The following is a 57,671-nucleotide window of genomic DNA, read 5'->3' on the forward strand; positions in this document are numbered from 1 at the left end:
ATGAACCCCGGACTCGTTCCGACGAGCTTATGCTTCCCGGGTTCGCCGCCGGAGAGCACCGGTGAACCTTTCGGCTCAACAACCGAAATATGGAGTCCAGGCAGATGCTCTTTCAACGTCTCACCCGTCCCAGTGATCGTACCGCCTGTCCCTGCCGTGGCGACGAAAGCATCAAGATTGCCGCCCATCTGATCCAGTATCTCAACCGCAGTGGTTGTCCGGTGTACATCGGGGTTCGCAAAGTTCTCGAACTGCTGTGGGATGAAACTGTTGGGGATACCTTCCTGCAGTTCTTTCGCCTTTTGGATGCAGCCGGGCATCTTCTCTTCGCTCGGCGTGAGCACCACTTCAGCTCCATAGGCTTTGAGAAGGTTTATCCTCTCGTTTGTCGAGCTGTCCGGCAGCACAAAAATCGCACGGTATCCTTTTGCTGCGGCATTCATCGCAAGACCGATGCCGGTGTTGCCGCTGGTCGGCTCGATGATGGTGCCGCCCGGTTCCACCAGGCCGTCCTCCTCCGCTTTTTTGAGCATGGCGAACGCCGCACGGTCCTTGACACTCTTGCTTGGATTGAACATCTCCAGCTTGACGAAAACGTCAGCCGCGCCCTCCGGCACCACTTTGTTAAGTTTGACAACCGGAGTATCTCCGATCAGATCCACTATGCTATCTACTCTGTTCATGAATTGAACCCTCTTTCACGTTTAATTCCTATTCCCCTAGTATATTATAAAAATGCAAAAGGTCCAAGCAACATCATTTATCTGACTGCATAAACAGGCTGACTGCCCCGTACAGGGCGGCATCATTGAACAGTTCTGCTATTTTAAATTCCGTTTTCAAAAAATCCGGGGGCAGGAATGACTCTATGTGCCTTTTTATGATATCGAGCAGAAAATCCCCCTGCTGTGATATACCGCCGCCAATGATCACATGGCCGGGATCGAACATGATAATAATCTGCGCCAGGCCTTCTGCCACATCATGGGCCCAGTCATTGATGACCTTTTTGCTTTGTTCATCTCCGGCCCTGGCACGATCAAACAATTCTTCCGTCTCCATTCCAGACCCCAGACTCTCCTGCAGTCTCAGTTTGAGTGCAGATGTGGCGGCGCGCTGTTCATAATTCAAACCGGACGTATCTTTGAGCAGATACCCCACCGCATTTGCCTGGTTGTGCGCGCCTCCGGTCACTCCTCCGCTGTAGAAGGCACCGCCAATCCCTGTCCCAAGGGTGACGCAGAAGACGTTATCCTTCCCTCTCCCCGCTCCTTTCCACATCTCGCCAAGGAGCGCTGCATTCACGTCATTTTCAACATGGACAGGCACGCCGAACCGTTTGCTCAGATATGCTTTGAACGGTGTCCCTTTATAACCCGGAATTGTAGGTCCTGCATAGACGATTTCGCCCTTTTCCCTGTCGACGATCCCTGCCGTACTGATGCCTATGCCCCTGATATCTTCACCCCGGTCCAGTTCCTCCCTGACGATGGATTCAACTTTACCGAGTATGCCGTTGTCTTTATTGCCGCCCGTTTCTATCTTGTCCCGTACCGAGAGTCTTTGATCCCCATTCACCACTGCACTCTTGATGAATGTTCCCCCGATATCCACTGCCAGATAGCTCATCGTTTTCACCTAGTCTTTCCTGACGTTGCCGAGGTGCCCCGACAATATCTTTTTGGCACCGTCCGCATCCTTATCAATGATTTTTTCTATGATTTCCCTATGCTCTTTGAGCATCTCCTCTATCTCTTCAGTGCTCAGATCGATGGATGGTGCAACCTCGAAGAAATAGTTCGTAATGATACTGGTCATCTGTATGAACAGATCATTGCCGGTCGACCGCAGGAGCTGCTCATGGAATTCCCTGTCGATTTCCCGGAACCGGGCTGCTGAATCCACTGCTTCATACCGTTTCAGAACTGCCTCCAGTGCAGCGAACTGTTCTCCTTCATCATTCCTGATGATTTCATCAATGGCACTCGATTCAAAAATCATCCGGAGGCTGAGAACTTCTTCGAAGTCACCGCCGTTGATCCTCCACAGAAAGAAGAAATTGCTTAGGAGCTTGTCTATATTCGAACGGCTCAGCGTCGCTCCCTGGCCCTGCCTGATGCTGATCACACCGGTGTTCTCAAGATAGCTGAGCGCTTCACGGACGACCGAACGGCTGACACCATACATTTCTGTAAATTTACGCTCGGTGGGCAATTTATCACCCTCCGAGAGGCCGTGCTCTATGATATAGCTTTTTATCTCCTGAATGACAGTCTGTTTCAGTGACTTCCTTTCCGTATTACTGATCGGTTCCATCACCGCGGGCCTCCTCCACTTGCCGGATAAATGTGAACACCGGTTCGAGATGTTCTGCGATCAGGCGGTGCCCGCGCACAAGATCCTTTTGTACCAGTGCTGCTATGATATCCTCATGTTCCTCATATGATTTTATGAGAGAATCCCTGGACTGTACCAGGTCGATTTTGACCAGCGAGAAATACTCCTGGATCACTTCGGCGAACTTATAGAAGGTATCATTCCCCGTCTCTTTCATCAGCTGCTGATGAAACTGCTGATCATACTTCTTGGTATCTTTGCCGGCCAGAATCGCCTCATGGTAGCTGCGGTTGATCTCTTCAAAACAGGACCTGTCGATCTGCAGATCATTTTCTATGATGAGACGGACAGCTCCAAGTTCAATGACCTTCCTGATGTCCGCAAGCTCCCTGAGCTTCACCCCGTGTACCGCATGGTGATGTTCCAGTATATTCCTTATCGAGTCGAAACTCGAGTGGCCGACATATACTCCGCCCCCTTTGCGCACTTCTACGATACCGATTGAAGAGAGTGACCTCAGCGCTTCCCGGACGACCGTCCTGCTCACCTCAAGCTGCTGAATCAGTTCTTTCTCCGACAGGAATTTATCTCCCGGCCGAAGGTTGTTCTCTATTATATTCTGCTTCATCCTCTCCGCTGCTATTTCTACCAGAGAAGTCTTTTTAATGGCCATATGTCCTCACTCCTGTAATACCCCCATCATACCACACGTTTTTTTGTATGATGCGATTTGAAAACGGTCCCTCATTTTCCCTTGACAATATACCAGAGTCGCTCTAATATGAGAATTATAAATTGGTCTGACAATATTATATCTTTTAGCGGTTAATTTTATCAACTCATAGGAGGAACCAGTGATGAAAGGTTTATTTACAGCATTGCTCATCCCGTTTGATGAAAACGGACAGATTAAAGAAAAAGGTCTGAGACAGGTCGTCAGGCATAACATAGATGTTCAGAAAGTCGATGGCCTTTATGTCAACGGAAGTACTGGTGAAAACTTCCTGCTGACTACAGATCAGAAGAAATTCATCTTTGAAACAGTCAAGGATGAAGCGAAGGATTCAGTGAAGCTGATTGCACAGGTCGGGTCCCTGAACCTCGAGGAGGCGGTTGAACTCGGCAGGTTCGCGACAGAACTCGGATATGACAGCCTGTCCGCTGTCACACCATTCTACTATCCGTTTACATTCGAGGAGATCAAATCCTATTACAACACAATCATTGAAGAGACAGGCAATGACATGATCATCTATGCCATACCTGCCCTTACTGGTGTGGCAATATCCATGGAACAGTTCGATGAACTGTTTGCCAATGAAAAAGTGATCGGTGTGAAATATACCGACAGCAACTTCTTTGCACTCGAAAGACTCCGCAACCGCTATCCTGACAAACTGATCTACTCAGGTTTTGACGAAATGCTCGTATACGGACTGCTGTCCGGAGTAGACGGCGCAATCGGCAGCACCTACAACGTAAACGGCCTGAAATCACGCAGGATCATGGAGCTTTGCGAACAGAATAAATTCAAAGAAGCATATGAAGTGCAGCATGAAGCAAACGATATCATAGAAAAAGTACTTGAACTCGGCATTTACCAGACACTGAAGGAAATTCTTAACGTCAAAGGCATCGATGCAGGAACGACAAAGAATCCTTTAAGCTCATTCGACCCTTCAAAACGTGCGGAAGTTGAAAAGCTGGTTGCAGATTTCAATCTCTAGATTCTTTAGTAAGCCCTGTACTCACAGAGTCGGGCTTTCATAAAAAGCCATATGTAAGCGGTTTATAAAGCTGTTAATGACAGGGGGAACTTAACATGGAAGCAACAGGCCTCGGCGCAATAAACTGGATTGTCATCATTGTTTATCTTACCGGCATGCTCGGTGTCGGTCTTTATTTTACGAAGCGTGCAGGCAAAAGTACTGATTCATTCTTCACTGCGGGCGGAAGGATCCCGGCATGGGCTGCAGGCTTCAGTATCTACGCAACAACATTGAGTGCCATCACATATATGTCCACACCGGAGCAGGCGTTCCTCTCCGACTGGTCATATTCGGCAGGCAACATTGCAATCTTTGCAATCATCCCGATACTGATCTACTTCTATATCCCGTTTTTCAGGAAATTGAATGTGACAAGCGCGTATGAATATCTGGAAGCACGTTTTGGGGTATCACTCAGAGCTGTCGGAAGCATCCTGTTCATACTCTTCCACATCGGCCGTATAGCGATCGTCGTCTATCTCCCGACACTCGCAATCACGTCCGTTTCCAATATCAACCCTATGCTCGTCGCATCCGTTGTTGGACTGCTCTGCATCATCTACACATTCCTCGGCGGAATCGAAGGGGTCATCTGGAGTGATGTCATACAGGGCATCATCCTGCTCGGCGGCGCAGTACTGATACTGATCCTCGGAGTCACATACATCGACGGCGGATTTGGCACGCTCATCGAGGATGCGACGCGGGAAGACAAACTGATTACAGCGCAGAATTTCCAATTCGGGACAGCGGCAGCAGCGATTCCGATAATATTCATCGGATCGATCTTCAACAACCTGCATCAGTACACGGCAAGTCAGGATGTTGTACAGAGATACCAGACAACAAGCTCAATGAAAGAGACAAGCAAGTCACTATGGACAAACGGATTTTTGGCATTGCTGACAATACCACTTTTCTATGGCATGGGAACAGTCCTCTACAGCTACTTCAATGACATGGGCGGCCTTCCGGAATCCGTAAACACATCAGCAATCGTGCCATACTTCATCGTGACCACACTGCCTGCAGGCGTGGCAGGACTTCTGATCGCCGCCATATTCGCTGCGGCACAATCAACGATTTCATCCAGTCTCAACAGTATTTCAGCTTGTGTCATCACTGACTTCAAAGGACGCTTTGTCGGTAAGAATCAGGCACAGGACGTAAAACTTGCAAGATGGGCAATCATCCTATCAGGGGTGATCGGCATGTCCGCAGCCCTCTTCCTCGTATCCACCAACAGGGAGGAGACATGGAATCTGTTCCTCAGCATCACAGGCCTGTTCGGAGTACCTATTGCCGCAGTGTTCGCCCTCGGCATATTCACAAAACGCGCCAATACAAAAGGTGTCTGGGTCGGACTCATCGGAGCCGCTGTCGCTTCATACTTCATCGGACAGACAAACATGACTCCATTTGCCGTAAGTACGTTTGCATTCCTCATCTCATTCGCACTCGGATACGTTGCGAGCCTGCTTTTTGCGGCATCACCGAAAAATATCAAAGGCCTCACGATCTATACCAGGAACGAGGCTTATGTAAAAGAGGATGAAGAAGTCAAAGGGAATATGACAGTCAACGTGGAAAATTCATGATCAAGAGCAGAAAGCCGCCTACCGGTCACAACGGTAAGCGGCTTCTTTTTCTCAAAAATGGCAAACAACCTGCGAATCTGTTTCCTTTATCCAATCAGATGTATATTGTTAAAATGGAACCGATAAGATATGAAAGGGATGATTCCATGGCTTCAGACCGCAAAGTGGTCCTGTTCATTGCAGCAACGCTCGATGGCTATATCGCAACGACTGATGATTCATTGGAATGGCTGTTCAAAGTGGAAGGTGAAGGGGATAACGGCATTTCTGAATTCTATGATACGGTCGATACTGTCATCATGGGCAGGCGTACCTATGACTGGCTGCTCGATCAGAAGATAGAGGAATTCCCATACAAAGACTGCGACTGTTATGTCTATACAAGATCCGACATGCCGGACAATGAAGATGTGAAATTCATAAATGGGCAGACAAGCGAACTGATTCATTCACTGAGGGAAAAAGAAGGCAGGAACATATGGATCATGGGCGGCGGCGAACTGATCCATGAATATCTGCAGCAGGGGCTGGTTGATGAAATCACGGTCACAGTGGCGCCGGTCATTCTTGGTGACGGCATCCCCCTGTTCAGAAACGGTGACTATCATCATGAACTTGAATTCAAAGGCGCCAGGGAATTCAATCAGTTTGTAGAACTGAACTACACAGTCAAAAAGTAGCGGAATAAAAAAATCCAAGGGGAATCCTTGGATTTTTACTGTACAATCATATTCTCTGAAAAGCTTTTGAGCAGTCCGCGCGCTTCATCTGTCGATTTCGTGTTCATGAGCGCATTCCTCAGCCGCCCCGCCCCACGGAAGCCTTTGACATATATTTTAAAGAACCGGTGGAGCTGGGTGTAGTTCCGGAGTCCGAGTTCCGAATACTTGTCGTGGAGATCGAGATGCAGCCTCAGAAGATCGAGCAGCTCCTCACTCGTGTGCTCTTTTTGTCCATGTTCGAAAGCGAATGGATTTTTAAATATCCCGCGTCCGATCATCACACCATCGACACCGTATTTTTCAACAAGTTCCATGCCTGTCTGACGGTCCGGGATATCCCCGTTGATGGTGAGCAGCGTATCCGGCGCCACCTCGTCACGCAGTTCCTTTATCGCGGCGATCAGCTCCCAGTGTGCATCAACCTTGCTCATTTCGCTGCGTGTACGCAGGTGTATCGAAAGGTTCGCTATATCCTGCTCCAGCACATGCCTCAGCCACCCGTGCCATTCTTCGATTTCAGCATAGCCGAGACGCGTCTTCACACTGACAGGCAGACCGCCCGCCTTCGCCGCCTGGATCAGTTCAGCTGCGACTTCAGGCCTCAGGATCAGCCCGCTGCCCTTGCCGTCCCCGGCAACGTTCGGCACCGGACAGCCCATATTGAGATCGATGCCTTTGAACCCCCGTTCCGCCATGCCGATGCTCATCTCGCGGAAATGTTCAGGTCTGTCCCCCCAAATATGTGCAACGATCGGCTGTTCATCCTCTGTGAAAGTCAGCCGGCCGCGCAGACTGTGTATGCCCTCAGGATGGCAATAGCTGTCCGAGTTCGTAAATTCTGTGAAAAACACATCCGGTCCCGCCGCTTCCGCCACCACATGACGGAACACGACATCCGTCACATCCTCCATCGGTGCAAGCACAAAAAAGGGCCGTGGCAGGTCCTGCCAAAAATTCTCCTTCATAACCAAATTCCTCTCCCTGTCATATCCATCCGGTGATTTCAATCATTATATTTTACCTCAGATGCAAATAAAAATCCAGATTCTGAAATCCGGATTTCATCATTCCATATACAAGGTTTCTTTATATCTGTATTAGCTCATATATTCTACATACCGTATTCACATTAATTCCAGCGCGACAACACCCTCCACATGGTTCGTCTGTGGGAACATGTCGACCGGCGTGACCGGGCTGATGTCATACCCCTGCTCTCCCATGTATTTCAAATCACGCTGCAGTGTACTCGGATTGCAGGATACATAGATGATCTTCTCCGGCCTGACTTCGGCAAGTGCTTCAAGAAATTCGGGATGGCATCCTTTCCTCGGTGGATCGACGAAGACGACATCGGGTTTCACTCCCTCTTTGACGAGTTTCTTCATCACTTCCTCCGACTTGCCCAGATGGAACTCGGCATTCTCGGCGCCGTTCAACCTTGCGTTCTCCCGCGCATCCTCCACTGCGGAATCAACGACTTCTATACCGATGATCTTCCCTGCACGGTCTGTTGCCGACAGCCCGATCGTTCCGATGCCGCAATACGTATCGATGATGGTCTCATCACCTTTCAGGTCGGCTGCTTCCAGTGCTTCCCGATAGAGTTTCTCTGTCTGTTCATGATTCACCTGATAGAAGGATCTTGCCCTGATCCGGAACTTTTTCCCGAGCAGTGTATCTGTGATGTAGTCCTTTCCATAGAGGACGTTCGTCCTGTCACCGAATATCACATTCGTCTTGTCCGGGTTGATGTTCTGGACGATGCTCGTGACCATCGGGAACGACTCGATGATGGCATTGATGATGCCAGTGAATACATTTTTCTTGCCGTTGGTGACGAATGCGACCTGGACTTCCGAGTCATCATGGTTCGAACGGATGATGACATGGCGCAGCAATCCCTGATGCATGGCCTCATCATATATGGACACTTTCTCTTTGTTGAGCAGTTCTTTTATGAACACCATCAGATCGTTGTGGATCTCCTTTTGGATCAGGCAGTGTTCAATGTCGACGATATCGTGGCTCCTCGGCTTATAGAATCCCATCTCCACTCTGCCGTTGTTGAATTTCACAGGAATCTGGGATTTGTTGCGGTAGTGCATCGCTTCATCCATGCCGACAGCGGGGTTGATTTCCTTATCCAGCCTTGCCATACGGTTGATGCTCTTGTCCATCGTTCCTTTCTTGAATGCAAGCTGCTCCGCATAGTCCAGCGTCTGTATCTGGCACCCGCCGCATTGATAGTAGTACGGGCATGGGGGATCTATGCGGTTTGCAGAAGGCCTGATGGTTCTCTCGACTCTGCCGAAACCGAATTTCTTATTGGCTTTTATGACTTTAACTTCAATTTCCTCCCCGACAAGTACGTCGGGTATGAAGATCGGATAGTGGTCCACTTTGACGACTCCCATGCCTTCATGCGTATAGTCCGTCACAGTTCTTGTATAATATTCATTCTTGGTTACTGCGGTCATATTCATCCCTCTTACTCCAGATTAATTTCATAGCGGCTGAAGCCGTGTTCCGTTTCCTTCATGTGCCTGATCGGCTGATTTGTCATTATATAATCCTTTGCCTTTGTCGCTGTTTCCATCCTGTATGTGCCGCGCGGCAGAATTGTCATGGGGTCACGGAGCTCAAACTGCGGGTTGCCCCTCATATAATCGATAATTATGTCCCGTACACTCAGCCTTGATTCATGCAGTATTTCAGCATTCCGCAAAAAAGGTGTATAGGATACCCGGTAATTGTTCGCAGGGATGATGAATTCATCATCATCTTTGACTTCCCTGCCCATATACTTCACTTCAGCCACCCGCCGGGAGTCATGGATCTGTTTGGCTGTACTGTCATATCTGGGCGGACGGGTAATGTCAAAGACGTAATCAAGGTCAAAAAATGTATCATAGTTATAACTGGGGAAGCCGTCCCTGGAACGGTTCGGCCTCAATAAAAATCCGTCCTCGTCAGGAATGATGAACTGCGATGCACTCCACTCCAGCCATTCCCTGAGTGTGGCTCCGTCAATTTTAATGACGAGCAGGGTATTCGCATGTTTGTACAGATCGATCGCTTCCGCAAGTGTCACCGCCCCTGCTTCAAGCACTGTAAAGTCGTGAGGCCCGTCCCTGCCTGCTTTGACCGCAGCATTGAAACCGAGTACCGGCAGGCTTTCAAGCTCACCGGCTGCAATCAATCTTTTGGCATAAGCTTTCCCCGCTTCCGCCACCACCTGGACTGCTTTTGAAGGGAACAGTCTCGAGAAATAAGTATGCCAGGGGCTGTCAATCTCTCCTATGGGAGTGGACAGATACTCCAGGACCTTTTTGTGAAAAGGTTCGTATTTAGCTAATAGGCGTGAATCCAATCGTGTTTCCCCGGTGTCAATCAGACAGGCCGACTGGTGCCGGGTCTGCCAGCCGTCCTGACTCCTTTCGACCTCAAAGCTGAGCTTTCCGGCATGACTTCCGTACACGCCGGGCTGTACCATAGGTTTATTGTTGATTGTCCCTCTTTTGAAATCGATGGTGCCGATCGATACGTCAAAGTCTCTGTCCGGAAAGAATTCATGCGTGTGACCAAACACGATACCGTCCACATCCTGGATCATGGTCATCAGAAGCGTCTGGTTCTCACCGGATGTTTTCAAATGATCCGGATTTTTGCTCAGACCGGAATGTGAGAGGAGTATTGTCAGATCGGCGCCGGCCGCTTTCATCTCGGCAGCTGTCTTTTCCACCGTCGTCCGCATGTCGGCAACATTGAGCCGGCCTTCCAGATGGAATGCATCCCACTTCAGGATCTGTGTCGGCACTACGCTCAGAAAGCCGATCTTTATCGTCCCGCCGGGCGTCTCCTTCTCCAGGATTGTATAAGGCAGTACACGTTTACTTAAGGGATGATCCATGAAATCCACATTGGAGTTTATGATTGCAGGCCTGAGGCTTGTGTATACAGAATGAAGGTAATCCAATCCGAAATTGAATTCATGGTTGCCGATGCCGATTACGTCGTAAGTATCATTTATAATCCGGGGCAGGAGCCGGTGGCCGGGGCCTGCCTCAAAGTCATAATCGTTCCATACGTCCCCTTGCAGAATATCACCGTTATCAACAGTCAGGACCATCTCATCAGGATGGGACTCCTTGTAGCGGTCGATATAGGACTTAATATGGAGAAGGCTTGTGCTTTTCTCTTTGCCGCTGAAATAGTCATATGGATAAACGGCACCATGGACATCCGTCGTAGCAAATACTGTCAGCTTCATAATACACCTCGAAAATATAGTAGTTCCCATTATATCAGAAAGGGATGTATATAGGCATATCTGACCTGAGACTCCAGAGGCATCGGAAGCATCGGTCTATATCACCGGCCAGTCCATTGCCACTGACGGCAGACTGGGCCTGTATCCATCCCGCTGCAACCGGGAGAATGATGGATGGAGGGTATCCGGCCTGCTCCAGTAAGTCCTCCCTGAAACAAAAAGGAGGCTGGGACAAAACTATTCCCGTCATAAATAGGACGGACGTTAGCTTTTCCGGGGCATCGCGTGAGCCTGTAGTCTCACGCAGATGCTATTCCCCCAGAAGTCCAACGTCCGTCTTTTGAAGTATAATCGACTATTTATATATATCTTCAGGACTTATATCCCAGTCTCATTGAAAATCAATAGCTGTATTTATCGTTCAGTATATGTACTTTATAGAATGATTCCGGCACCCTGACTTCCAGGTGCTCTTTCATATTTTCGAAATGCGCCGGCAGAACACCGCCGAATTCGCCATCCAGATTGAGTTGCACTTCCTCGTAAGAGGATATATGGACATCCTGGGCTTTGTACACATGGACTTTGGGATGCTTCAGATGTTCGCCCCGTGTTGCAAGGGTCAGTATGTGACCGAGTTCCGCAAGGCTTGCCTCCTCTACGATAATCAGTGAAAAGTATCCGTCATTGAATGCCGCATCCGGCACCAGTTTGTCAAAACCGCCGATCGAATTGGTGAGCCCGAGCAGGAACAGCATGACTTTGCCTTCGAAAATGTTTCCATCATAATCAATCCTCACGTTCGAGCTTCTGATCTGGGGCAGCATTTCGATCCCCTTGACATAATAGGCAAGCGGTCCAATGATGGCTTTCAGTCTGCTTGGCGCCTCGTAGGACACTGCGGTAATCTTGCCGCCTCCGCCGATATTCATAAAATATTTGCTGTTCATCCGTCCCAGGTCGATTCGGGCGGTCCTGCCGTCCACAATCATATCAACCGCATCCAGTATCCCGGGTGGAATGTGCAGCGCTTTTGCAAAATCGTTCACAGTTCCCATCGGCACGATGCCGAGTTCCGGCCGATCCTCAAAATCAGCCATGCCGTTGATCACTTCATTGACCGTACCGTCCCCGCCCGCGGCAACGATCAGGTCAAAGTCCATCTCACATGCGTTTGCGGCAGCAGAAATCGCATCTCCCTCACCGGTGGTCGCGTGTGCACTCGTGATATAGCCATTTATCTCCAGACGTTCGAGCACAGCTGCCAGTGATTCTTTGAATATCTCTCTGCCGGAGGTCGGGTTGTATATGATTCTCGCAGTTTTCATTTCCTTCTCCTAATTTCATGTTTTGAATATGAGTAAAACAAATAGACACTGAGTAAAAACACAACAATCTGCAGTATGCGGGTCAGGGCAGGCATATCGAGTGCTGACATGAAAATCATGAATCCGATCAGGACCAAGTTCAGTATGAACAAAAACCTATACAAATTCAGCATCCCCGGGCTGGCCGGTAATCGCGAGGAACAACCTTGACTTTTCCGCCTGATACTCCGCCCTGCTGATCCTGGATTCCAGGTAATCATCTTTGATCTCTTTCAACCGGCATGCATATGATGGATTTTCATTGATGCAGTCCCTGCAGTAAAGGATGTCATCCTTCCGCTTTGATCCGTACTCCATCAGTATGAAGTTCACCGCAAATTCTTCATAGGGACAGCGGAGAATCGTCTCCCCCTTATAATAAGGACTGACTTCTTCGACGACTTCGTACCCTTCCTCAATCATATGCCCCGGGAGTTCTTCCAGCGACCGGCTGTTTTTGACAAGCATCAGTATATCTATATCCCCGGGAAGTGCAGCCGGACCGAGACTTGTCGATCCGACATGGTGAACTTCCATCGCCACTGATTTGTAATGATTGAGTATATCGAGTGTCGCCTTAATATAACACTCTGATGCTTTTTCATATAATAAGCTGTCATTCATTGTTTATCATTCCTATATATCATTCACAAACAGATTTGTGTATAATTAATTTGACAATTTTTTTATTTTTCATATTATACCATATACCAGTGAAAGTATGAACATCCCATACCAAGGAGGGCACCATGAAAAATGTATTAATCGTCATACTGCTCATCGTATTTGGCGCCGGGCTGTATGTAAACTTTGGCATGAGCCAGAATATTGATCAATCAGATATCATCTCCGGGACATCGCAGGAGGAAACAGAGGAAGGCAGTGAAAACAGCGGCTCCGAAACATCCGGTGAAACTGGAGACTCCGGTGATGAGGCAGGCGGGCAGGACCTCGCTTTCAGCCAGGAACCACTGCAGGAGCGCTACACCCAGGCCGTGGAAAATAATGAAGCACTCATCATCGATGTCCTCCTCCCCTCGTATTATACAGATGGTTTCATCGAAACGCTTGCGGGGCAGTTCGGAAGTGACAATATCGAGTTCAACCGCATCGACATAAATACCAACACCGTCGATCTGACGGAACTCACAGTGAGCGAAAACAGCGATGCCGTCATCATGGATGCGCTGCAGATCAGGGACTACAACGACGAAGTCCTGCCTGAGCGTGATACAGATAACCTCACCAGCGCCTATATGAATATCTACAATAGCGGCAAGGTCGTATACATCCTCGGCAATCCGAACGCACACGAGCATGAAAATCTCGCCAATTCCCTTGCAGAAGACCAGACATATCTTACTGAGAACGACTACTTCTACATCGACAACCAGGACACTGCACCGGCCGGCGAATTCTACGATTACGATGCCGGCACCCTAACAGAAGAAACAGAAGGCATCATTGCAGAAAACATTTATGGATATATGACCGAATAAAAATTGAAGATACGACGATGAGGCACCGGAACCGATTGGTTCCGGTGCTTTTATGGTTGATGGGAGACTGGAATTCTTGTTCTCTTATTGACGTTTTTGATTCGATGACAAGAGACAGTCTTCTCTTATTAACGATCGAATTTCGATGATAAGAGACGCCCTCTCTTATTACCGTTTTTGATTCGATGAAAAGAGACAGTCTTCTCTTATTACCGATCGAATTTCGATGATAAGAGGCACCCCTGGTCTTATTGTCGTTTCCATTTCGATGAAAAGAGGCACCCCTGGTCTTATTGTCGTTTCCATTTCGATGACAAGAGACAGTCTTCTCTTATTACCGATCGGTGAGCTATGATAAGAGCTTCTGCCTCTCTTGTTTTCGATCCCTAATCGATAAACCCCCGTCTCTCACTTCAACGAAAATCGGACGATGAGACGAGCCGCCGCCAATATAAAAACGCACACCTTTTCGGTGTGCGTTTCTGTGGTAAATCTATCTTTTGTTGATCTCTTCGAGCAGAATCTGATTGACCATCTTCGGGTTGGCCTGTCCTTTGGATTTCTTCATGATCTGTCCGACGAGGAAGCCGATTGCACGGTCTTTCCCGTTCTTGAAGTCTTCGATGGACTGTTCGTTGGCATCGAGTACTTCTGTGACCATTTCACCGAGGACCTCAGGGTCTGAAATCTGCTCCATGCCCAGGTCCTTGACGGTCTTCTTGGCATCTCCGCCTTTTTCTACCAGTACAGCAAATACCTTTTTGGCCTGTTTGCTGGAAATTGTGCCGTCTTCGATGAGTTTGATCATGTCTGAAAGATTTTCCGGTGTGAGCGCAGTGTCGCCCAGTTCCACCTGGTTTTTATTCAGGTATTCACTGACGCCGCCCATCAGCCAGTTGGATGCAAGTTTCGCATCTGCCTGATTGGATTCGACCATCGCATTGAAGAAGTCGGATGTCTCTTTCCTGAGTGTCAGAACATGTGCATCATAAGCCGGCAGTTCGTATTCACTGACGTACTTTTCCTTGAGCGCATCCGGAAGCAGCGGGATGCTTTCACGGACCCTGTCTTTCCAGTCCTGGTCGATGTGAATCTCCACAAGATCGGGTTCGGGGAAGTACCTGTAGTCATCTGAGCCTTCCTTGACGCGCATGAGGATCGTTTCGCCTGTCTTCTCGTCGAAACGGCGGGTTTCCTGCTCGATGGTGCCGCCCTTCATGAGGACTTTCTCCTGGCGTTTTTCCTCATGCTCGAGACCTTTCCTTACAAAGCTGAAGGAGTTCAGGTTCTTGAGTTCAGCTTTAGTACCGAATTCCTGCTGGCCATACGGGCGCAGTGAGATGTTGGCATCACATCTGAGTGAACCTTCTTCCATCTTCACATCGGATACGCCTGTGTACTGGATGATGGCCTTGAGCTTTTCAAGATATGCATAAGCCTCTTCCGGTGTACGGATATCAGGCTCTGAAACGATCTCCACAAGTGGTGTACCCTGACGGTTCAGGTCGACAAGTGAATGATCATCCTTGTGCGTGGATTTCCCTGCATCCTCCTCCAAATGGAGGCGCGTGATCCCTATACGCTTCGTCTCACCGTTCACTTCGATGTCGATCCATCCGTTCTCGCCGATCGGCTTGTCGAATTGGGATATCTGATATGCTTTCGGATTGTCCGGATAGAAGTAGTTCTTACGGTCGAATTTTGTAATATCTGCGATATCCATGTTGAGTGCCATGGCCGCTTTCATACCGAAGTTGACCGCCTCCCTGTTCGGAACCGGAAGCGTGCCTGGATATGCCAGGTCCACGACACTCAGATTGGAGTTTGGACCGGCACCGAAATGTGCAGGCGCATCAGAGAACATCTTCGTGTTCGTTTTCAGTTCAACGTGGACTTCAAGTCCGATTACTGTTTCGAAATGCATCATCGCACCTCCAGCTGCAGCTTTTTCAATTCTTCATGAAGATTGAACTTCTCTTCGAATTTGAACGCCGCATTGTATATTTTCTTCTCATCAAAATGATTGGCGATGAGCTGCAGTCCGATCGGACGTCCGTCTCTTGAAAGGCCGCTTGGAATGGAGAGTGCAGGCATGCCTGTCAGGTTCGCCGGCACTGTCAGGATATCGTCCTTGTACATCTGCAGGCTGTCTTCGCTTTTCTCACCGATATCATACGCCGCCGTCGGTGTCGTCGGCCCGATGATAAGATCGTATTCAGAGAATAACTCTTTCATTTCGCCCTCAAGCAGGCTGCGCAGTTTCTGCGCCCTGATGTAGTGCTGATCGTAATGGCCGGCACTGAGTACGAAAGTACCAAGGAGAATCCTGCGTTTGACCTCGGAACCGAACCCTTCGGAACGTGTTTTCTTATAATGCTCTTCAAGGGTCTGTGCGCCTTCAGCCTTATAGCCGTAACGGATACCGTCAAATCGTGCAAGGTTCGCACTCGCCTCACTGGAGGCGATCAGATAATATGCGCTGACACCGTATTTGGTATGCGGGATGGAGACTTCGTCCACTGTGGCACCGAGTGACTCGAATATTTCGGCCGATCTTCTGACCGATGCACTCACTTCGTCATCGATACCTTCACCGATAAATTCCTTCGGCAGCGCAATCTTCATACCGGACAGGTCGCGGTCGATGCCTTCAAGGAATTCAGCTTCGACACCGGGCATGCTCGTTGAGTCTTTGCCGTGGCTGCCCGAAATGATTTCAAGAATTTTTGCATTATCCCTGACATTGCGCGTAATCGGGCCAATCTGATCCAAGGAAGATGCGAATGCCACAAGGCCGTATCTTGAAACGCGCCCATATGTCGGCTTCATGCCCACAACACCGCAGAATGCAGACGGCTGGCGTACGGATCCGCCGGTATCAGAGCCGAGTGAGAACGGCACATATCCGGCTGCAACTGCTGCTGCAGACCCGCCTGATGAGCCTCCCGGCACTGCTTTTGTATCCCACGGGTTGCGTGCAGGCTTGAAATAGGAATTTTCAGTGGAACCGCCCATGGCAAACTCATCCATGTTCTGCTTGCCCATCATCACCGGGTTCTCTTCATTCAGCTTGTCCATGACGGTTGCATCATAGACAGGGTTGAAATCTTCCAGCATGCGGCTCGCACACGTCGTCAGAATATCCTTGGTGCAGATGTTATCCTTGATCCCCATCGGGATACCGAACAGTGCACCATCCATCCTGTCTTCCGCCTGCAGACGGTCCAGCTCCTCCGCCCGCTTCAGCCCCTCTTCTTTATTGACAAATAAAAAAGAACCGATTGTCTCATCAGACGCCTCGATCCGCTCGAACAGCGCACCCACAACTTCTGAGGGCTTTATCTCTTTCGCTTGTATCTTTTCATACAGTTCTTCAACTGTCAGTTCATGAATATTCACGTTAAACCTCCCTATAGCATTTTCGGCACTTTGAAGTAGCCCTCTTTCGTTGACTTGGCATTTTTCAGTGCCTCTTCCTGTGTGAGCGGCTCTGCCACTTCGTCTTCACGGAGCACATTGTTCAAGTCCAACGCGTGGAACATCGGCTCTGTGGAGCTGAGGTCCAGATCATCCAGAAGATGTGCATAGTTGACAATTCCGTCAAGCTCCTTTGTAAATGCTTCCGCCGCCGTTTCATCTTCAAGCTCGATCCTTGCAAGATTGGCGACATGCTTCACCGTGTCCTTATTAATCTCAGACATTCCGTTCCCTCCATTTCTAATTAGAACATTTAAATTTTATCAAATATCCCGGTAAAAATCTATCCAACGGGCATTTTCCCATACCCCAGAACAAAAGTGTATTATTTTACCATTATTTTCTGAATATTCATTGTAATAAAAACCCTCTGTAGTATAATTAAGTTGTGTAATTTTATCCCGCTATAATCGTTATTATGTCAGGGGATACAGCGTATCGGGTGCGATAAATACACAAATTCAATTTGCAATACAAAACCAGTTTTTGTATTGTGACTAAGGGGAGGAGATTTATAATATGATTTTAAACGCAGCAGTAAATTCAGAGTTCACCTTTACGGCTGGTTGGGAACAGTATTCGATGATGGCTGTGTACTTTTTAATCCTGATTTTAATCGGCTATTATGCCTATAAGCAGTCTACGTCGAACCTCAACGAGTATATGCTTGGTGGACGTAACATCGGTCCCTGGGTGACCGCACTGTCTGCCGGAGCATCAGACATGTCCGGGTGGATGCTGATGGGGCTTCCGGGAAGTATGTACAGCGTCGGTCTGTCCAGTATATGGATTGCCATCGGCCTTACAGCCGGTGCCTACGTAAACTATTGGATCGTGGCACCAAGACTCCGCGTCTACTCGGAAGTATCGAAGGACTCGATTACGCTTCCCGACTTCTTTGAGAACAGGTTCAGAGATAACAGCCATATGCTTAAAATTGTTTCAGGTCTTGTCATCGTCATTTTCTTCGCTGTGTATACAGCGAGCGGCATGGTTTCCGGAGGCAAGCTTTTCCAGAGTGCATTCGATCTTCCTTATCATTGGGGATTATTCGTCACAGCCGCCGTGGTCGTTATCTATACGTTTTTCGGAGGATATCTCGCAGTCAGCCTGACGGATTTCTTCCAGGGGACAATCATGTTCATCGCAATTGTGCTGATACCAATTGTGACATGGATGAACCTGACGGGACAGGGCATAGAACCTTTTGTCAGGATCGAGGAGCTCGGCGCACTTGCTGACATCAACTATCTGTCGTTCATCAGTGGTGTTTCAGCCGTCACTATACTGAGCAACCTGGCATGGTTCTTCGGATATTTCGGACAGCCGCATATCATCGTCCGTTTCATGTCCATCAGATCACACAGGATCATTCCGCATGCCCGCAGAATCGGTATAACGTGGATGTCGATTTCACTGATCGGCGCATGTCTGACGGGCCTGCTCGGCATTGCATTCACTGATGCTACACGTCATGCTGTCGCCGACCCGGAGACGATCCTGATACTTATGAGCCAGGTCCTCTTCCATCCACTGATCGGCGGGTTTTTCCTGGCAGCAATTCTTGCAGCTATCATGAGCACGATTTCATCACAGCTCCTTGTCACTTCAAGTTCGCTTGTACAGGATTTCTATAAATTGATCCGTACTAAAGTAATCGGAAAAGAGACAAAGTCCGATGAAGAACTGGACAAGCTGTTCGTTCTCATGGGTAGACTTGCCGTTGTCCTTGTTGCCTTTGTCGCCATCCTCATCGCATGGGATGAGGAGTCTGTAATACTGAACATCGTTGCAAACGCCTGGGCAGGTTTCGGTGCCGCATTCGGCCCGCTCGTCGTGCTTTCCCTGCATTGGAAAGGTATGACCCGTTCAGGTGCGGTAGCAGCAATTGTCGGTGGTGCAGCAACAGTAATCATATGGGTTGCAGCAGGTACTTTCGGTACCGGACTCTATGAAATGATTCCGGGCGTCATAGTTTCAACACTTGCAGCCATTATTGTAAGTAAGCTGACGCAGGATAGAGGGGTTACTGAAGAAATCGAAGCAGAATTTGATGAAACAGTAAGAATCCTCAAGGAAGAGAGATAACACACCCGTGTTCTCAAATTTAAAAGTACCGCCGAAGAGATCTTCGGCGGTACTTTTTGTATATCCGGACTTATTCATATATATGGACATCCATCTCATCATCCTCATTCTTGGTGATGAGCGCATAGCTTTTGCTCTTGTCTTTGATTGAAATTTCCACATTGGTATTCCTGAAATGCTCCTGAACGAGTTCACTGACATACTGGGCCAGCCCGATGACTTCCCCCCGTGAAGTATATTCAACAGGTATTTCTATGGACAGATGTTCAAGATTGCCATCTTTGAAATACCCCTCGCCGACCGACGTCGTAAAACTGTCGAAGTATGATTCCAGTTTTCTGTTGAAGTTCTGGTAGTCACTGTTTATCTCTTCGCTGATACTTCCCGCTTCGGATGAGGGGAGGAGCACATAGTTCTCCTGAATTTCAGTGAATGATGAAATTTCATTGCTGCCCGGTTCAACGGTCGCGGTGGAGAGGAAATGTCCGGGTGTAATATCCGTTTCACCGGACTGCATGAAGATGCCGAACACGATTGTCATATCCTGATACTGTTCGTTCGCACGGATGCGTTCCAGGATTTCGGCCGCCATGCGCTCTCCCTGCTCCCTCACTTCCTGTTCATCAAGCGTTTTGGTATATGTTTCGCCGTACTCCTCCTCCTGGTAGTAGTACTCGCTGTTCATCGCCAATCCGATCGTCATGCCGGAAAAGTCCATGTTGCCGTCCTCATCCTGGGTCATGTAGTTCTGTTCCAGTATATGGGAGAGGTAGAGCGGTGCCTCTTCCGCGATTGTTTCGGGATCTGTCTCGCCCTCTGTGGAAGGGTTGAGCCCGAGGTTGCTGAATGCATTGTTATCCGCCTTCTCCTCCTCGCTCATCGCATCAATCTCTTCTGATGTATAGCTACGGCTCAAAAAGCCGCGGACCATCTCTTCGGTGAAGACCTGACCCTCCCGGAATACATGATCATCCGTGCTGAAAACAGATTTGCTGATGTCGAAAAGACCTTTTTCGAATGTCTCGATATTGTAGCTTGAGACCATATTGGAACTTGTCAGCCCGCGTGATGGTGAAATCTGGTAGGGAATCACCGTCTGATAATACCCCGGATCCTCCCCGACTTCATTTGTCACCGTCTCTTCCTGTTCCTCTACAGGTGCCGTGTTCATTTCCTCTTCATCCGATGCCGTCTGCGTCTGATCGGCCACTTCGCTTTCCGGTGTCCCGCAGGACGCCAAAAAGACCAGCAGCAATGGAGTAAGGATATATAATTTTTTCATAATCACTGCCTCAACTTCTCAATGAATTCATTCTCGTCCCAGACTGCAACACCCAGTGACTGTGCCTTCTCAAGCTTGCTTCCGGCCTCTGCTCCCGCCACCACTACATCCGTATTGCCTGAAACGCTGCCGGTAACTTTGCCACCGGCATCTTCAATCATCTCTTTTGCTTCCGTGCGTGCCAGCTCTTCAAGCCTGCCTGTCAGGACGAAAGTCATTCCGGAAAATTCAGAGCTTCCTGATTTGGGCTTATCTTCCGTCATGTTGACGCCCGAGCCCGCGAGCTTGTCGATGAGAGCTGCAAAATCGGGATTCTCGGTATATGTCACAATCGAGCTGGCAATCTTCTCACCGATCTCAGGTATTTCCATGAACCGCTCTGCCGGCTGCTTCATGATGTTCTCCATGGAACCGAATTCCCCGGCAATGAGTTCCGACGCTTTCGCCCCCAAAAACCTGATTCCGAGACCGACGAGAAGTTTTCTGAGCGGGTTTTCTTTGGAAGTTTCTATCGCTGCAAGCAGATTGCTGACTTTCTTATCACCCATACGTTCGAGTGGAATAAGGTCATCATACGCCAGCGTGTAAATATCACCGATATCACGGACGAGCCCTGCATCGAACAGCTGACGGATCACTTTTTCACCCAGCCCGTCAATATTCATCGCGCCTCTTGAGACAAAGTGGATCATCCCTTCGACCAGCTGCGCCGGACATTGCGGGTTGATGCAGCGTATCGCGACTTCATCTTCAAGCTTGACGGTTTCATGACCGCACCCCGGACATTCAGTCGGTGCTTCGTAAACTTCCTGATCGGTACGCTCGTCAAGTATTGGGCGGACCACTTCCGGTATGATATCGCCGGCCTTCCTGATCACGACCTTGTCATTGATCCGGATATCTTTCTGCTCAATCATTTCATGGTTATGGAGGGATGCCCTTGCGACAGTCGTCCCGGCCACCTTAACCGGTGTCAGAATCGCCGTCGGGGTGATGACTCCTGTCCGTCCGACTGTGAGTTCAATGTCTAATATGTCAGTGACCACTTCCTCGGCCGGAAATTTATATGCTATTGCCCAGCGGGGCGATTTCGCTGTGAACCCCATCTGATCCTGTTTGCTGATTTCATTCACTTTGACGACGATGCCGTCAATATCATAATCGAGTCCATTGCGGTGGTTTGTCCAATATTCTATGTACTCGATCACCGCTTCAATATCATCCACGAGCCTGCGCTCATGGTTCGTTTTGAAGCCTTCCTGATCAAGCCTGTCCATCGCTTCACTCTGGGATGCCGCTTCGAGTTCAGTCAGATTGTTGACACTGTACAGGAAGATGGACAGGTTCCTCCTGGCTGCAAGCTTCGGGTCCAGCTGTCTAAGCGACCCCGCCGCTGCGTTTCTCGGGTTCTGGAACAACCCCTCTCCCCTGTCCTCCTTTTCCGCATTCAGCCTTTCAAAAGAAGCTTTGGGCATATAGGCTTCGCCACGGACTTCGAAAGACAGAGGGCTCTTTATCTCAAGTGGGATCGCCTTGATCGTCCTGAGATTCGATGTGATATTCTCACCGACTGTACCATCCCCGCGCGTCGTCCCCTGGACGAAACGGCCCGCTTCATATTTCAGTGAGACAGCGAGGCCGTCGATCTTAAGCTCGCACATATAGTCCACTTCGCCAACCATGTCGCGCACCCTTTTATCGAACGCCCGGAGTTCCTCAGAGTTGAATGCATTGGAGAGACTGAGCATCGGCGTGTCGTGCGCCACTTTCTCAAAGCGGCTCATGACCTCTCCGCCGACCCTCACAGTCGGGGAAGTATCCGTCTTTGATGCCGGATACTGCTCTTCCAGGGCAATCAGTTCATGCAGCAGCCGGTCATATTCACTGTCGGGGACGGAGGGATCATCGAGTACATGATATTCGTAGTTATAACGGTTCAGTCTGTCCTGGAGCTTCTTGATTTTCTCTTCCATAAAATTTACCTACTCCTTCTTTGTCAGCGGTGCAAAGTTTGCAAGCAGCCTTTTGACGCCGACAGTCGTGAATATTATGTCGAGTTCCTGGCTGTCCCCTTCTCCCTTTATGCCGGAGATGATGCCTTCGCCGAATTTCCTGTGCTCGACCTTATCACCCACTGTGAAGCTCGTACCGCTATTGTTGGTGATGACACGGCTCCTTTTCTTCGGTCCGCGCCTGTTCATCTGGAAGCTCCCCGATGCAATCGGCTGCGGTGCCTCATCCTGACCTCCCAGGACAAGCTCTTCCGGTATTTCAGAGAGGAAGCGGCTGCGCATATTCGACTCCGTCTTGCCGTAGATCATGCGGCTGTCCGCACGTGACAGGAACAGCATGTCCTCAGCACGTGTCAATGCCACATACATCAGGCGGCGTTCCTCTTCAAGCTCCTTGTCATCGAACATCACTCTCCTCGACGGGAATATTCCCTCCTCGAGCCCGACGATGAATATGACTTTGAACTCAAGACCTTTTGAGGCATGCATCGTCATCAGAGTCACTCCGCTGTCCTCCTCGACGCCGTCCTGGTCCGATACCAGGGCCATGTCGCTCAGGAACGTGAATAAAAGTTCATCGGACACTTCATTCTCCTTGTCGAATTCACGGGTCACCGTCCTGAACTCCTCCAGGTTTTCGATGCGGCTGCGTGACTCAAGCGAGTTCTCCTTCTCCAGCAGGTCAAGGTAGCCGGTATCCGCCAGTACTTCATCCACGAGTTCTGTGACGGACATGTACTTAGACTTCTGCTTAAGGTTATCCAGCATATCGTTCAGATTCATGAGCTTGACGACGGCGTTCCTGGATATGCCGATGAAATCGGACTCCCCGATTGCCTCGTATATGCTCGCTCCCGTGTGACGGCCGTGCTCTTTCAGCTTGTCCACCGTCTTCGGCCCGATGCCGCGTTTCGGCACATTGATTATCCGTTCAAATGAGATGTCGTCATTCGGGTTCTGGATGACTTTCAAATAGCTCATGAGGTCCTTTATCTCCATGCGGTCGTAGAATTTCATGCCGCCGACCATCTTGTATGGAATATTGGATTTCACAAGCGCATCCTCAATCGCACGGGACTGTGCGTTGGTCCGGTACAGGACGGCCATGTCATTGTAGGAATACTTTGATGAGAGGTCGAGGACATTCCTTACGACTTCCTGGCCTTCCCCGCGTTCCGAATCAGAGACGATGCTCGTAAGCTTCGGCCCACCATCCCGGTCGGTGCGGAGGGCCTTGGGCTTGCGTTCGGTATTGTTGCCGATGACGGCGTTTGCCGCATCCAGGATGTTTCTGCTGGAGCGGTAGTTCTGTTCGAGCTTGATCACCGCCGATTCCGGATAGTCATCCTCGAAGTTCAGTATGTTCGTGATATCCGCCCCGCGGAATTTATAGATGGACTGGTCGGAGTCACCGACCACGCATATGTTGCGGTATTTTTCAGCAAGCATCCTGACCAGCTGGTACTGGGCATGGTTGGTATCCTGATACTCGTCCACATGGATGTACTGGAAAAGGTTCTGGTAGCGTTCAAGAACTTTTTTCTCCTTTTCGAACAGCTCGATGGTCAGCATGATCAGGTCATCAAAATCGAGTGCGCTGTTGCGGTAGAGGATCTGCTGGTAATCATGATAGATTTCACTGTAGAGTGCATCCAGGTAGCCTTCCGCCTCTTCGGCGCTCTGTTTGGGCCTGATCAGGGAATTCTTCTTATCGGAGATGAAACCGATGATGCTTCTCGGATTATGCTGTTTGACGTCCAGATTGCGCCGCTTCAGTATATCCTTCACTACAGAACGCTGGTCTGTCGGATCGAGGATGGAGAAGCTGTTTTCATATCCGAGGTAGTTGATGTTGCTGCGCAGTATGCGCACGCACATCGCGTGGAATGTGGAGACCCATATGTCAGCAGCACCGTCACGGATGAGTGCAGACACACGGTCCCGCATCTCGCGGGCCGCCTTGTTGGTGAAAGTGATGGCCAGTATGTTCCGTGCCGGCACCTCCTTCTCCTCCATCAGATATGCGACACGGTGCGTGAGTACACGTGTCTTCCCGCTCCCTGCACCCGCCATTATGAGCAGAGGGCCTTCGGTCGTCCGGATGGCCCGTTTCTGTTCTTCGTTCATTAAACTTAAGTCCATTTTAAAAACCCCAATTTACTTGATAATTGTTCTGAGTGCCTTTTTCGTACTGTCATAGATTACATTGCCGACCACTATCGTATCGGCATACTGCGCCATCTCCCGGGCTTCACCCGGACCGCCGATGCCTCCGCCGTAGATGACATGGGATTGCGAGGCATTGTCCCGCACCATCCGCATGACCTCCGGGTCTCCGTATGTACCACTGTATTCTATGTAGATATAGGATGTCTGGTAGAGCTTGTCCAACATGTTAATGTAATGCGGCACCATTTCATGTGTCACGCGTTCTGCATCCGATTTTTCAAATGCCTTGCATTCTTCGTTCATGATGATGTACGGCAGCAGCGACATTTCACTGTAGTCGATCAGGTGGCTGTATTCGGCCAGCGCCTGAAGCATCAGGCCGTGCTGCCATCTGATGTCTTTCGTATTGAAAACGGCGGGTATGAAGTAATGATCGAACCCCGGTACGACAGCCTCCGTCGAGGTCACTTCCAGCGCCACGGGCACGGAGAATCTCCTCACGCGGGCCATCAGGTTCAGCACATTGTCTTCCGTGATGCCGTCCGTGCCGCCGACGATGATTGCATCAGTCTCCGATTCGCAGATTTTTGCGAGTGCCTCGTCAGTAATATCCTTCGCAGGATCCAATTTGAATACATGTCTACATTCCTTCAGCATATAGAAAACTCCCATTAAATTTCATAAGGATATTATATCATTTTTAAGCCTTCACTGTTTTATATTATGTGTGAAAACGATGGATTTTGCGAACAAAAAACGCGGCTCGATGAGCCGCGTCAAAGTATTCAATCAATCCCCAGATATTCTTCAAGTGTGAGGCCGCTTTCATAGATGGCCTCCGCCTCGTCCCCGACATATCTCAGATGCCACGGCTCGTACTGATAGCCTGTAATCTCTTCTTTACCTTCCAGGTACCTTATGATGAAGCCGTACTCGTGTGCGGCATCCTTCATCCATTCATATTCAGGTGTATCGCCGAATTTTACGCTGAGGGTCGTGGCACTGTCTTCTGATCCCACGTCAATGGCAAGGCCTGTCTGATGTTCGGAATGACCCGGTCTCGCACTGTACTTATCAGCTGCCTCACGTCCGTCCCGCGCAACATAGTCATTGTACAGGCCGGCCTGGTAATCATACGTTCTGAAGTCGCTGACCAAAGTAAAATCAAGGCCGCGCTCCGCACCGTCGGCAAACATCTCGGTGTAAGCATCGATCACTTCCTGCTGGAGCCCCGGGTTGTAGTCCGGCGGCAGCGGGATTTCCTTGTTGACTACCAGTATGCCGTCGACATATGTGACACCGTCTGCAACTTCGATGTCAGGCAGTGCATTGAGGCTGCCGATATCCGCCGGCTCATACTGTCTTTCAAATGTTCCATGGGAGGCAGTCTGCGCTTCATCCAGCGTAATGCTGCATGCCGACATAAGGAGCGCCGCTGACACAATCATCCCTGTTAACAGCTTGCTACTCATACAATTTCCCTTTCTGCACCGGCACCGCCATATGTTTATTCGAGTCCGGCACGCTTGAATATGATATCCACACGCTTCAGGTGATGGTTTCCATCAAAGCAGCTTTCAATCTCCTGCGGTGTCAGAAGCTCTCTCACCCGCTCGTCCTTTTCGATGAGCTCCCTGAAAGGCACCTTCGTCTCCCATGATTCCATCGCTTTCGGCTGCACAAGGTCGTACGCCTCTTCACGCACAAGCCCTTTGTCTATGAGTGTCAGCATGACCCGCTGTGAATACACGAGACCGAATGTCTTATCTATGTTGGCCTTCATGTTATCTTCGAACACCGTCAGGTTTTCGATGATGTTTGCGAACCGGTTGAGCATATAATCCAATGCGATAGTGACGTCCGGAAGCATGATACGCTCGGCAGATGAGTGTGAAATGTCGCGCTCGTGCCAGAGCGGCACGTTTTCATATGCTGTGGTAATGTAGCCGCGGATGACACGGGAGAGCCCTGTGACATTTTCACTGCCGATCGGATTCCGTTTATGCGGCATGGCACTGGAACCTTTCTGGCCCTTGCCGAACGCCTCCTCCACTTCCCGCGTTTCTGTCTTCTGAAGGCCGCGCACTTCGACCGCAAATTTTTCGACCGATGTCGCAATCAGCCCGAGAGTGGCGATGTAATAGGCATGCCGGTCGCGCTGCAGCGTCTGTGTGGAGACTTCCGCAGCACTGAGCCCCAGATGTTCACATACATACTCCTCCACTTCCGGCGGGATGTTTGCGAACGTACCGACCGCGCCGCTCATCTTGCCGACCTCGATTTCTTTCCTGACATTTCTGAAACGTTCAAGGTTGCGCTTCATCTCCATGTACCAGAGCGCCATCTTGATGCCGAATGTCGTCGGCTCCGCATGGACGCCGTGTGTGCGTCCCATCATCAGTGTCGTCTTATGCTCCCTCGCCTTTAAAGCAAGCACATCGATGAAACGCTCAAGACCACGTTCGATGATCTCATTCGCCTGTCTGATGATGTAACTCTGCGCCGTATCCACAACGTCAGTCGAAGTGAGGCCGTAATGCACCCACTTCTTCTCTTCGCCCAGTGTCTCCGACACCTGGCGTGTGAAAGCGACGACATCATGGCGGGTTTCCGCTTCTATCTCCTTGATGCGATCGACATCGATTTCAGCATTCTTCCTGATCAGTCTCACCTCATCCGCCGGTATAAAACCGAGCTCCGCCCACGCTTCCGATGCCAGAATCTCCACTTCAAGCCATGCTCTGAATCTGTTCTCTTCTGTCCAAATATTTGACATTTCCTCACGGGAATAACGGGAAATCATGCATACACGCTCCTTCATTATCAGTTCGGTATCATTATAACAAACATCAATAAAAACGAACATTGAAATTATAATTAATTTCAATGTTCGCAAATAAGTGCGCCTATTCTTCTGTCAGCTTTCCTTCAAATATTATCTCCTGATAGTCAACGGCCTTTTCGCCGGCTTTTTCTGTGAATACGGGCCGCTCAGTGCGCCGCACAGGGGCGTAGCCTTCGGCACGCATACGCGCCAGACAGTCCTCCAGGCTTTCCCCGCCTGTGACTTTAAATTTTTTCTTCTTTGGCTTCTCCGGCATCTTCCCGTTCCTTTTCTTCATAGATTTCCTCCAGCACCTCTTCCACGTTTTCCGGTTCATAGTTCTTCAGACGGCGGCGTCTGACGCCCTTCGTCCAGAATCCGCCGTTGATATTCTTCGGTTCGTGGGTGATGATGAACGCCTTCTCATCCAGTTCCTTGATGGTTGCGATGAGTTTGCGCTCATATTTCCTCGGGGTCAGGATCTGCATAGTGGTCCGTTCCCCGTCCCGTCCGTACTGATAGCCGTGTGTGACACCGTATCCCAGGTCTCTGATGTTCGTCGGCAGGTCGCGGTCTTTCTCGGCGGTTATCACATTGACGACGAGATAGCCGAGCGCCAGCCTCTCTTCGATTTTAAGTCCCACCAGGATACCCGCCCCGAAACCGAGTGCATAGGCCAGGACATTTTGGAACTGGTCCAGGTTCTCAAGCACAAGCCCCAGTCCGATGACGTAGACGAATGTTTCCATGATACTGAAAGTTGCTGCTGTATAACGGTACCCTTTGAGTGTTGCAATGGTGCGCATCGTCAGAAAGCTTACATATATGATATTGATGACGAATATGACAAGCACCATCAGCCAGGGGTTTGTGGAAATGGCTGTTATCATGCTAAATTCCCTCTCTGATTACAATTTATGAAATTTTATTTCTTTTCCGCTTCATATTTCGGTAAATTATGCCTGTGGTACGGCAGGTTACGTTTATGCCGGGATTTCCTGTACCATTTTATGATTGTTTCATAGTCTTCATCGGATACATCCCCGCCCTCAAGGAAGTCGTCAATCGCTTTGTAGGTGACCCCCAGTGCCTCCTCATCACTGATCATCGGCTTGTCATCCTCAAGGTCTGCCGTCGGCACTTTGCTGAGCAGATTCTCCGGCGCACCAAGATACTCCATCAGCAGCCTGCCCTGGCGTTTGTTGAGTCCGAACAGCGGCACCAAATCGCTCGCCCCGTCCCCGTATTTCGTATAGAAGCCCGTGATGGCCTCTGCGGGGTGATCGGTCCCGAGCACAATGCCGTTCCGGCTTGCCGCAACCGCATACTGTACCTTCATGCGTTCACGTGCCTTTTCATTCCCTTCGACGAAATCGCTCATTTCATATCCTGCCGACTCCAACGATTTGACACTCGCATCGACACTCGGCCTGATATCGATGGTTGCTGCATATGACGGGCTGATGAACTCCATTGCATCAAGCGCATCCGCCTCATCATTCTGCCTGCCGTAGGGCAGACGGAGAGCATGCAGTGCATAGCCGCCGCCCGATTCCTGATTCAGTTCATCGACGGCCATCTGCACCATCTTCCCGAGCAGGGTTGAATCCTGGCCGCCCGAGATGCCGAGTACGAACGATTTTATGAATGGGTTGTGTTTCACATATGTCTTCATGAAATCGATGATTTCCCTGATTTCCGTTTCCGGATCTATTTCGGGCTTCACATGAAATTCATCAATTATTTCCCGCTGCAATGGTCTCATGACATAATCACTCCAATGATTTATTACTTGCTTCTTCGATAAGATCCTGTTTGATCTGCCACAGTTCAGTGGACAGGTCCACCGGATATGCCTCCGGGTTCAGGAACCTCTTATATTCTTCCCAGAGGATGGAGAGGTTGCTCTCAAGACGCTGCTTTATGTCCGCTATCTCTTCCCTTTCATACACGAGCTCCCCGTCCCTGAAGATATCCTTCAGGAGCTCCACCTTCTCGAATGAACGGATCAGCTTCCGCTTCATCGTATGGACGGGATGGAACATGAGCAGCGCCGCATCCTCATTCACCTCTTCACCGGCGTGGGTGATGTATTCCCCTTCTGACATGCCTGTATACTTATTTATGATGCGGTACACATCCTTTTTGCCCGGGGTCGTGACTTTTTCCGGGTTTCCGGAAATCTTGATGCGGTTCTCGAGCGCCCCCGATTCATTTTCCACGGCAACCAGCTTATAGACCGCACCGAGCGCCGGCTGGTCATACGCTGTAATCAGTTTCGTGCCGATGCCCCAGCTGTCCACCTTTGCCCCCTGGGACAGCAATGACACGATCGTCACTTCATCGAGGTCATTGGAAACGACAACCTTCGCATCAGGGAACCCGGCTTCATCCAGCATCTTGCGCGCCTCCTTGGACAGATAGGCGATATCGCCGGAGTCAAGCCGTATGCCGAGGAAGTTGATCCGGTCGCCGTATTCCCTGGCAACCCTGATTGCGTTCGGCACCCCCGACCTCAGCGTGTCGAAGGTATCCACAAGGAACACACAGTCCCTGTGCGTCTCGGCGTAGGCCTTGAACGCATCATAGTCATCGCCGTATGCCTGGACCATCGCGTGGGCATGGGTACCGCTTGCGTTAAGACCGAACAGTTTCGCCGCCCGCACGTTGCTGGTCCCGTCGAAACCGCCGATGATGGCAGCGCGTGCGCCCCACAGTGCTGCATCGAATTCATGTGCCCGCCTTGTGCCGAATTCCATCAGCATGTCGTCCGGCACAAGCTGGCGGATCCGGCTCGCCTTCGTCGCAATCAGCGTCTGGAAGTTGACAATGTTGAGCAGCGCCGTTTCAATCAGCTGCGCTTCAATGATTGGCGCTTCGATCTGCACGAGCGGCATGTTGGCGAATACGAGCTCACCCTCCTCCACCGCACGTACATTCCCCGTGAACCGCAAGTCCCGCAGATATTCGAGGAAACTATCCCCGTACCCGAGACTTTTGAGATATTCAATATCCGACTCTGTAAAGCGGAGGTTTTCCAAAAAATGGATGATGCGTTCCAGGCCGGCAAATACGGCGTAGCCATTGCCGAAAGGCACCTCCCTGAAATAAAGGTCGAACACCGCAGTACGGTCCGCCAGACCCTGCTCCAGATATGTCTGGCTCATGTTGATCTGGTACAGATCCGTGTGGAGCATAAAGCTGTCGTCTTCAAATTTATACATCCTTGCCAATCCCTCCATGTATGCTGTAAATCAGTTATAATTATTTATAATCAGTTTAACACAAGAATATACTGTACCATTACTATAATCGTCTGGAGGCATAACATGAAATCAGAGAGCTTCAGGGCACGCTTCATCATCCTGTCCGTCATCGTCTGCATATCCGGGTTCTCCCAGGGTATGCTGCTCCCCCTCATATCATTCATTTTCGAAAACCGGCAGGTCAATGCCACCATCAACGGGCTCCATGCATCGGGCCTCTATATAGGTGTACTCCTGTCGGCATTGTTCATCGAAGCGCCGCTCCGAAAATACGGTTTCCGTCCGATGATCATCACAGGCGGCGCCATCGTGGGCCTGTCACTACTCGCATTTCCGCTGCTCGATTCGATATGGCTGTGGTTCATACTGCGCCTCATCGTCGGCATCGGGGACAACGCACTGCATTTCAGCACGCAGACATGGCTTACCACAAGCACACCGCAGCACAAACTCGGCAAAGTCATCGCCTTTTACGGCCTGTTCTTCTCGGCCGGCTTCATGATCGGACCAAAAGTGAGCGAACTCGTAACAATATGGGAGCCGCTGCCGTTCCTGGCCTCAGGGGTGCTGACGATGATGGCATGGCCACTGATTTTCCTGCTGAAAGGGGCGGAGGATGCCAAACCGGAAGACACCGGCGTACAGGCCAGCCTGTTCAATACACTCAAAAACTTCAGGGATGTGCTGAAAACGAGCTGGGTGGCATTTTTATTCCCCATGCTCTACGGGGTACTCGAGGCCTCCCTCAACAGCAACTTCCCCGTGTTTGCCATCCGGCATGATTTCGAGCTGTCGGAAATCACATGGATCCTGCCGGCCTTCAGCCTCGGTGCCATACTGCTCCAGGTGCCGATCGGCGGGCTCGGTGACAGGGTCGGACGGGGGAAGCTCATCAACATACTGCTCGCCCTCGGGGTGGCCGTGTTCCTCATGATGGAGATGTTCAGCGGGTCATTCATCATGCTGCTCCTCTCCTTCACACTGGCGGGCATCTTCGTCGGCTCCATGTACTCACTCGGCATCAGCTATATGACCGACATCACACCGAAAACAAACCTGCCGGCAGGCAATCTGATGGCCGGCATCATGTTCAGCATCGGCAGCATCTCCGGTCCGGTGGTGGGCGGCGCAATCATCGGTACGACCGGCGGTGCACACTACTTCACATTCTTTGCATGCCTCATCCTGGTGCTGGTCGTCATGAATATTTTTTTCATGCAGAAAAGAAAAGCTGCCGTTCGATAGAATTCTGCACCGTTTAATGGAATAATGAACGTAACAGACCAATCGGAAAAAGGGGGCATCAATATGTCAGAAGCATTGCTCGTCATCGATTATTCCTACGATTTCGCCGCACCGGAGGGAAAACTCACCGCCGGGGAACCCGCTCTCGAAATCGAAGAGGCACTTGTGGATAAGATTGGTGAATTCCATGAAGCCGCACGCCCGGTGTTCTTCATGATGGACATCCACCAGGAAGGGGACGAACACCATCCTGAAACAGAGCTTTTTCCGCCGCACAACATCGCCGGTACCAAGGGGCGTGAACTGTTCGGCAGGGTGAAGGAGATCTATGAAGAGATCGAATCTGCGCCAAATGTATTTTTCATAGATAAGACCCGGTACAGCGCTTTTGCCGGCACCAATCTCGGGCAGCTGCTCGCGGAAAGGGGAATCGATTCACTTACCCTTACCGGTCTCGTCACAGACATCTGCATACTGCACACCGCAGTGGATGCATATAATAATGGATACCGGATCACAGTGCCTGCATCGTGCGTGGGTTCATTCAACCCCGAGGGGCACACGTTTGCGCTGGAACACTTCAAAAATTCACTCGGAGCGACAGTTGAACGATAGAAGAATGAGTGGCTGAGTGATAAAATGGGAATAGTAATAACATATCAAAGGAGACATTAAATATGAGTGCAGTTAAAATTTTTGGACATCAGAATCCGGACACGGACACGATCACATCCGCGATTGTTGCAGCAGACATCGAAAGCCGTCTGGGTCACGACGCAAAAGCGTTCCGTCTCGGTGAAATCAATGCGGAGACGCAATATGCGCTTGAACACTTCGGCATCGCATCACCGGAGGCGCTCGGGACACTCGACGCGGGCGAGCGGGTCATCCTGGTCGACCATAATGAGTTCCAGCAGTCTGCGGACAATGTCGAAAAAACGGAGATCCTGAAAGTGTTCGACCACCACCGCATCGCAAACTTCCACACAGAATCCCCGCTCTACTACCGTGCGGAGCCTGTGGGATGCACAGCGACAATCCTCAACAAGGTCTATAAGGAAAACGGGCTTGAAATCACAAAGGAAATGGCGGGGCTGATGGTTTCTGCAATCATCTCGGATACACTGCTGTTCAAATCACCGACAACGACTGAAGAGGATATCGATGCAGCGTCGGAACTGAAGGAGATTGCTGGCGTCGACCTCGAAGCGTACGGAATCGACATGCTCAAGGCGGGGGCATCCACCAGGGACAAGTCCGCCGGGGAACTGATTACAGGAGATGCGAAATCCTTCGACATGGGTACCAAGACGACGCGCATCGCCCAGATCAATGTCGTGGATGTGGATGAAGTCTTTGAACGGCGAGAAGAAATCGAAGCGGCGATCAACCGCCAGATTGAGGCGGAAGGCTACGACCTGTTCGTACTCGTTGTGACTGATATCCTTAAATCCGATTCCAAAGTACTGTCACTCGGCAAGGAATCCGGTGCTGTCGAGAAAGCATTCGATGTCGCCCTTGATGACAACACTGCAGTATTGGAGGGAGTCGTCTCCCGCAAGAAACAGGTTGTGCCGAACATCACCAAAGCTTTGTCATAGAAAGGAGCAGGTTTCATGCTTAAGAAGGAAGACGGAAAACTTTTTCTCGAGGAAGAGCACAACATCATCGCCGAACTCATCTACGAAGAGCATGACGACTACTATGATGTGACCAGCACGTTTACAGATCCCGAATACCGCAACAGAGGTCTTGCCAAAGATCTCGTCGATGAGATTGTCGAGATGGCACGCGACAATGACAAGAAGATCCAGCCGACATGCCCGTATGTGGCGGCAGCCATCAAAGACGATTCCTACGATGACGTCAAAATAAAATAGATCATTAAAAACGCCCCGCAAAAGCGGGGCGTTTTTAATGGAAAGCAATTCCAAAAAAAATAATAGTTGAAAGAATGAAAAAATGGTATGACTGAATAGTATCATTAATTTTCTGAAAAATCAATATAATAAAGCATCTTTTTCTAACTGAATATTTTACTTATTACACTTTCCCTGCCTTCTTCCAGATACTGTTTGGAACATTCATCCTCCACCGTATATCCGAGCTCCTCTGTGGCCCTTGAATAGGACACTTCATCAATATAGTTGGTGAGCTCCGCCTGGTCAAAGCAGGAGGGATGAACAATTTCCTGGAGCGTATTGTCTATGATGACCCGTTCCGAGCCACTCGTCCTGTCAGCAAGCGGCAGAACAAGCAGCAGAACCGCCGTGAGGATGAACATGATGATCACTGTACTTTTTTTCATCTTACAGGAATCCGACGAAGACGCCTTCCGGTGCCTCCGCTTCGCTTTCACGGCGGGTGAGCGTGCCGTCTTCATTCACATCAAACAGAACGAGGTTATGGGACCGCTCGTGGGCGCAGATGAGATATTTTCCGTCCGGTGTAATGTTGAAGTCACGCGGCCACTCACCATGGGTCGGTTCAATCTGGATCCTCTCAAGTTTCCTGCCGCTATCGTCCACTTTGAATACCGCTATGCTGTTGTGTCCCCTGTTCGACACATACAGAAACTTCCTGTTCGGATGCCTGCGGATTGCCGCCCCCTGTGAATGGCCGTCAAAATCCTCGGGCAGGGCTGAATAAACATCCTCCGGCGTGAAGATGCCGTCTTCATAGGATGCGCCGATCACTTCATTGGACAGTTCGGTGAATATGAACGCATAGTCCCCCGCTTCGTTGAACACAAGATGGCGCGGACCGCTGCCCGGTGCTACACTGCACTCCGCCACCTGCTCCAATTTCCCTTCGGCGATTTTCAGCGTGACCAGCTTATCGGCACCGAGATCCACTGCCGCAAGATACTGCCTGTCCGGGGTCTCCGTTACAAAATGGGTATGCGGGCCGTCCTGGCGTTCGTGGGGACCGTCCCCTTCTATCTGGAAGACATCCAGCCGGTCGGTCACAACACCTCTGTCATCCACTTCGTAAAGGCGGACCTCCCCGGACCCATAGACGGTGTCCACCAGATGGTTCTGATCCGACGTCAGCATCAGATGGCACCCCGACCCGCCTTCTTCCAGGCAGTCGTCGATGAACCTGAGTCCGCCCGTTTCAAGATCGGCGATTTCGTACGTTGCCACGCCGCCTTTCGTCTTTCCTTTTTTGATCGCATAGACGCGGTCATTCTGAATGTCCAGGTAAGTCGCATTCGGTGTTTGTGCCGCGACTTCGACAGATTTAAATTCCCCTTTTTCAGAATCCAGCTCATACCGGTATATCCCCTGGCCGTTCTCTTTGGTGTAGCTTCCTATATATCCGATCATTTATACTTCCTCCTAATTCCACTTTCTAATAATCTTAGCATACACATCCCCATTCCCTAAATGAACAGATTCATAACTGCCCGTTGAAAAATAGAACATATGTTCGTATAATAGGGGCAAAGTTTATGAAAGAAGAGGCGATGCAGATGGATTATCGGGATATACCCACGGAAAAACTGGACTCCAATATTCCACAGGGCAGAGGGATGATCAAATGGGCTCCTTTTGCCACGATGCCTGAACAATTCGAAACCGTCGAACGGTTGGTCGGAGACCAGACAAAGATCAGCCGCCCGGAACTCTCCGATGACCGGCTGGAGGAGATGGACCGCATACTGAAAAGAGCGCGGCAGGATAAACGGCGGATAAAAGTCGAATACTACTATGACGGCAGGCGTTTTTACATCACGATAGACATTATGACGATAGACACATGGAGCATGATGCTGATCGGACAGAATGCAGACAGTCCGGCAGACGGCATGGTTTTCATCTCCTTCATGGACATACTCGATATAGTGATGCTGTAAAAAAATGCGAATTCAAAAAAGCCGGGGGAGAGCCCCCGGCAGGTCCACGCCGGTCAGTCCTCGAGGAACAGCACCGGCTCTTTTTGGAAATCTGTCGCCATCATCAGATGATAGGCGAGCACGGTCGTAGTGATTGCGCCCACACCACCCGGCACAGGGGTGATATATGATGTCTTGTCCTTGACCGCTTCGTAGTCCACATCACCGACCATCCTCCCTTCCTCGGTGAAGTTGATGCCGACATCGATGACGACTGCGCCCTTTTTGACATGCGCGTCGCCGATCAGGTTTCTGGCACCGGCTGCGCTGATGATCACATCCGCGTTCCTGCATTTGTCGACAAGATCATCGGTATAGAGGTTGCAGGTGGTCACCGTTGCTTCCTTGTTAATCAATGACAGGGTAAGCGGTTTTCCGACAACCGCGCTCGCGCCGACCACTGTGACATTCCTGCCCTTGAGGCCGATTTCATAAAATTTCAGGATTTCCATGACCGCAGCGGGAGTGCATGGTTCAAGCCGGTCCGGCTCTCCCGTCAACACCTTCCCCATATTGATCGGGGTCATGCCGTCGATGTCCTTGATCGGATTCATCAGCTCCACGACCCGCTTCATGTCGATATGCTTCGGCACCGGCTGCAGCAGCAGGATACCATTGACCGAGTAGTCCTCATTGATCTCCCTGAATTTCGTCAGGAATGCCTTCGCGGAAACATCCCCCGCAAAGTGATACTGCTCCGTCTCTATGCCGAGCTTTTCAAAACGTTTCACTGCCGCATTTTCATAGGAGACCGCATCCGTCAGCTCGCCGATCCTGACAAAGGCCACCTTCGGATTGATCCCGTGCTTACGGGATTCCGCGAGTGCATCCGCGATCTCTCCGGAAAGATAGGCAGCAACTTTCTTACCTTCCATAATCGTCGTCATTAGCAAGTTCTCCTCCATGGTTTTTTATGAGATCAAACGTACTCCTTCCTTTCAATCATAGCAGAATAAACACGGGAACTTCCACTAATCATATATGTGCATAAAAAAGACCGCCTGTAACCAGGCGGCCGGAAAGCGACACTTACTTCGTTTCACGGTGAAGTGTGTAGCTGTTTGATCTAGGGCAGTATTTTTTCATTTCAATACGCTCAGGATTGTTTTTTTTGTTTTTAGTCGTAATGTAGTTACGATCTCCACAGTCAGTGCAAGCCAAAGTTACATTTACTCTCATCAGTTCCGCCTCCTTTGCTATACGTGTTTCTAGTTCGATTTGCGGTGATGGATCTGCAAAATTGGAACAATATTAATATTATACCATGTCAGACAGCACTCTGAAAGTACTGCCGGGCTACTTTTCAACTGGCCAGTTGATCATCCCCCATGTGGGATGAAACGATTGCTGTACAATATCAGCCAGATCCCCGTATTCATTAAACCGCCTTAACCATTTTAAGCGTTCCTGGTGTTTTTTTCAATACTTTTATAAAAATAACGATTCTCCCTTGTGCAATCGTAACCGTTACGATATAATTTTAAATCGTAATCATTCCGCTATGCCAAATAAAAGGAGCATACATACATGAAAAAATTGATGACAGCCATATATACGACTCTGCTGGTACTCACACTTGCCGCCTGCGGAAACGGCGGGGACGGTGGCGGTGAAAATGAGGCATTCCAGATCTATACCACCGTCTTCCCCCTGAAAAGTTTCGCCGAACAGATCGGCGGAGATACGGTTGATGTCGAAACCATCTATCCGAACGGCGTCGACGTCCACTCCTATGAACCTACACAAAAAGAGATGATCGGCTTCGCCGGCGGGGACCTGTTCCTCTACACTACCGATGAATTCGACCCCGTCGCTGAAAAGATCAAAAATGCAGTCGGAGACCACAGCAAATTCTACGCCGCGGGTGCCGGCATTTCAGAAGACGATTTCATAGCAATGCATGAAGGGCATGACCACGGAGAAGAAGGGCATGACCACGATGAGGAGGAACACGAACATGGCTCGGAAGATCCTCACATATGGCTCGATCCGATCTTTTCCCTTCAGATGGCCGAGTCCGTAAAGGACAGGCTGGTGGAGATGAATCCGGAGCAGGAAGCGCTCTATACTGAAAACTTCGAGACTCTCGCGGATGATATCAAAGACATCGATGCAGAATTCAAGTCCATAACAAAAGCGCCTGTGCGCGACACCATATACATTTCACACGAATCCCTCGGTTATCTCGCAGGCCGGTACCATTTCAACCAGGTCGGAATCACCGGTATGAACAATCAGGAACCTTCCCAGCAGGAACTCGTCGAAATCATAGAAAACGTCGAAGCACATGAGGCTCCCTATATACTTTATGAACAGAACCTCACTTCCAAGATTGCCGACACCATAAGGCGGGAAACAAATACCGAACCGCTGGAATTCCACAATCTCTCCGTCCTGACCGACAGAGATCCAAACGATGCGACCTATCAGTCGCTCATGCGTGAAAATGTCCGGGTGATCGACAGAGCGTTGAATGAATAGGCCCGGATTAGCAGAGCGCCCCTTCGGGGGCGTTTTTTGGTGAAGGTGTCATTACCGTTATCCACGGGACGATGAGATGCAAGAACCTGCCGGTGCACCGTGCTTATTGTCGATCCAGTTTCGAAGATAAGAGAACAGCTCCGCTTATCATTGATTTTATTTCGATGATAAGAGGTCCCCGGCTCTTATTATCGATCCAGTTTCGAAGATAAGAGAACAGCTCCGCTTATCATTGATTTTATTTCGATGATAAGAGGTCCCCGGCTCTTATTGTCGATCCGGTTTCGAAAATAAGAGAACAGCTCCGCTTATCATTGATTTTATTTCGATGATAAGAGGTCCCACGGCTCTTATTATCGATCTCCGATCGAAGACAAGCCGGCCGTTTCTCTTATTATCGACCGGCAATCCATGATAAGAGCCCTGCCTCTCTTGTCTTTAATTCCATTCCGATAATGCCCCGACCTCACATTATCGAAACCAAGCCGTTAAGGCGCCCCCCCTCACATCAACGAATCGGGAATAATGAGGTGAGCCGGCCAGAACAAAACGGGGCACCCTGAGTGTCCCGCTTCACAAAACAGTCTATTCACCTTCCGTGTTGGTTTCCCGTTTCAGATTCTCCGTGAACTCCTTGATTTCATCCACATCTTTTTTCAGGAAGAATGCCAGAACGGCAATTCCCGCTGCTGCCACGACGAGCAGCACAATGAACAACTTAAAAAGAAATACAAATAATGATCTGATGAATTCCATAACTGCCTCCAATACCCTTTTGATATCATTTACCCAATACCGGAAAAATAAATCGGAAAAATGAAATAAGCCCTTGAAATTAATCTGAAAATTCTGTATTATGAAGTTAGTTAATTAACATTAACTACAACCTATTCCATTTTCTTAATAAAAATTTCTCCTATTTTTCCTGCACTCACCCGGTGCAGGTTTTTCTATGTCTGCGCGGATCAATTATCCTTTGACCACTTTAACATAGACGGTTCTCCTCCGCGGGCCATCAAACTCTGCGAAGTATGTGCTCTGCCATGTGCCATAGATCACTTCGCCATTTTCCACAATCAGCGTCTCACTCGCGCCCACGAGCGATGATTTCATATGGGAGTCTGAATTACCTTCGGCGTGCCGGTACGCCTCTTTGTTGTCGAAAGTGTCATTCATTCCGTGGACCAGGTCCCGCACGACATCCGGATCTGCATTCTCATTGATTGTGATGCCAGCAGTGGTATCAGATGATCACAAATACAGTCAATATAAAACACTAAAAAAGAGGAGCAAATGTCTCTACAGCTTTGCCCCCTCCACTTATCTACAACATATTCAATATCCCCTAATGACTTGTAGCCTCTGCCTGACTAGCCCAGTTGATATATTATGCTTGTCAGCTATCTCCTCAGTAGAAAAACCTGCAGTAGCATCTGCTAAGATTTCCCTGCTTGTAACACCTATATTAGTCTTACCTGACAACCCTATCTGTTTGAGTCTGCTGTAAATTGAGTCCCTACTACACTTGTAATAGATACAGATTTCTCTAGTGCTCATTCCTGACTCCTTAAGATCTTTTAACTCCTGCAGATCAATATCTAGTACTTTCTTAGGTCTCTTATCAGTCTCATCCTCCTCAGTAATGCCCTTTAACTCTTTAGCCTCCTCATTAAACTCATCTTGCAACTCTTTATGTAATGCCTGCTCCTCAGCAGTAAGATCAGCTACATCTGTAAGCTCCTCAGCTACATCAGTATTATCACTGTCTAACAATGTATTAACTCTATTATATGCAGTTCTGCAGACCTTAGCTATATCTGTCTTGCTGTAGCCTTTGTTAAACATATCATTAACTAGATCATACTGCTCCTCAGTCTCTAAATGCCTAAAATCATTTATCAGTTCTTTCTGCTCCCAGTGATTGAATAAGTAGGATGGTAAAAGATAGTTTCTATTAGTGAAGTATTTAACCCCAGTCACTTCTCCATCTACAATAATAGGCTGTGGGTAAAGCCTGCAGATCTTATTATCTTTGTTGATACCTATTTTCTGTGGTCTCTTAATAATGTTAAAAACCTGATCCAGTTGCTGATCTAACTGCTCCTGCTTGTGCTCATTATATTCTCTCTTAATTATCCTCATACACTTTTTAAATGCCTTTTGATCAGTAATTTCATAATCTTTAGAAATGAATCTCCCCACAAGCTCAATAGTCCATGTTTTCTTTATTAACAATTTCATCAAATATCTATCTGCAATCTTGGTATAGGTGCTATTGGTCAACTTTTGTTTTTCTCCCTTTTTCCTCATAGGTAACTCTCCCTTTCCCTTTGTCTTTTATGTTATCTCCCTACAGCTCTCTACTGTGTTTATAAGTTCTCCCTGTGCTCTGCCTTTGTCATGAACTCATTGAATATATTGGGTCTGATCTGCCCTGTAATAATGCCATTGATCAATAAAGGAGGTAGCTCCTCATACTCTGCACATATTTCTTTAAAGTCAGTACCTACAAAATAGAAACTGTACAAAATCTCTTTAACAGTGTAATCAGTCATTAACATTCATAACCATCCCTTTAGATAATAGAAAAAACAGAGGTACTAATGCCCCTGCCTTTTATGTGAAATCTATATAAACAGCGATATGTCAAAGTTTAGATAAATACTTTATGATCCCTTAAAATCTGCTGATCAAATATTTCTTTTAGATGAGGGTACAGCCCTCTCTTGCCTAAGTGATAAGATTTGTACCTAGGCTCTCCCTGTTTTACAATCTTGTAATCAAGCAAGATATTGTTACAGTAGCCAAATGCTTGATTTATTGTAGTAGCATGATCCTTTAAATATTTACTGTCCTCTACTACTGTTGAGATTGAAACAGTTTTAGTAACTGCCTGCTCAGTTTCATTAAATACTTTTGTAGCCTCTTTATGCTTTTCAAATACTTTTGTAACTACATCCTCTATCTGCTTAATGCCTTTTGCTTTAAGTGTCTTACTCAACTCCTCAGCAAGTTTAAGATCTTGCTTAAGCTCCTCCTGATTCTTTGTGAGTTCCTTTAGAGCATCCATGCTTGTTACATCTGCCTTATTAGCCTCTACAGCCTCAATCTGTTCTGTAAGTGTTTCTAGCTCCTTATTATGCTCATCATTAATCTGTTCTACCTTTTCAATTACATTGTTTACCTCAGCTTTTACCTCTTTTAGGTCTTCTACTTTCTCATCTAATGCTACCTTAGCCATTTCTACACTTGTTACTTTCTCCATTTAGTCATTTCTCCTTTTATTTAGTCTTTGCTATTAGTCTCTGCTAACAACATTTTGCTTATTTCTTCTTGTGTATCTAGTATTACCTGCAGTTCTTTATCATGCTTGCTAACTCCTGCCTTAACCTCTACTGGATCAACCTCAGGTGTAGCAGTGGGCTTTAGTGCTGTGCCTCTATTTTTAACTATCTCTTTAGCCTCTTTTTTATCAAATACAACAGAAAGTTTCTTTACTAGCTCTGCATCTGATAGCTTAAGTCTTTCCTTTTTCTGTACATTCTTGCCCTTTGCATACAATCTAACTTCTCTTTTATTTAATGGTCTAGCTGTTCCTCTTTCTATCCTGTCCAATCTTAATGCCTCCTGCATTAGCTTTAGATCCGGATGCTCTACCTGATTATATAAACTCATAAACAACATGCCATAATAAAGAGCCTCAAGCTTTAACCCCTCATCTGATATGGTTGTATCTACAAACTTCTGTCTACTTCCCTTTGTTTCTACAGTACCTAAATCTAGCAGGGTACTTTCATTTAACATTACGCCTAGATCTCTTGTATCTAAGTACTTGCTGATACTGCCTAACTCATTTTTAATAAACCATCTCAGAGATCTCTGTTTCATTGCTTGCAGATTCATAACCTCATTAGAGGACATCCCTGTAAAATCTATGAGTAACTGCTGTTGTCTGACAGATGCATCAGGTCTAATCGCCTGCTCTATCAGATTCTGCACAAACTTATCAAGTTGCTCCTCAGTCATTGATCTGTTTAGACTTGTAGGATCATACTCAGGTGCTTTAATCTCCTCCTGTGTCTTTAACTCCTGATCATACAACTCTCTATGCTCTGATATGTATGTTCTTAAAAGTCTACTGGAGAAACCAAGCTCCTTGCTGTATGCCTCCTGTGTAGTGCCAAAATGCACCTTACAATAGGCATGTAAAAGAGCAGTCTGCTCTGATCCAGTGGGTTTATTTTCTTCTATAAACTCCTGAAACTCTGTTTTCTGTGTTTCCTCTGCCATACTATTACTTTCCCCTCTCTTAATCTCTGTATTATTCTCATTAATTGCCCCTGTTGCTACCTATTTCATTTCTCTACTATATAGGGCTACTAGATGAGGCTTATCCCAGTAGTTACTTAGGATAATATTACACTAACCTCTGTAGACTCTCTATTGATATCCTGATTAACTTCTGTCATATAAATCTCCTCCCTTTAGCTCTATATTTAGAAATGCTGTTTTAACTGTGACTGCCCTCATGTCACAGCTTTAAAAAGTCTCCTAACAATAATAATGAAAGATATTATATTTTAAGGAGACTACACATTGGAAAATAGAAATTTAAAGGTAAAAGTAATTGATAGTATTATGGGATCAGGTAAAACTAGTTGGGCTATCCAGTATATGAATGGGTCTCATGAATCTGAGAAATTTATTTACATTACTCCATTTCTTAATGAGGTTGAAAGAGTCAAAAGAGAGGTAACAAATAAGGAGTTTGTAGAGCCTGAGAAATTTAAAGGCAAGAATAAGAGAGAACATTTTAAAACTCTACTTTCACAGGGCAAAAACATCTGTAGTACTCACGCTTTATTTAAAAAAGCAGATGAGGCTCTTATAGATTTAATTCAAGTTCAGGGCTATACCTTAATACTAGATGAGGTCATGAATGTAATTGAACAGGAGCCTATTACTAAAGAGGATTTACAGCACCTGACACAACCTAATCATAATGGGGAGCCATTACTGTATGTAAAACCTGATGGTACTTGTAGATGGACTAAAAAGGACTATAAGGGTAGGTTTGAAAGCATCAAGGAGTTAGCAGAGAGCAATAATTTAATGATTCATAATAACACAGCTCTGTACTGGACTATGCCTGTAAGAGCATTTAGAGCTTTTGAGCAGGTTATTGTAATGACTTATATGTTTGATGGTCAGCTACAGAAATACTACTATGACATGCATGATGTGGATTACTACTACAAAGCTATTAAATTAGATCCTGAGGATAACAGATATAAACTAATCAATTATGTAGATCACACTGCAGAGGACAGGGAGCACCTGAGGGAGCTTATTAATATCCATTATTCAAAGTTAAATGATATTGGTAAAGGATACCACGCTTTCAGCTCTACTAAGTTAGATAAGTATGCTAATGATTCTGCTTTTATTGAGCTTAAAGAGAGAGTTAAGAAAGATGCTTACAATTTTTACAGAAACAAAATAAAGGCATCTGCTAAAGATGTTATGTGGACTACTATAAAGGGAGAGAATGATAGCATTAAAAAAGCTTTGGCACCTCATGGACTCACTAGAGAATACAATGAACAGCCTAATAAATTTGTGGAGGTCACAGCTAGGGCTACTAATGACTACAAGAATAAGACCACTTGCATTTATTTAGCTAACAGATACCTTAATCCAATGTTAAAGCAATTTGTAGAAGATGGAGGGGCTAAGGTAGATCAAGATAAATTTGCATTGTCTGAGTTATTACAATGGATTTTCAGGTCTAGAATTAGAGTAAATCAGCCCATTGATATTTATATTCCCTCTAGTAGAATGAGGAGACTGTTAGAGCAATATCTTAATAATGAAATATAAATGGATTATAATTAATATGATGCCTCTGCTGTGCACTACAGTAGGGGTATTATTACAAATAGCTGAAACCCTTGATATAGCTGACTTACTCACTCCACTGAGTAAAACCTTTACAAAACCCTATAGTGGCGGGTCTTCAGACCCCCCTCCCTTATAATAACAGTATACAGACTGAGTAACTTTTTAGCAGTAAAGACAGCTATATATTCCAGTCGCTAAAGCTCCTTACATAGCTCAGGCATTACCTGCCCTCGCCCTACCCTCTTAATTAACTGCTGTAATATCTTCTACAATATAGGCAGGTTTATATTTAGGTGGGGGCATGAGCTTTAGCTCAGGCTAGGTTTTAGATGCTCTTAGGTCTTTGCACTATAACAGTACCTCAGCAAATACTTTAATATCAGGTAGCTACTTAGCCTTAGAAGTATAATCCTTTATGCTATGTTTTTTGTGGTCTACTATGTAGACTGTTCTTTCTTCTTTTTTGTGTCACTACCTGTTATTTACTGCTTAGCTCTCAGTAATAGCAGGTACTTTTTTTATGTCTTCTACTCCATACTGTAGTAAAGATCTGCTACTGTATTTTACATATAATTTAATATACTTATCTCCCTGTTAGTGCTGTTAATTCAGTTACTGGCAGGTTATTTTTGTATACTCTGTGAGGTTAGATATTACTACTACAGGTACTGCTAGTTACACAGGGGTTACTGAAATAAGGGGAGGGGGAGGTATATAACTGTAGGGCGATTGTGAGGAGCATTAGCTTACACAGTAGGTTACATTAGATTACATGGTAAACAGCCCAAGAAACATCAGGAGGGTCTGCCACTGCCATTAGTGAAATATTTCATAGGTGTAGCTATTATGTAAAGAGTAAACGCTTGACACAATAATATTTATAGCATATTCCTGCCCCTGCTCCTGCAGTTTCCTTAAAGGAATACATAAGCCTGATATGATCTACAATATCATTCTGAGTCAGGTACAGTACTACTAATTAAAACCTAAGAGATATAAGGGCTGTAAGTGTTAGGGTATTATTTTGAAAATAAAATGGCTGTAAGTACTGTTGTAGAGCCTTTTCTCATTTTGATATATAGGGCTATTAATTAAGGGGGAGGGGGCTAGGTAGGTACTGAGCAAGTACTGAGCAATCTCTTACTCTACAGCTAAGACACAAGGAGAGGGCTTATATATTGTGGGGCTACAGCAGGGACTGTAACTAACAGCAGGGCTAAGCTCCTGATACATCAGGCAGGTACTGGACTCACTGCAGAGCACTGTAGCTAACAGCAGGAGCTACTACTGTACTAATGAGAGGGCTAAAGCTATAGAAGTGTGTAGATATATATATAGATATGAGCACTGCAATATACATAGATATTGTAGCTACCATTTTGAAACTAACTAATGAGACTTTACTAAGCTGATAGAATCAAGGCAGTAACTTAACTATCAATAACATTACTTATTGAGACAGTAAGAGTTCTGTACTAATCCAGTAACAGTAACAATAAAAATAATGATGATAAGTTAAGTTAGCTAAATGTAATAGTCTTTGCTCAGCTCTCTACTGATCTGCTAATACTTTTAATTAATTGATTGTAGACTAACAGAAATAATACTTGTGCAAGCTAATATAAGCTATTCTGACAAACTTTAATATAAATCTAACGCCTTTATATTAATCACTTTCAGATGCTCTAAATTAGCCTCACAGAACAGCCTCATATTGATACAGTTATAGTTATCAGAGTAAAGATAGCATAATCTATCTAGCATGGGGGTATGGGAGGGGGCAGACCCTATATATAGGAGCATCTTGTGCTGAAATTATTTCTTTTCCATTTTTTACAGCTCCTGAGGAAACTAGAGCACCATAGAGCAAGTACTATAGACTAAGTAGCACTACAGAGCCTCACTAATATTATTGTAGATACACAGACCACATAGTGAGCCCCCCTTACTTAAACAGCCTTACTATAAAAAATATTTCTAAGTCCTAAAATTACAGATCAGCAGACAACATAAAAAAAGCAGAGACTATAATGTCCCTGCTCTGATACTAAACTTATTCTAATTATTACATGTAAAATCTTATTATCTAATTTTTGGTATTACCAATGAAAATAGTGTGACTTCTATTAGAGTAGACACTTTAATAAGTATATTTCTATAATTCCTTAACAAAATTTACTTTAAAATGGTAATCCATTATTTTTATAATAAATTTCCATTTCATTTATTAACTCTAAAAGAATAATTGCTCTTTTAACTATATCTTCAGGTAATGAATTTAATTTTTCTAAGAATTTATTTGCTAAGTCAACATAACCCTCTATAGCAATGTCTGCAGACAAATCTTTAGCTGTTAGTTCTAGGTAAGGCATTACTCTATCAATAATCTGTAAAACTGCCTCATTATAATGATATATTTCATCATTATTAGCATGTAAAGCATTCTTTATTAGTACTTTACTTTGTTCTCTTTCATTTATTGGTAAAAACTCTAGTATTTCTTTTAATGATATATTTGACTTATCAATAATATTTCTATAATTTATATTGTCTAGATTTTTATACGCCTTGTTTTTAACAATCTTTTTATTATCTGCTTTTGTCTCTTCTGCTGTTCTAATGCTTTCTAATTCAGCAGATACCTCGCTGAGCTGTGTCGCATTAAAATCTATACCTAAATATTTACTCGCATATTCTATAAAGCGTACTGTCTTATACATATGAAAATTTTGACCTGTTTCATTAAAAAATTCTTGAATTAGGTTAGGGTGAGGTCCTTTAGTCTCCCCTTTCTTAATATGCCACCAGTCCTCTTTATTATCTTCTGTAATAAATATCACTGGTTTAGCATTTTCACACGCTTTAACTTTATCAATTATTTGTTTCCATACTATTAAATCGCCATATTGGAGTTGATACTTGATACCATCATAAGACCTATACTCTTTTTTATCAGTTTTATCTTTAAAACCAGGAGGGACTTTAAGAGGATACCTTTCTCTCCCATCTTCCTCAATTTTATTTATCTCATCTTGATTATATGACTCTCCAACATTATTATTCAATAATTCTAATATCCTGTCATGTATTTCATTTGAGTTAGGTAAATCATTTATTTCTTCTTCTACTTTTTCTTCTAACTCTTTATTAGATTCATCTAAATTTTTAATAAAAAAATTAAAATCCTCAGTCCTAATAAAAGGATTATCATCTTGAGCATTTTGTAAAAAAGATTTCGCCTCATCTATTAGACCTTTCAAATTTTTTTCTATTTTTTCATATCCCTCTTTTTGATTATACATGTTATCCTCATAGTTAAAGAAATACTCTAGGGCAACTTGATGCGGTATCCATAATCTATTTTTTTCTTTGAATTTTTGTAAAATTTCTAATAGTCGCCCTGCACTCTGTTTTGAGGGATATTTATAAAAATATAATAAAATATTTGTATCCACCACTATAATTGATTCATCCAACAAGTCCTCATATTCTTTTTTTGTATATTTAATAAATCCTTTAAATTGTTCTAACATTTTAAGCCCCCTAAACATTTTTAATTTTTCATTTCATCTCTATATTTCTGTGATTTTATTTTCATAGCAATAAAATAGACAGTAAGATCTATCAGATTTTTTAGATCATTAATGTCTGTCCCCTCCCATTTTCTTGTATAATGAGTTTCATCATTCCCCAACCATGTAGCTCTTTCTGCCATTTGTTGTATATCTGAATCACTTATATAATCATTTATACATTTTTGAATTGAATGAATTGCTTTAACAGTTTCTGCATCCTCAGGATGTTCACTTATTATGTAATCTTTTAATAAAAATTCTAGAGATTTCCTATAAGCACCTCCACAAATAAGATTAAGTTCCGCTTGTTCTGCATTAAATGCTTGATTATATATCTTTATAAATTCTGGAGATAACTCATTAATTTCTTTAGGAAATTCTTCATAACTTTTACTCTGGGGGTAAAGATATGATAATTTAAATTTATTAGTATCGCCTGGTTGTCTTATGGTACTCATAGTATACACAGCAAAAAATAGTGATTCACATTCTCCATTTGGACATTTACATAAAAGCTCATGAAATCTATACTGTTTTTCATGTATAAGAATATATTTAGGTATTATTAAATTCTTACACAAGGGGCATTTATCAGGTTTTTTTTCCAAGTAATTTAAATTTTTACTATCCTCAATCTGTCTAATGTATCCCATTTAATAGCACATATCCTTTCATTCACAAAATCAGAATCATCATACAAATTATACCATATAAAAAAGAGCAGTATTCTGTTACCTGCTCTTAATTAACTAAACAATTATAAGTATTTTCAGTAAATCTAACAATAATATTTCAATTGCATCACTTAATATCTTTGATATAAGTAACTGTGCACGCTGTATAATACTGGTTTAACCCTTGATTTTTCATTCTTAAATTGTATACTTTGCTTATAATATTCATTGTAAAAAGTTGATTCAGTATTAGCTACATCCATGACAAAATACATCTCAATAGGCTCTAGCTCAAAAGCATCTGATATTTTCAGCCCATTTCTTAAAGCTCTTTGATAACTATTTTTATCTATATTCCCTGATAAGCCATTAAAAATATCTCCATCTAACTTTAAATAAGAGCCTTTAATCAAACTACTTTTAAGTGTATTCCTAAACTCTGTGAAATCATTACCTGATTTAAGAGAATCAGTTTTAAACCTATAGCCCTGTAATTTCAAATTTTTCATTGCCATGTATCCCCTCTACTTTTTTCAATAACTAAATGTAATTCTTTGATCTAGTCATTTAACAATATTATACCTCTACTGCTCCAAATAAATTTAAATTTTTTTGTAACTCTCTCCCCCACTTATGCCAATCTACAAACTGTTCTAATTCATATACAAGTTCTAGGCTAAAACTCCCCATATCAGCAACAGCTCCATCTTTCTGATCTTTGTAATACTGATAAGCTACTTCTGATAATTCAGTAATTCCTTGATATAGAATAAACTGATCATTTGTTACAATTTCTAATGTCTCACTAATTTTATAGTTACCACTATCAAGAATAGCATTAATAAACAATAATTCATGATCTGTAAACTCTTTACTTCTAAACTTTCTAACTTTAGAATTAGCTATTTCTTTTTTCAGTTCAGTGTAATCTGTTTTGTTATTAGTCATGTTTAAATTCTCCCTTTAATAAATGTACTTTCTAATAGGTTCATAAGTATTAAAGCAGGTGCTGAGGCTATGAATGTAAGTATTACAAGATTATCTATATCCATTTAAACAGCCTCCCCCCTCAGTCTTTAGCTTTCTGTATATGGTAGCCCTTGAAATTCCAGTAATATCTGAGATCTGTTTTACTGTATGCTCTCCCTTGCTGTACAGTTCCAAAGCATGAGCCACTTTATTACTATTAGCTCTAGGTCTGCCAAACTGCACTCCTTTAGACTGAGCTACAGCTACACCCTCCTTAACTCTCTGATGTATCTGTTTTCTCTCCATCTCAGCAAGTGCTCCCATAACTGTAAGTAGAAAATCTGACATTATGCTCTCTCCTGAAATATCTAACCATGAATCAGAGAGAGACTTAAGGGAGGCATCTTTATTCTTAATGATCTCCACTATCTCTAGCAAGTCCTTTGTAGATCTACTGAGCCTATCAATGCTAACAATATATACAGTGTCTCCCTCTTGTAGCTGATCTAGTAGCTCATTGAGCTGAGGTCTATCCCTCTTACTACCTGAGATCCTGTCTCTGTAAATGTAATCACAGTGCTCTAGTTGTTGCTCCTGCCTATCAAACTTTTGCGACTCATTGAGGGTACTGATTCTCATGTAGCCATAGTTCATATTTTGTTATCTCCTTTCATTAGTAGTATCATTTTGATACCTGTATAAGTAATATACCACTGTGAAATACTGGTATCAATATAATACCACTATATATTTTGGAGATTTTACACTTTGGTAAAAAATAAAAAAGACAGGGCTGTTTAGCCCTGCCTAATCTACAATAACTATATATTAATATCTATTATCTTTTCTAAACTCATCAGGTATATTCAACCTATACTCAGATGGTAAGCCCTTGTTTAGTTTAATCTCTAGTATTCCTAATTTTTCTAGTTCTTGCATCCCTCTACTTGTGGTAGTCTTAGCCATTCCTAGCCTGTCCTTTAAGTCATTAAATGAGGTCTGTACTTCTCCTGTATCCTCTGAAAGGCTGTACATTCCTAAGAATAGCCTTAGTGTAGATGGTTTCAATTTTATCAGTAAATTATATAAGGTTACTTTGTCCATTCCCTACATACCTCTCCCATGTCTCTCTACATCATTCTCATTTATTAAATCAACATAATTATATCACAGATTAAAAAGAGGCTACAGCCTTAGCCATAGCCTCAAATGAGAATAAATAAACTATCATTAGAGAGGAAAAGTATTAAAGTATGATGCTGTTGTAGGTGTATCTAGTACTATAGTTAGAATAACAACCCTAACTGTGACAGAGGCTGTTAGATACTGTTTAGATGCTGTGAGTGCCATTTAAAGAGGAGTTAACTACTTGATATGAGTGACTTACCCAGTTATAACTCTCTATGTGTCTCTGTGTAGCTACTCAGCCCATGTTATTGTCAGTGTAGGCTTTACTTTCTGCCCTTGCTCATCTTTCTGATACTCTACTTTAGATATAATGCTCTTTAGGAAGTTATTTATATTTGTGACCAACTCTTTTTTATCCTTATCTGTTAAATCAGCATCCTCTTTAATCTGTTTAGATGTTCTAATATTTTTGATGTTATCTACAAGGTATTTAATTCTCTGTTCATAAGTGGAGGTATCTAAGTTTATAAGACTCTCCTTATAACTCTCTACTACATCTTTTAAGTGATCTTTCTCCTCTTCTATACCCTGCTGTCTCTCCTTAAAGGTGTTTTTATCTATCAATCCATCTACAGCCAAAGAAAGTAGATTTTCCTTTTTATCCTCTAGCTTTGCTAAAGATTTCTCAGCATCTTTAATTTTATCATGATACTTTTTAACAATAGTTGTATTGTCATGGGTCTTTATCTTAGACAGTTCTTTCTCTACTTCCACACTGTACTTCTTAATTTCTTCTAGTATAGCCTTTTCTAATTTTTCCAAAGAGTGCCCATAGTTTTTACAACTTTTATTAGTACATTTCTTTAATATATTCGCTACCCTGTACTCTCCTGTCTCTTTGTAATTCTTATACTTAGGGTTAGCTGTAGAATTAACTAGCATCCTATTACTGCATTTAGTACATATAAATAGCCCTGAGGTTATAAAGCTAGTAGTAGATCTAGTTCTATTGTAACTCTTAGTCCTCTGCTGTACTAAATCTGAGATAAGCTGATACTCTGATACCTTAATTAGAGGCTCATGAGCATCCTTAACCTCTACAGATCCCTGTGCATTTTTGTAGTTAAGGATGCCCCTATACACAGGATTATTAATCATTCTAGAAACTGAGTTCATTCTAAAGAGCCTGTGATCTCTAGTCCTGTAGCCCTCTGCATTTAATTTCTTGCAAGCTGATGGATAGCTCATGCCTTGTAGCATCAAATCTACAGCATACCTATACACCTTGCTCTCCTCCTCATCAGGAGTAAGCCTGCCCTCTGAGTCTCTGATGTACCCATAAGGTGTAGGATTGCCTTGCCACTTACCTGCTCTAGCACTATTTAACTTTCCTACTAATAATCTCTTTCTGATCTGCCTGTACTCAGCATCTGCAATAACTGAGCCAAAGGAAAATAACAGCTTATTGTTATCCTCTCTCAGATCATACTCTGCAGTAGGAGTAATGAATATAGGGCAGTGCATCTCTAAGGTCTCTGCCAATGCCATTAAAGTAGCTCCTGACCTACTGAGCCTATCAATATCATGAGCAAATACTGCATCATACTCTCCTGCTTTAATATCCTTAAGCATAATATTGTACTGCTCTCTATCTGAGTCCATTGAGGATGCTATGCCATCACTGTATATCACATAGCTATAGCCCTGACTTTCAGCGATTCCCATTAAAGTAGTCCTGTGATTACTTAAGCTATCCTCATCCTCCCCTTTCTCTCTACTGAGCCTCAGATAAATACATGCTTTTTTACTGTTATCCACTCTGCAAACCTCCAATAATAGTACTCTAAACACAGCTACCTCTAGTGCTCAGTACTATCATTAGAGATAACTGTATTTATGTGACTACTACTGTATGCGGTGTGAAGACAACCACCACACCGCCTTTCAGCTTGGATTCCGCGAGCGCTTCCCGCACAAGTGAATCGATGTTGACGAAAGTCTCCCGCCGGTCGGTTTCCACTTCATACTTGAATAGCATTTTATCACCTTTAATCTTCAGTATTGTGGGTACTATACTACTAGAGATTGATGAAAGGAGATATCGGAATGCCTTATACAACGAATGATTATCCGGATTCACTGAAAAACATGGAAAAGCTGGAACGGAGAAAGGCGATTGATATCATCAATGCACTGCTCGAAGAAGGATATGACGATAACCGGGCCATCCCGATTGGGATCGAACAGGCCGAAGATTGGTATAAAGGTGCAACAGCTGAAGAATTAAAGGAACTTGAGCGTAAAGATATCACACAGCATGAAAACGATCCGGGTACCCAGGGCGGCAGGATAGCTGATAACGACGTCGAAGTCTTCTACGAAGATGACGAATGGAAAGTACAGACAAAAGGGGCGAAACGCCCGAGCAGCACGTACGCCACGAAGGATGATGCCGTGAAGCGGGCAAAAGAGATTGCCGACAATCGCGGCGCGGAAGTCATCACCCATAAAAAGGATGACTAGCTGAATTGCCCCGATCAGATGATCGGGGCAATTTTCATACCTGTGTATTCAATTGCAGAAGGAACAGCGCCCCTTCACATGTAGATACTATCCTTTTTTAATCAGTTCAATCGCCGGTATGTCGGCAGGTGCCCATTCCAGCTCATCGATGACTCCCCTTTTGAGCCATTTCATATCGACGTGTTCGAGCAGCTGGATTTCACCGGATATCACTTTGGAGTAGTAGGTCGTCAACTCGACTACCCCGAAATCATATTCATGGACAGTCGTGGTGATCTTGTCCCCGACTTCGATCCGGCAGCCCATTTCCTCTTCCAATTCACGCATCAGGGCATCCAGCGGTTCCTCCCCCTCCTCGATTTTACCGCCGGGGAATTCCCACATCAGCTCAAGACTTTTCCCTTCGGGACGCTGTGCACATAGAATTTCATCATTTTCATTTACGATGACAGCCCCGACCACTCTTATGTATTTTTTCATGTCTTCCTCCGAAATCTTTTTCCCCAATTATAACAAACTGCTTCAATAATGAAATTAAATCGTATCAAATGTATAATTATGATAAATAAATTTAATTTGGACATTAAAGTATTTAAAATCTGGGTATGTTAATATGAAAACAAAATAATTTATATACAGCCTGCATATTTCGGCCATAAAAAAAGCCCCTGCCTGAAATTATTAAGAGGTCGGGTGCATTTCTTAGGCAGGGGTAAATCCAATTAAGGGTAAGGAAAAAATGAACTTACTATAAGTTGCTAATAAACATCGATGGGGCGGAGTCTACCATCAGACATGTAAGGACCGCCGCTGGTAACAGTAAAGACCGGCTCATCCGACTTAACAGTACTCGCTTCTACTGTTTCCGGACTGCTGAAAGTCACTGCACCGAAAAGCATCAGGCCCAAAATCATTACGCTGACAAGTTTTTTCATCCCATTCACCACCAATCAATGTCTATAATCACATTATGTAGTATTCTAAATATTTAATCAATATTCACATATGCAAAAATTGTGAACAAACTGGAGGATATTTATGGAGTATTATGAGCAATTCAAGAAAATACGGCAGCTGAAAGGATTAACCCATAAAGATCTTGCTGAAGGCATATGTGGCATGACGACAATCTACCGCTTCGAGCGTGGCGATACTGCCATCACTGCTGAAGTACTGTATCAGTTATGCCAGCGGCTCGGCATCAGCATGCAGACTTTATTCGTCGATGAGGATTCAGAATATGCCTTCATTGACTATTATTTGGAGAAACTGCGTGAATACGTCTACTTCCGGCACCCCGATATGCTGAAGATGACTTTAAAAGATGCAGAAGAGACGATAAACAATAATCCGTCTTTTGATTTGAAATATAATAATTTCGACAGGCTTTTCAGAACATACTCCGCCATCGTATTAAAAAATGAAGAACGGTATGATCAGGCAGAGAAGATCCTGGTTGAACTGATGAAAAATAAGAAAAACAAGTCGGATCTCGAGCTTGAAATCATCAATACGCTCGGTGACCTGTACATCACCCAGGACAAATATGGGGAAGCACTTGAACTGTACACACGCCACAGGACACGCATTCTGGCACATGAAGACAGCCATTATTTTGACCATTATATGCTGATCCAGCTGTATTATGGTTACGCAAACAGTCTTTACAGCAATTTCAGGGATGTCCAGGCTCTCGATATCTGCTTTAAGCTGCTCATCCGGATTCAGGAACACAATACGATGTACTATCTGGGGAAGACGCATTATCTCATGTGCCTTATTTATCTTGCTTTAAATGATGGTGAAAACGCTGAGGAACATTTTAAAAAAGCGGAATCCGCTTTTCATCTCGAGGAAATCAGAGACAGAATGGAAGATCATCTCACTGCAGCAAAAAGAGAAATAAAGTCGTTAAAGAAAAGCGAAAACAGCCTGTAACCAGACAGGCTGTTTATAATTTTCTCCTGAATCGGTGGGATACCTGCACCTCTCCGGTTGCGGTCTTCGTCTTCTTGTCATGCTGGTATACGAAACCCCTCGCTTCGTAAAACGGCAGGCCGTATCCATTTCCTTCCTGCACGGAGACCCATTGACAGACTGCGCCCCGCTTCCTGTGGCTCTCTGTAATTTTTGCGAGCAGTTCTTTACCAATGCCCCGAAAGCGATACTTCCGGTCTACATAGAAGACGAATATTTCGGATGTATCAAGTGCCGTCATGCCCCCGCCGATGACGCCTGCGACTACACCATCCACCTCGGCAACATAGCTGTAGCTGCCATGCCTGATATCACCGGCCACCTTTTCCTCTGTGTACCAGAAGGAAACAATGCTCCGCTGGAAGGGTTCGGACATCGTCCCTTCCACCGTCTGGCGCCAGCCTTCACTGCATATTACGGCGACCTTCAGTGCATCAGAAATTACCGGTCTCCTGATTACAAGCTTCATCCGCACGCACCTCCGGTCCCTATTCATCCCGTCCTTCTTCCGGGGTTGAAACTTCTTTATCCTCTTCGACATATTTCACATTTTCATGCGCCTTCAGTTCAGCCACCTGGTTTTCATTGAGGGTGATCAGGTACATATGCATAATCCAGTATTCATGTTTTATGTCATCCGCGGCGATGTTCAACACCTCAAACTCCTTTAAGGTGAAAGGTGCTTTGACACTCACCAGATAATCTTTTTTCTCTTCCATACAGCCACACCCCGCAAGTAGAGTCAGCGCAGCATGAACCCCTGCCGAAAACAGGAATTCCCTGGATAAAGATCACCCCTCTTTTCGTTCAAGCAGCTGCACTATTTCATATTTGCCCAATTGTGCTATGTTGTTTTTCATGTTCGCCTGCTTCAGTGTCTCCTCTGCGATATCTTCCACCGCTTCCCGGTCGATGCCAAGTTCTTTCAAGGTCAGCCTCAGTCTTACTTTACCCTTCAGTTCATTGAACCCGCGGGCGAGGTCCCCGGCATCTTCGAATCCTATGTCCTTTGCATGCTGATTCAGCCGGGGGTCCGCCTCGGCGTTGATGACGAACCATTCCTCCAGTGAAAAGGCGCACGCCTCCCCGTGGGGGATGTTGAAATGGGAAGTCAGATAGTAGCTCATTGCATGTGATGCCGTCGTACCGGTCTGGCTGAAGGCCACACCGGCAAGCATGCTGCCGAGCGACATGTTCCTGCGTGCTTCCCTGTTCTCCGGCTCAAGAAATGCCGTCTCCAGATTTCGGAACGCAAGTCCCGCCGCACGGACAGCAAGCGCATCGGATATTGGATTGCTTTTGACCGAGCCGAGGCAGTCAAGCGCATGGCAGATGACATCGATGCCCGAGACGGCCGTAACATTGGGCGGACATGTAAATGTAAGCTCCGGATCCACAACCGCAAGCTTCGGATAGAGGCCTTTTCCTGCCAAAGGCACTTTCAAACCGTTTTCCTTATCACTGATGACACTTGTCGGCGTCACTTCCGAAGCGGAGCCGCTCGTAGACGGGATTGCGATGATCGGCAGTGCTTCTGTGAAATCTGTATGCCCGAACAGTTCACCGGCACCGATGCCCTGCATATACGATGCCGCAGCTGCTTTTGCTGCATCCATCACCGAGCCGCCGCCCGTTGCAATCACGGCATGAGCATCATGCTCATACATTGCGCTGGCAATCGATTCGACATTCGCGAGCGTCGGATTCGCTTCGATTCCCGTGACCACCTCACACACCTTGCTCCCGAGCAATGATTCGATCAGTTCCACGACACCATTCTTCACCTGGGATCCTGATGCCGCCACGACAATCCGTTCAAAGCCAAAGTCTTCAACAAATTCATTCAGCCGGGTGAAGATACCTTCCCCGAACTTTATCTCTACTGGGTTATTGAATGAGAACATGATTCCCCTCCTTTGCCGCCATTATATAATAAAATTCCCGCCATCACTAAAAAAAGCATTCCGGTAATCCGGAATGCCTTGAAAAACTTTAGAGCATGCGTTTCATTTCTTCAGCCACATGTTCAACTTCCGTACCTACAACAACCTGAACGTTGTTTTTGCCCGGCTTGACCACACCATGGGCACCTGAAGTCTTAATCTGGCCTTCGTCGATCTTAGAGTCATCGTGGACATTTATCCTCAGCCTTGTCGTGCAGTAATCCACCGTGTCGATGTTCTCCTTGCCGCCGAGTCCGATGAGGATCTTGTCAGCCTGCTGTGAATACCTGTCGTCGGGCTTACCGTCTGAGATGCTTTCAGATGCGCTGTCATCAGAAACGGTGGAGGCACCGTCTTCAGCCAGTACAGACGCGTCACGCCCCGGTGTCTTGAGGTCGAGCATCGTGATGATCGCCCTGAAAATCACATAGTACAGGACGAAGAACACAAGCCCCTGCACGATGAGCATGTACGGCTGATTAGCGATCGGCACCTGCGTGCTCAGCACAAAGTCTATCAGACCGGCGCTGAAACCGAAACCTGCCGTCCATTCGAACAATGCTGCAACGAACATGGACAGTCCTGTCAGGAATGCATGGACAATATAGAGCAGCGGAGCGAGGAACATGAATGAGAATTCCATCGGCTCGGTCACACCCGTAAGGAATGCTGTC

General features: G+C 46.1%; 59 protein-coding genes and 1 pseudogene (2 of these 60 only partly in view). 14 read left to right on the plus strand and 46 right to left on the minus strand.

Annotation, left to right across the window (positions count from 1 at the left end; all coding sequences use genetic code 11):
* The 4 genes from cysK to C792_RS0110115 all read right to left on the minus strand — a co-directional run.
* On the minus strand, positions 1-683 hold the 5' portion of the coding sequence (cysK, locus tag C792_RS0110100; RefSeq protein WP_017549325.1) for a cysteine synthase A. The gene continues 238 nt to the left of window position 1, outside the view; the window shows 683 of its 921 coding nt (coding positions 1-683); its start codon is at positions 681-683; its stop codon lies off the left edge, out of view.
* A 73-nt stretch (positions 684-756) separates the two neighbouring features.
* Positions 757-1,629 (minus strand): ROK family protein, encoded by an 873-nt coding sequence (locus C792_RS0110105; protein ID WP_026090318.1) that lies wholly within the window; start codon positions 1,627-1,629, stop codon positions 757-759.
* A 9-nt stretch (positions 1,630-1,638) separates the two neighbouring features.
* Entirely contained in the window at positions 1,639-2,316 is a 678-nt protein-coding gene (locus C792_RS0110110; RefSeq protein ID WP_017549327.1) for a FadR/GntR family transcriptional regulator, read from the minus strand.
* Positions 2,300-3,010 carry a FadR/GntR family transcriptional regulator gene (locus C792_RS0110115; RefSeq protein ID WP_017549328.1) on the minus strand — a complete coding sequence of 237 codons (711 nt, stop codon included), beginning with the start codon at positions 3,008-3,010 and terminating at the stop codon, positions 2,300-2,302. The genes C792_RS0110110 and C792_RS0110115 overlap by 17 nt, the downstream gene beginning before the upstream one ends.
* A 184-nt stretch (positions 3,011-3,194) precedes the next feature.
* Between C792_RS0110115 and C792_RS0110120 the strand changes: the two genes are divergently transcribed.
* From C792_RS0110120 to C792_RS0110130, 3 genes are all read left to right on the plus strand, one after another.
* The gene (locus C792_RS0110120) at positions 3,195-4,064 is read left to right on the plus strand and encodes an N-acetylneuraminate lyase (RefSeq protein WP_017549329.1); all 870 of its coding nucleotides are present in this window, start codon (positions 3,195-3,197) and stop codon (positions 4,062-4,064) included.
* Positions 4,065-4,159: 95 nt separating this feature from the next.
* Entirely contained in the window at positions 4,160-5,704 is a 1,545-nt protein-coding gene (locus C792_RS14460) for a sodium:solute symporter family protein (RefSeq protein WP_017549330.1), read from the plus strand.
* Positions 5,705-5,817: 113 nt separating this feature from the next.
* Positions 5,818-6,384, plus strand: coding sequence for a dihydrofolate reductase family protein (locus tag C792_RS0110130; protein ID WP_245537535.1), 567 nt, complete (start codon positions 5,818-5,820; stop codon positions 6,382-6,384).
* A 35-nt stretch (positions 6,385-6,419) separates the two neighbouring features.
* Here the strand turns inward: C792_RS0110130 and C792_RS0110135 are convergent, their stop codons facing one another.
* The 5 genes from C792_RS0110135 to C792_RS0110160 all read right to left on the minus strand — a co-directional run bounded on the left by C792_RS0110135 (position 6,420) and on the right by C792_RS0110160 (position 12,690).
* Complete coding sequence (locus C792_RS0110135; protein WP_017549332.1) at positions 6,420-7,391, minus strand: tRNA dihydrouridine synthase; 972 nt, start codon at positions 7,389-7,391, stop codon at positions 6,420-6,422.
* Positions 7,392-7,550: 159 nt separating this feature from the next.
* Positions 7,551-8,906, minus strand: coding sequence for a 23S rRNA (uracil(1939)-C(5))-methyltransferase RlmD (gene rlmD / locus C792_RS0110140; RefSeq protein ID WP_040608867.1), 1,356 nt, complete (start codon positions 8,904-8,906; stop codon positions 7,551-7,553).
* Positions 8,907-8,917: 11 nt separating this feature from the next.
* Positions 8,918-10,699: a 5'-nucleotidase C-terminal domain-containing protein gene (locus C792_RS0110145; protein ID WP_017549334.1), complete on the minus strand. Its 1,782-nt coding sequence runs from the start codon at positions 10,697-10,699 to the stop codon at positions 8,918-8,920.
* 401 nt (positions 10,700-11,100) lie between these two features.
* On the minus strand, positions 11,101-12,027 hold the full coding sequence (locus C792_RS0110150; RefSeq protein WP_017549335.1) for a diacylglycerol kinase: 927 nt from the start codon (positions 12,025-12,027) through the stop codon (positions 11,101-11,103).
* Between the two features lie 156 nt (positions 12,028-12,183).
* On the minus strand, positions 12,184-12,690 hold the full coding sequence (locus C792_RS0110160) for a GrpB family protein (RefSeq protein WP_017549337.1): 507 nt from the start codon (positions 12,688-12,690) through the stop codon (positions 12,184-12,186).
* Positions 12,691-12,815: 125 nt separating this feature from the next.
* Here C792_RS0110160 and C792_RS0110165 point away from each other — a divergent pair, with 125 nt between their 5' ends.
* Positions 12,816-13,565, plus strand: coding sequence for a hypothetical protein (locus tag C792_RS0110165; protein ID WP_017549338.1), 750 nt, complete (start codon positions 12,816-12,818; stop codon positions 13,563-13,565).
* A gap of 493 nt (positions 13,566-14,058) precedes the next feature.
* On the opposite strand, the gene gatB is transcribed toward C792_RS0110165, so the two are convergent.
* From gatB to gatC, 3 genes are read right to left on the minus strand one after another with little or no spacing between them, the layout of a single operon-like run.
* On the minus strand, positions 14,059-15,489 hold the full coding sequence (gene gatB, locus C792_RS0110170) for an Asp-tRNA(Asn)/Glu-tRNA(Gln) amidotransferase subunit GatB (RefSeq protein WP_017549339.1): 1,431 nt from the start codon (positions 15,487-15,489) through the stop codon (positions 14,059-14,061).
* Complete coding sequence (gene gatA / locus C792_RS0110175; protein ID WP_017549340.1) at positions 15,489-16,964, minus strand: Asp-tRNA(Asn)/Glu-tRNA(Gln) amidotransferase subunit GatA; 1,476 nt, start codon at positions 16,962-16,964, stop codon at positions 15,489-15,491. Before gatA ends, gatB begins: the two co-directional genes overlap by 1 nt.
* Positions 16,965-16,975: 11 nt before the next feature.
* Positions 16,976-17,266, minus strand: coding sequence for an Asp-tRNA(Asn)/Glu-tRNA(Gln) amidotransferase subunit GatC (gatC, locus tag C792_RS0110180; RefSeq protein ID WP_017549341.1), 291 nt, complete (start codon positions 17,264-17,266; stop codon positions 16,976-16,978).
* A 295-nt stretch (positions 17,267-17,561) separates the two neighbouring features.
* On the opposite strand from gatC, the gene putP reads away from it, so the two are divergent.
* Positions 17,562-19,130 (plus strand): sodium/proline symporter PutP, encoded by a 1,569-nt coding sequence (putP, locus tag C792_RS0110185; RefSeq protein ID WP_017549342.1) that lies wholly within the window; start codon positions 17,562-17,564, stop codon positions 19,128-19,130.
* A 70-nt stretch (positions 19,131-19,200) separates the two neighbouring features.
* Here the strand turns inward: putP and C792_RS0110190 are convergent, their stop codons facing one another.
* The 10 genes from C792_RS0110190 to C792_RS0110235 form a co-directional block, all read right to left on the minus strand.
* Positions 19,201-20,412 carry a CamS family sex pheromone protein gene (locus tag C792_RS0110190; protein ID WP_017549343.1) on the minus strand — a complete coding sequence of 404 codons (1,212 nt, stop codon included), beginning with the start codon at positions 20,410-20,412 and terminating at the stop codon, positions 19,201-19,203.
* 2 nt (positions 20,413-20,414) lie between these two features.
* Positions 20,415-22,385 carry an NAD-dependent DNA ligase LigA gene (gene ligA, locus C792_RS0110195; protein WP_017549344.1) on the minus strand — a complete coding sequence of 657 codons (1,971 nt, stop codon included), beginning with the start codon at positions 22,383-22,385 and terminating at the stop codon, positions 20,415-20,417.
* Positions 22,386-22,394: 9 nt separating this feature from the next.
* Positions 22,395-24,566, minus strand: coding sequence for a DNA helicase PcrA (gene pcrA, locus C792_RS0110200; RefSeq protein ID WP_040608805.1), 2,172 nt, complete (start codon positions 24,564-24,566; stop codon positions 22,395-22,397).
* A gap of 15 nt (positions 24,567-24,581) precedes the next feature.
* A complete protein-coding gene (pcrB, locus tag C792_RS0110205) occupies positions 24,582-25,250 on the minus strand; it encodes a heptaprenylglyceryl phosphate synthase (RefSeq protein ID WP_017549346.1) in 669 nt (222 codons plus the stop codon).
* Between the two features lie 128 nt (positions 25,251-25,378).
* Positions 25,379-26,065, minus strand: a complete 687-nt coding sequence (locus tag C792_RS0110210; protein ID WP_017549347.1) for a M15 family metallopeptidase — start codon at positions 26,063-26,065, stop codon at positions 25,379-25,381.
* Positions 26,066-26,100: 35 nt separating this feature from the next.
* Complete coding sequence (purB, locus tag C792_RS0110215) at positions 26,101-27,396, minus strand: adenylosuccinate lyase (RefSeq protein ID WP_017549348.1); 1,296 nt, start codon at positions 27,394-27,396, stop codon at positions 26,101-26,103.
* Between the two features lie 103 nt (positions 27,397-27,499).
* Positions 27,500-27,694, minus strand: coding sequence for an NETI motif-containing protein (locus C792_RS0110220; protein ID WP_017549349.1), 195 nt, complete (start codon positions 27,692-27,694; stop codon positions 27,500-27,502).
* A complete protein-coding gene (locus C792_RS14465; RefSeq protein WP_017549350.1) occupies positions 27,663-28,307 on the minus strand; it encodes a DUF2179 domain-containing protein in 645 nt (214 codons plus the stop codon). The genes C792_RS0110220 and C792_RS14465 overlap by 32 nt, the downstream gene beginning before the upstream one ends.
* Before the next feature lie 35 nt (positions 28,308-28,342).
* On the minus strand, positions 28,343-29,182 hold the full coding sequence (gene nadE / locus C792_RS0110230; protein WP_017549351.1) for an ammonia-dependent NAD(+) synthetase: 840 nt from the start codon (positions 29,180-29,182) through the stop codon (positions 28,343-28,345).
* A 7-nt stretch (positions 29,183-29,189) separates the two neighbouring features.
* Entirely contained in the window at positions 29,190-30,641 is a 1,452-nt protein-coding gene (locus tag C792_RS0110235) for a nicotinate phosphoribosyltransferase (RefSeq protein ID WP_017549352.1), read from the minus strand.
* A gap of 105 nt (positions 30,642-30,746) precedes the next feature.
* On the opposite strand from C792_RS0110235, the gene C792_RS0110240 reads away from it, so the two are divergent.
* From C792_RS0110240 to C792_RS0110255, 4 genes are all read left to right on the plus strand, one after another.
* A complete protein-coding gene (locus tag C792_RS0110240) occupies positions 30,747-31,928 on the plus strand; it encodes an MFS transporter (protein ID WP_017549353.1) in 1,182 nt (393 codons plus the stop codon).
* A 63-nt stretch (positions 31,929-31,991) separates the two neighbouring features.
* Complete coding sequence (locus C792_RS0110245) at positions 31,992-32,543, plus strand: cysteine hydrolase family protein (RefSeq protein ID WP_017549354.1); 552 nt, start codon at positions 31,992-31,994, stop codon at positions 32,541-32,543.
* A gap of 62 nt (positions 32,544-32,605) precedes the next feature.
* Complete coding sequence (locus C792_RS0110250) at positions 32,606-33,529, plus strand: manganese-dependent inorganic pyrophosphatase (RefSeq protein ID WP_017549355.1); 924 nt, start codon at positions 32,606-32,608, stop codon at positions 33,527-33,529.
* 15 nt (positions 33,530-33,544) lie between these two features.
* Complete coding sequence (locus C792_RS0110255; protein WP_017549356.1) at positions 33,545-33,808, plus strand: GNAT family N-acetyltransferase; 264 nt, start codon at positions 33,545-33,547, stop codon at positions 33,806-33,808.
* 143 nt (positions 33,809-33,951) lie between these two features.
* On the opposite strand, the gene C792_RS0110260 is transcribed toward C792_RS0110255, so the two are convergent.
* Both C792_RS0110260 and C792_RS0110265 read right to left on the minus strand, forming a co-directional pair.
* The gene (locus C792_RS0110260; protein WP_017549357.1) at positions 33,952-34,236 is read right to left on the minus strand and encodes a hypothetical protein; all 285 of its coding nucleotides are present in this window, start codon (positions 34,234-34,236) and stop codon (positions 33,952-33,954) included.
* 1 nt (position 34,237) lies between these two features.
* On the minus strand, positions 34,238-35,257 hold the full coding sequence (locus C792_RS0110265) for a lactonase family protein (RefSeq protein ID WP_017549358.1): 1,020 nt from the start codon (positions 35,255-35,257) through the stop codon (positions 34,238-34,240).
* A gap of 125 nt (positions 35,258-35,382) precedes the next feature.
* Here C792_RS0110265 and C792_RS0110270 point away from each other — a divergent pair, with 125 nt between their 5' ends.
* Positions 35,383-35,787, plus strand: a complete 405-nt coding sequence (locus tag C792_RS0110270) for a YolD-like family protein (RefSeq protein ID WP_017549359.1) — start codon at positions 35,383-35,385, stop codon at positions 35,785-35,787.
* A 53-nt stretch (positions 35,788-35,840) separates the two neighbouring features.
* Here the strand turns inward: C792_RS0110270 and C792_RS0110275 are convergent, their stop codons facing one another.
* Positions 35,841-36,713, minus strand: a complete 873-nt coding sequence (locus C792_RS0110275) for a bifunctional 5,10-methylenetetrahydrofolate dehydrogenase/5,10-methenyltetrahydrofolate cyclohydrolase (RefSeq protein WP_017549360.1) — start codon at positions 36,711-36,713, stop codon at positions 35,841-35,843.
* 142 nt (positions 36,714-36,855) lie between these two features.
* On the minus strand, positions 36,856-37,005 hold the full coding sequence (gene rpmG, locus C792_RS14790) for a 50S ribosomal protein L33 (protein WP_046790732.1): 150 nt from the start codon (positions 37,003-37,005) through the stop codon (positions 36,856-36,858).
* 348 nt (positions 37,006-37,353) lie between these two features.
* Between rpmG and C792_RS0110280 the strand changes: the two genes are divergently transcribed.
* The gene (locus tag C792_RS0110280; RefSeq protein ID WP_017549361.1) at positions 37,354-38,307 is read left to right on the plus strand and encodes a metal ABC transporter solute-binding protein, Zn/Mn family; all 954 of its coding nucleotides are present in this window, start codon (positions 37,354-37,356) and stop codon (positions 38,305-38,307) included.
* Positions 38,308-38,892: 585 nt separating this feature from the next.
* Here the strand turns inward: C792_RS0110280 and C792_RS14975 are convergent.
* The 6 genes and pseudogenes from C792_RS14975 to C792_RS0110310 all read right to left on the minus strand — a co-directional run bounded on the left by C792_RS14975 (position 38,893) and on the right by C792_RS0110310 (position 42,597).
* Positions 38,893-39,063, minus strand: a complete 171-nt coding sequence (locus C792_RS14975; protein ID WP_017549362.1) for a hypothetical protein — start codon at positions 39,061-39,063, stop codon at positions 38,893-38,895.
* 213 nt (positions 39,064-39,276) lie between these two features.
* Positions 39,277-39,549: pseudogene (locus tag C792_RS14470) on the minus strand (secondary thiamine-phosphate synthase enzyme YjbQ); the annotation flags it as partial.
* A gap of 93 nt (positions 39,550-39,642) precedes the next feature.
* Entirely contained in the window at positions 39,643-40,617 is a 975-nt protein-coding gene (locus tag C792_RS0110295) for a helix-turn-helix domain-containing protein (RefSeq protein WP_017549364.1), read from the minus strand.
* A 59-nt stretch (positions 40,618-40,676) separates the two neighbouring features.
* On the minus strand, positions 40,677-40,868 hold the full coding sequence (locus tag C792_RS0110300; RefSeq protein ID WP_017549365.1) for a hypothetical protein: 192 nt from the start codon (positions 40,866-40,868) through the stop codon (positions 40,677-40,679).
* A gap of 92 nt (positions 40,869-40,960) precedes the next feature.
* Entirely contained in the window at positions 40,961-41,572 is a 612-nt protein-coding gene (locus C792_RS0110305) for a hypothetical protein (protein WP_017549366.1), read from the minus strand.
* Positions 41,573-41,592: 20 nt separating this feature from the next.
* Positions 41,593-42,597, minus strand: coding sequence for a hypothetical protein (locus C792_RS0110310; protein ID WP_017549367.1), 1,005 nt, complete (start codon positions 42,595-42,597; stop codon positions 41,593-41,595).
* Positions 42,598-42,903: 306 nt separating this feature from the next.
* Here C792_RS0110310 and C792_RS0110315 point away from each other — a divergent pair, with 306 nt between their 5' ends.
* On the plus strand, positions 42,904-44,187 hold the full coding sequence (locus tag C792_RS0110315; protein WP_017549368.1) for a DEAD/DEAH box helicase family protein: 1,284 nt from the start codon (positions 42,904-42,906) through the stop codon (positions 44,185-44,187).
* A 2,201-nt stretch (positions 44,188-46,388) separates the two neighbouring features.
* Here the strand turns inward: C792_RS0110315 and C792_RS0110320 are convergent.
* From C792_RS0110320 to C792_RS14910, 8 genes are all read right to left on the minus strand, one after another.
* Positions 46,389-47,741, minus strand: coding sequence for a PIN-like domain-containing protein (locus C792_RS0110320; protein ID WP_017549369.1), 1,353 nt, complete (start codon positions 47,739-47,741; stop codon positions 46,389-46,391).
* A 20-nt stretch (positions 47,742-47,761) separates the two neighbouring features.
* Positions 47,762-48,436 carry a DUF4145 domain-containing protein gene (locus C792_RS0110325; protein WP_017549370.1) on the minus strand — a complete coding sequence of 225 codons (675 nt, stop codon included), beginning with the start codon at positions 48,434-48,436 and terminating at the stop codon, positions 47,762-47,764.
* Between the two features lie 152 nt (positions 48,437-48,588).
* Positions 48,589-48,966 (minus strand): hypothetical protein, encoded by a 378-nt coding sequence (locus C792_RS0110330; protein WP_017549371.1) that lies wholly within the window; start codon positions 48,964-48,966, stop codon positions 48,589-48,591.
* Positions 48,967-49,033: 67 nt separating this feature from the next.
* Positions 49,034-49,405, minus strand: coding sequence for a hypothetical protein (locus C792_RS0110335; RefSeq protein ID WP_017549372.1), 372 nt, complete (start codon positions 49,403-49,405; stop codon positions 49,034-49,036).
* 90 nt (positions 49,406-49,495) lie between these two features.
* Positions 49,496-50,080, minus strand: coding sequence for a recombinase family protein (locus tag C792_RS0110345; RefSeq protein WP_017549374.1), 585 nt, complete (start codon positions 50,078-50,080; stop codon positions 49,496-49,498).
* A gap of 174 nt (positions 50,081-50,254) precedes the next feature.
* The gene (locus C792_RS0110350) at positions 50,255-50,530 is read right to left on the minus strand and encodes a helix-turn-helix domain-containing protein (protein ID WP_017549375.1); all 276 of its coding nucleotides are present in this window, start codon (positions 50,528-50,530) and stop codon (positions 50,255-50,257) included.
* A gap of 315 nt (positions 50,531-50,845) precedes the next feature.
* Positions 50,846-52,372 carry a recombinase family protein gene (locus C792_RS0110355; protein ID WP_017549376.1) on the minus strand — a complete coding sequence of 509 codons (1,527 nt, stop codon included), beginning with the start codon at positions 52,370-52,372 and terminating at the stop codon, positions 50,846-50,848.
* A gap of 76 nt (positions 52,373-52,448) precedes the next feature.
* Positions 52,449-52,592: a YjbQ family protein gene (locus tag C792_RS14910; protein ID WP_017549377.1), complete on the minus strand. Its 144-nt coding sequence runs from the start codon at positions 52,590-52,592 to the stop codon at positions 52,449-52,451.
* A 68-nt stretch (positions 52,593-52,660) separates the two neighbouring features.
* Here C792_RS14910 and C792_RS0110365 point away from each other — a divergent pair, with 68 nt between their 5' ends.
* Complete coding sequence (locus C792_RS0110365; protein ID WP_017549378.1) at positions 52,661-53,077, plus strand: DUF2188 domain-containing protein; 417 nt, start codon at positions 52,661-52,663, stop codon at positions 53,075-53,077.
* A gap of 87 nt (positions 53,078-53,164) precedes the next feature.
* Here the strand turns inward: C792_RS0110365 and C792_RS0110370 are convergent, their stop codons facing one another.
* Together C792_RS0110370 and C792_RS14980 are read right to left on the minus strand one after the other, a co-directional pair.
* A complete protein-coding gene (locus tag C792_RS0110370; RefSeq protein ID WP_017549379.1) occupies positions 53,165-53,557 on the minus strand; it encodes a (deoxy)nucleoside triphosphate pyrophosphohydrolase in 393 nt (130 codons plus the stop codon).
* A gap of 278 nt (positions 53,558-53,835) precedes the next feature.
* Complete coding sequence (locus C792_RS14980) at positions 53,836-54,012, minus strand: hypothetical protein (protein WP_017549380.1); 177 nt, start codon at positions 54,010-54,012, stop codon at positions 53,836-53,838.
* Between the two features lie 103 nt (positions 54,013-54,115).
* On the opposite strand from C792_RS14980, the gene C792_RS0110380 reads away from it, so the two are divergent.
* The gene (locus tag C792_RS0110380) at positions 54,116-55,015 is read left to right on the plus strand and encodes a helix-turn-helix domain-containing protein (protein WP_017549381.1); all 900 of its coding nucleotides are present in this window, start codon (positions 54,116-54,118) and stop codon (positions 55,013-55,015) included.
* 13 nt (positions 55,016-55,028) lie between these two features.
* On the opposite strand, the gene C792_RS0110385 is transcribed toward C792_RS0110380, so the two are convergent.
* The 4 genes from C792_RS0110385 to nagE all read right to left on the minus strand — a co-directional run.
* Positions 55,029-55,523, minus strand: coding sequence for a GNAT family N-acetyltransferase (locus C792_RS0110385; protein ID WP_017549382.1), 495 nt, complete (start codon positions 55,521-55,523; stop codon positions 55,029-55,031).
* Positions 55,524-55,542: 19 nt separating this feature from the next.
* Positions 55,543-55,773, minus strand: coding sequence for a protease inhibitor I9 family protein (locus C792_RS0110390; protein WP_017549383.1), 231 nt, complete (start codon positions 55,771-55,773; stop codon positions 55,543-55,545).
* A 72-nt stretch (positions 55,774-55,845) separates the two neighbouring features.
* Entirely contained in the window at positions 55,846-56,958 is a 1,113-nt protein-coding gene (locus C792_RS0110395) for an iron-containing alcohol dehydrogenase (RefSeq protein ID WP_017549384.1), read from the minus strand.
* 88 nt (positions 56,959-57,046) lie between these two features.
* On the minus strand, positions 57,047-57,671 hold the final stretch of the coding sequence (nagE, locus tag C792_RS0110400; RefSeq protein ID WP_026090320.1) for an N-acetylglucosamine-specific PTS transporter subunit IIBC. Its footprint extends 854 nt past the window's final position; 625 of the gene's 1,479 nt are visible here — the last part of the coding sequence; its start codon lies beyond the right edge, outside the window; its stop codon occupies positions 57,047-57,049.

It is taken from the genome of Salinicoccus carnicancri Crm, from assembly GCF_000330705.1.
Taxonomy (GTDB): Bacteria; Bacillota; Bacilli; order Staphylococcales; family Salinicoccaceae; genus Salinicoccus; species Salinicoccus carnicancri.

Bases quoted from the DNA above. Each gene is read 5' to 3' on its own strand.
- C792_RS0110370 (WP_017549379.1), bottom strand. From the start codon at position 53,557: ATGAAAAAATACATAAGAGTGGTCGGGGCTGTCATCGTAAATGAAAAT.
- C792_RS0110280 (WP_017549361.1), top strand. From the start codon at position 37,354: ATGAAAAAATTGATGACAGCCATATATACGACTCTGCTGGTACTCACA.
- C792_RS0110115 (WP_017549328.1), bottom strand. From the start codon at position 3,010: ATGGCCATTAAAAAGACTTCTCTGGTAGAAATAGCAGCGGAGAGGATG.
- C792_RS0110350 (WP_017549375.1), bottom strand. From the start codon at position 50,530: ATGGACAAAGTAACCTTATATAATTTACTGATAAAATTGAAACCATCT.
- C792_RS0110120 (WP_017549329.1), top strand. From the start codon at position 3,195: ATGAAAGGTTTATTTACAGCATTGCTCATCCCGTTTGATGAAAACGGA.
- C792_RS0110105 (WP_026090318.1), bottom strand. From the start codon at position 1,629: ATGAGCTATCTGGCAGTGGATATCGGGGGAACATTCATCAAGAGTGCA.
- pcrB (WP_017549346.1), bottom strand. From the start codon at position 25,250: ATGCTGAAGGAATGTAGACATGTATTCAAATTGGATCCTGCGAAGGAT.
- C792_RS14910 (WP_017549377.1), bottom strand. From the start codon at position 52,592: ATGCTATTCAAGTATGAAGTGGAAACCGACCGGCGGGAGACTTTCGTC.
- C792_RS0110310 (WP_017549367.1), bottom strand. From the start codon at position 42,597: ATGGCAGAGGAAACACAGAAAACAGAGTTTCAGGAGTTTATAGAAGAA.
- C792_RS0110305 (WP_017549366.1), bottom strand. From the start codon at position 41,572: ATGGAGAAAGTAACAAGTGTAGAAATGGCTAAGGTAGCATTAGATGAG.
- C792_RS0110245 (WP_017549354.1), top strand. From the start codon at position 31,992: ATGTCAGAAGCATTGCTCGTCATCGATTATTCCTACGATTTCGCCGCA.
- C792_RS0110255 (WP_017549356.1), top strand. From the start codon at position 33,545: ATGCTTAAGAAGGAAGACGGAAAACTTTTTCTCGAGGAAGAGCACAAC.
- gatB (WP_017549339.1), bottom strand. From the start codon at position 15,489: ATGCATTTCGAAACAGTAATCGGACTTGAAGTCCACGTTGAACTGAAA.
- C792_RS0110395 (WP_017549384.1), bottom strand. From the start codon at position 56,958: ATGTTCTCATTCAATAACCCAGTAGAGATAAAGTTCGGGGAAGGTATC.
- C792_RS0110110 (WP_017549327.1), bottom strand. From the start codon at position 2,316: ATGGAACCGATCAGTAATACGGAAAGGAAGTCACTGAAACAGACTGTC.
- C792_RS14460 (WP_017549330.1), top strand. From the start codon at position 4,160: ATGGAAGCAACAGGCCTCGGCGCAATAAACTGGATTGTCATCATTGTT.
- C792_RS0110345 (WP_017549374.1), bottom strand. From the start codon at position 50,080: ATGAACTATGGCTACATGAGAATCAGTACCCTCAATGAGTCGCAAAAG.
- C792_RS0110130 (WP_245537535.1), top strand. From the start codon at position 5,818: ATGGAACCGATAAGATATGAAAGGGATGATTCCATGGCTTCAGACCGC.
- C792_RS0110265 (WP_017549358.1), bottom strand. From the start codon at position 35,257: ATGATCGGATATATAGGAAGCTACACCAAAGAGAACGGCCAGGGGATA.
- C792_RS0110365 (WP_017549378.1), top strand. From the start codon at position 52,661: ATGCCTTATACAACGAATGATTATCCGGATTCACTGAAAAACATGGAA.
- C792_RS0110325 (WP_017549370.1), bottom strand. From the start codon at position 48,436: ATGGGATACATTAGACAGATTGAGGATAGTAAAAATTTAAATTACTTG.
- C792_RS0110295 (WP_017549364.1), bottom strand. From the start codon at position 40,617: ATGAGGAAAAAGGGAGAAAAACAAAAGTTGACCAATAGCACCTATACC.
- C792_RS0110300 (WP_017549365.1), bottom strand. From the start codon at position 40,868: ATGTTAATGACTGATTACACTGTTAAAGAGATTTTGTACAGTTTCTAT.
- C792_RS0110190 (WP_017549343.1), bottom strand. From the start codon at position 20,412: ATGAAAAAATTATATATCCTTACTCCATTGCTGCTGGTCTTTTTGGCG.
- C792_RS0110275 (WP_017549360.1), bottom strand. From the start codon at position 36,713: ATGACGACGATTATGGAAGGTAAGAAAGTTGCTGCCTATCTTTCCGGA.
- putP (WP_017549342.1), top strand. From the start codon at position 17,562: ATGATTTTAAACGCAGCAGTAAATTCAGAGTTCACCTTTACGGCTGGT.
- C792_RS0110380 (WP_017549381.1), top strand. From the start codon at position 54,116: ATGGAGTATTATGAGCAATTCAAGAAAATACGGCAGCTGAAAGGATTA.
- C792_RS0110250 (WP_017549355.1), top strand. From the start codon at position 32,606: ATGAGTGCAGTTAAAATTTTTGGACATCAGAATCCGGACACGGACACG.
- pcrA (WP_040608805.1), bottom strand. From the start codon at position 24,566: ATGGACTTAAGTTTAATGAACGAAGAACAGAAACGGGCCATCCGGACG.
- C792_RS0110270 (WP_017549359.1), top strand. From the start codon at position 35,383: ATGAAAGAAGAGGCGATGCAGATGGATTATCGGGATATACCCACGGAA.
- C792_RS0110385 (WP_017549382.1), bottom strand. From the start codon at position 55,523: ATGAAGCTTGTAATCAGGAGACCGGTAATTTCTGATGCACTGAAGGTC.
- C792_RS14975 (WP_017549362.1), bottom strand. From the start codon at position 39,063: ATGGAATTCATCAGATCATTATTTGTATTTCTTTTTAAGTTGTTCATT.
- C792_RS14465 (WP_017549350.1), bottom strand. From the start codon at position 28,307: ATGATAACAGCCATTTCCACAAACCCCTGGCTGATGGTGCTTGTCATA.
- purB (WP_017549348.1), bottom strand. From the start codon at position 27,396: ATGATTTCCCGTTATTCCCGTGAGGAAATGTCAAATATTTGGACAGAA.
- gatC (WP_017549341.1), bottom strand. From the start codon at position 17,266: ATGTCTGAGATTAATAAGGACACGGTGAAGCATGTCGCCAATCTTGCA.
- rlmD (WP_040608867.1), bottom strand. From the start codon at position 8,906: ATGACCGCAGTAACCAAGAATGAATATTATACAAGAACTGTGACGGAC.
- C792_RS0110135 (WP_017549332.1), bottom strand. From the start codon at position 7,391: ATGAAGGAGAATTTTTGGCAGGACCTGCCACGGCCCTTTTTTGTGCTT.
- rpmG (WP_046790732.1), bottom strand. From the start codon at position 37,005: ATGAGAGTAAATGTAACTTTGGCTTGCACTGACTGTGGAGATCGTAAC.
- C792_RS0110160 (WP_017549337.1), bottom strand. From the start codon at position 12,690: ATGAATGACAGCTTATTATATGAAAAAGCATCAGAGTGTTATATTAAG.
- C792_RS0110320 (WP_017549369.1), bottom strand. From the start codon at position 47,741: ATGTTAGAACAATTTAAAGGATTTATTAAATATACAAAAAAAGAATAT.
- C792_RS0110330 (WP_017549371.1), bottom strand. From the start codon at position 48,966: ATGAAAAATTTGAAATTACAGGGCTATAGGTTTAAAACTGATTCTCTT.
- C792_RS0110210 (WP_017549347.1), bottom strand. From the start codon at position 26,065: ATGAGTAGCAAGCTGTTAACAGGGATGATTGTGTCAGCGGCGCTCCTT.
- C792_RS0110335 (WP_017549372.1), bottom strand. From the start codon at position 49,405: ATGACTAATAACAAAACAGATTACACTGAACTGAAAAAAGAAATAGCT.
- nadE (WP_017549351.1), bottom strand. From the start codon at position 29,182: ATGAGACCATTGCAGCGGGAAATAATTGATGAATTTCATGTGAAGCCC.
- C792_RS0110150 (WP_017549335.1), bottom strand. From the start codon at position 12,027: ATGAAAACTGCGAGAATCATATACAACCCGACCTCCGGCAGAGAGATA.
- C792_RS0110260 (WP_017549357.1), bottom strand. From the start codon at position 34,236: ATGAAAAAAAGTACAGTGATCATCATGTTCATCCTCACGGCGGTTCTG.
- C792_RS0110390 (WP_017549383.1), bottom strand. From the start codon at position 55,773: ATGGAAGAGAAAAAAGATTATCTGGTGAGTGTCAAAGCACCTTTCACC.
- C792_RS0110220 (WP_017549349.1), bottom strand. From the start codon at position 27,694: ATGCCGGAGAAGCCAAAGAAGAAAAAATTTAAAGTCACAGGCGGGGAA.
- C792_RS0110235 (WP_017549352.1), bottom strand. From the start codon at position 30,641: ATGTATAAATTTGAAGACGACAGCTTTATGCTCCACACGGATCTGTAC.
- ligA (WP_017549344.1), bottom strand. From the start codon at position 22,385: ATGGAAGAGAAAATCAAGAAGCTCCAGGACAGACTGAACCGTTATAAC.
- C792_RS0110165 (WP_017549338.1), top strand. From the start codon at position 12,816: ATGAAAAATGTATTAATCGTCATACTGCTCATCGTATTTGGCGCCGGG.
- C792_RS14980 (WP_017549380.1), bottom strand. From the start codon at position 54,012: ATGAAAAAACTTGTCAGCGTAATGATTTTGGGCCTGATGCTTTTCGGT.
- C792_RS0110240 (WP_017549353.1), top strand. From the start codon at position 30,747: ATGAAATCAGAGAGCTTCAGGGCACGCTTCATCATCCTGTCCGTCATC.
- C792_RS0110145 (WP_017549334.1), bottom strand. From the start codon at position 10,699: ATGAAGCTGACAGTATTTGCTACGACGGATGTCCATGGTGCCGTTTAT.